The sequence below is a fragment of the Nonomuraea guangzhouensis genome, from assembly GCF_019396345.1.
Taxonomy (GTDB): Bacteria; Actinomycetota; Actinomycetes; order Streptosporangiales; family Streptosporangiaceae; genus Nonomuraea; species Nonomuraea guangzhouensis.
In genome coordinates, this window is sequence record NZ_JAHKRM010000018.1 from 114,011 (window position 1) to 169,634 (window position 55,624).

Annotated in this window: 58 protein-coding genes (2 of these 58 cut by a window edge); 27 read left to right on the plus strand and 31 right to left on the minus strand. The window is 70.6% G+C overall.

All coding sequences use genetic code 11. From position 1 onward, the window contains the following. The 3 genes from KME78_RS33980 to KME78_RS33990 form a co-directional block, all read right to left on the minus strand. On the minus strand, positions 1 to 473 hold the 5' end (the start) of the coding sequence (locus KME78_RS33980) for an iron-siderophore ABC transporter substrate-binding protein (RefSeq protein WP_219533518.1). Its footprint begins 547 nt before the window's first position; the window shows 473 of its 1,020 coding nt (coding positions 1-473); its start codon is at positions 471 to 473; its stop codon lies beyond the left edge, outside the window. Between the two features lie 14 nt (positions 474 to 487). Continuing rightward, positions 488 to 1,381 carry a siderophore-interacting protein gene (locus KME78_RS33985; protein WP_219533519.1) on the minus strand — a complete coding sequence of 298 codons (894 nt, stop codon included), beginning with the start codon at positions 1,379 to 1,381 and terminating at the stop codon, positions 488 to 490. 296 nt (positions 1,382 to 1,677) lie between these two features. Then, positions 1,678 to 2,292, minus strand: coding sequence for a winged helix-turn-helix domain-containing protein (locus KME78_RS33990; protein ID WP_219533520.1), 615 nt, complete (start codon positions 2,290 to 2,292; stop codon positions 1,678 to 1,680). A gap of 68 nt (positions 2,293 to 2,360) precedes the next feature. Here KME78_RS33990 and KME78_RS33995 point away from each other — a divergent pair, with 68 nt between their 5' ends. Both KME78_RS33995 and KME78_RS34000 read left to right on the plus strand, forming a co-directional pair. Continuing rightward, complete coding sequence (locus KME78_RS33995) at positions 2,361 to 3,611, plus strand: MFS transporter (protein ID WP_219533521.1); 1,251 nt, start codon at positions 2,361 to 2,363, stop codon at positions 3,609 to 3,611. A gap of 56 nt (positions 3,612 to 3,667) precedes the next feature. Continuing rightward, the gene (locus KME78_RS34000; protein WP_219533522.1) at positions 3,668 to 4,474 is read left to right on the plus strand and encodes a serine/threonine-protein kinase; all 807 of its coding nucleotides are present in this window, start codon (positions 3,668 to 3,670) and stop codon (positions 4,472 to 4,474) included. A gap of 100 nt (positions 4,475 to 4,574) precedes the next feature. Here the strand turns inward: KME78_RS34000 and KME78_RS34005 are convergent, their stop codons facing one another. Further along, positions 4,575 to 5,330 carry a lysophospholipid acyltransferase family protein gene (locus tag KME78_RS34005; RefSeq protein ID WP_219533523.1) on the minus strand — a complete coding sequence of 252 codons (756 nt, stop codon included), beginning with the start codon at positions 5,328 to 5,330 and terminating at the stop codon, positions 4,575 to 4,577. Between the two features lie 18 nt (positions 5,331 to 5,348). Then, on the minus strand, positions 5,349 to 6,524 hold the full coding sequence (locus KME78_RS34010; RefSeq protein WP_219533524.1) for a cytochrome P450: 1,176 nt from the start codon (positions 6,522 to 6,524) through the stop codon (positions 5,349 to 5,351). A gap of 46 nt (positions 6,525 to 6,570) precedes the next feature. Here KME78_RS34010 and dhaK point away from each other — a divergent pair, with 46 nt between their 5' ends. The 3 genes from dhaK to KME78_RS34025 all read left to right on the plus strand — a co-directional run bounded on the left by dhaK (position 6,571) and on the right by KME78_RS34025 (position 8,841). Next, positions 6,571 to 7,551: a dihydroxyacetone kinase subunit DhaK gene (gene dhaK / locus KME78_RS34015; RefSeq protein WP_219533525.1), complete on the plus strand. Its 981-nt coding sequence runs from the start codon at positions 6,571 to 6,573 to the stop codon at positions 7,549 to 7,551. Next, positions 7,551 to 8,294 (plus strand): dihydroxyacetone kinase subunit DhaL, encoded by a 744-nt coding sequence (gene dhaL, locus KME78_RS34020; protein ID WP_246652562.1) that lies wholly within the window; start codon positions 7,551 to 7,553, stop codon positions 8,292 to 8,294. Before dhaK ends, dhaL begins: the two co-directional genes overlap by 1 nt. 163 nt (positions 8,295 to 8,457) lie before the next feature. Next, entirely contained in the window at positions 8,458 to 8,841 is a 384-nt protein-coding gene (locus KME78_RS34025; protein WP_219533655.1) for a PTS-dependent dihydroxyacetone kinase phosphotransferase subunit DhaM, read from the plus strand. Positions 8,842 to 8,900: 59 nt separating this feature from the next. On the opposite strand, the gene KME78_RS34030 is transcribed toward KME78_RS34025, so the two are convergent. From KME78_RS34030 to KME78_RS34045, 4 genes are all read right to left on the minus strand, one after another. Continuing rightward, entirely contained in the window at positions 8,901 to 10,589 is a 1,689-nt protein-coding gene (locus KME78_RS34030) for a thiamine pyrophosphate-binding protein (RefSeq protein WP_219533526.1), read from the minus strand. Next, positions 10,586 to 11,359 carry a cyclase family protein gene (locus KME78_RS34035; RefSeq protein ID WP_219533527.1) on the minus strand — a complete coding sequence of 258 codons (774 nt, stop codon included), beginning with the start codon at positions 11,357 to 11,359 and terminating at the stop codon, positions 10,586 to 10,588. Before KME78_RS34035 ends, KME78_RS34030 begins: the two co-directional genes overlap by 4 nt. Positions 11,360 to 11,419: 60 nt before the next feature. Continuing rightward, complete coding sequence (locus KME78_RS34040; protein ID WP_219533528.1) at positions 11,420 to 12,004, minus strand: Rv1352/Rv1906c domain-containing protein; 585 nt, start codon at positions 12,002 to 12,004, stop codon at positions 11,420 to 11,422. A gap of 103 nt (positions 12,005 to 12,107) precedes the next feature. Then, positions 12,108 to 12,536 carry a CBS domain-containing protein gene (locus KME78_RS34045; RefSeq protein WP_219533529.1) on the minus strand — a complete coding sequence of 143 codons (429 nt, stop codon included), beginning with the start codon at positions 12,534 to 12,536 and terminating at the stop codon, positions 12,108 to 12,110. A 162-nt stretch (positions 12,537 to 12,698) separates the two neighbouring features. On the opposite strand from KME78_RS34045, the gene KME78_RS34050 reads away from it, so the two are divergent. From KME78_RS34050 to KME78_RS34105, 12 genes are all read left to right on the plus strand, one after another. Next, the gene (locus tag KME78_RS34050) at positions 12,699 to 14,084 is read left to right on the plus strand and encodes an aminopeptidase P family protein (RefSeq protein ID WP_219533530.1); all 1,386 of its coding nucleotides are present in this window, start codon (positions 12,699 to 12,701) and stop codon (positions 14,082 to 14,084) included. Positions 14,085 to 14,236: 152 nt separating this feature from the next. Next, positions 14,237 to 15,022 (plus strand): MlaE family ABC transporter permease, encoded by a 786-nt coding sequence (locus KME78_RS34055; protein ID WP_246652563.1) that lies wholly within the window; start codon positions 14,237 to 14,239, stop codon positions 15,020 to 15,022. After that, positions 15,022 to 15,876, plus strand: coding sequence for an ABC transporter permease (locus KME78_RS34060; protein ID WP_219533531.1), 855 nt, complete (start codon positions 15,022 to 15,024; stop codon positions 15,874 to 15,876). Before KME78_RS34055 ends, KME78_RS34060 begins: the two co-directional genes overlap by 1 nt. A 3-nt stretch (positions 15,877 to 15,879) precedes the next feature. Beyond that, positions 15,880 to 16,899 carry an MlaD family protein gene (locus KME78_RS34065; RefSeq protein ID WP_219533532.1) on the plus strand — a complete coding sequence of 340 codons (1,020 nt, stop codon included), beginning with the start codon at positions 15,880 to 15,882 and terminating at the stop codon, positions 16,897 to 16,899. Position 16,900: 1 nt separating this feature from the next. Further along, entirely contained in the window at positions 16,901 to 17,959 is a 1,059-nt protein-coding gene (locus KME78_RS34070; protein ID WP_219533533.1) for an MCE family protein, read from the plus strand. Continuing rightward, on the plus strand, positions 17,959 to 18,984 hold the full coding sequence (locus tag KME78_RS34075) for an MlaD family protein (RefSeq protein WP_219533657.1): 1,026 nt from the start codon (positions 17,959 to 17,961) through the stop codon (positions 18,982 to 18,984). Before KME78_RS34070 ends, KME78_RS34075 begins: the two co-directional genes overlap by 1 nt. Next, entirely contained in the window at positions 18,981 to 20,015 is a 1,035-nt protein-coding gene (locus KME78_RS34080; RefSeq protein ID WP_219533534.1) for an MCE family protein, read from the plus strand. Before KME78_RS34075 ends, KME78_RS34080 begins: the two co-directional genes overlap by 4 nt. Beyond that, positions 20,012 to 21,034: an MCE family protein gene (locus KME78_RS34085; RefSeq protein ID WP_219533535.1), complete on the plus strand. Its 1,023-nt coding sequence runs from the start codon at positions 20,012 to 20,014 to the stop codon at positions 21,032 to 21,034. The genes KME78_RS34080 and KME78_RS34085 overlap by 4 nt, the downstream gene beginning before the upstream one ends. Continuing rightward, positions 21,031 to 22,368, plus strand: coding sequence for an MlaD family protein (locus tag KME78_RS34090; protein WP_219533536.1), 1,338 nt, complete (start codon positions 21,031 to 21,033; stop codon positions 22,366 to 22,368). The genes KME78_RS34085 and KME78_RS34090 overlap by 4 nt, the downstream gene beginning before the upstream one ends. Continuing rightward, entirely contained in the window at positions 22,365 to 23,123 is a 759-nt protein-coding gene (locus KME78_RS34095) for a hypothetical protein (protein ID WP_219533537.1), read from the plus strand. Before KME78_RS34090 ends, KME78_RS34095 begins: the two co-directional genes overlap by 4 nt. A gap of 39 nt (positions 23,124 to 23,162) precedes the next feature. Further along, a complete protein-coding gene (locus KME78_RS34100; RefSeq protein ID WP_308127239.1) occupies positions 23,163 to 23,729 on the plus strand; it encodes a 4'-phosphopantetheinyl transferase family protein in 567 nt (188 codons plus the stop codon). Between the two features lie 9 nt (positions 23,730 to 23,738). Next, positions 23,739 to 23,915 carry a hypothetical protein gene (locus KME78_RS34105; protein WP_219533539.1) on the plus strand — a complete coding sequence of 59 codons (177 nt, stop codon included), beginning with the start codon at positions 23,739 to 23,741 and terminating at the stop codon, positions 23,913 to 23,915. Here the strand turns inward: KME78_RS34105 and KME78_RS34110 are convergent. After that, positions 23,912 to 24,838 (minus strand): cation diffusion facilitator family transporter, encoded by a 927-nt coding sequence (locus KME78_RS34110; protein WP_219533540.1) that lies wholly within the window; start codon positions 24,836 to 24,838, stop codon positions 23,912 to 23,914. The genes KME78_RS34105 and KME78_RS34110 overlap by 4 nt on opposite strands. A gap of 106 nt (positions 24,839 to 24,944) precedes the next feature. Here KME78_RS34110 and KME78_RS34115 point away from each other — a divergent pair, with 106 nt between their 5' ends. The 3 genes from KME78_RS34115 to KME78_RS34125 all read left to right on the plus strand — a co-directional run bounded on the left by KME78_RS34115 (position 24,945) and on the right by KME78_RS34125 (position 27,640). After that, positions 24,945 to 25,403 carry a MarR family winged helix-turn-helix transcriptional regulator gene (locus KME78_RS34115; RefSeq protein ID WP_214637536.1) on the plus strand — a complete coding sequence of 153 codons (459 nt, stop codon included), beginning with the start codon at positions 24,945 to 24,947 and terminating at the stop codon, positions 25,401 to 25,403. A gap of 72 nt (positions 25,404 to 25,475) precedes the next feature. Next, complete coding sequence (locus tag KME78_RS34120; RefSeq protein ID WP_219533541.1) at positions 25,476 to 26,126, plus strand: LppX_LprAFG lipoprotein; 651 nt, start codon at positions 25,476 to 25,478, stop codon at positions 26,124 to 26,126. Further along, positions 26,123 to 27,640 carry an MFS transporter gene (locus KME78_RS34125; RefSeq protein ID WP_219533542.1) on the plus strand — a complete coding sequence of 506 codons (1,518 nt, stop codon included), beginning with the start codon at positions 26,123 to 26,125 and terminating at the stop codon, positions 27,638 to 27,640. The genes KME78_RS34120 and KME78_RS34125 overlap by 4 nt, the downstream gene beginning before the upstream one ends. 1 nt (position 27,641) lies before the next feature. On the opposite strand, the gene KME78_RS34130 is transcribed toward KME78_RS34125, so the two are convergent. The 7 genes from KME78_RS34130 to KME78_RS34160 form a co-directional block, all read right to left on the minus strand. Next, positions 27,642 to 29,000 carry a sensor histidine kinase gene (locus KME78_RS34130; protein ID WP_246652564.1) on the minus strand — a complete coding sequence of 453 codons (1,359 nt, stop codon included), beginning with the start codon at positions 28,998 to 29,000 and terminating at the stop codon, positions 27,642 to 27,644. 110 nt (positions 29,001 to 29,110) lie between these two features. Continuing rightward, the gene (gene aspS, locus KME78_RS34135; protein WP_219533543.1) at positions 29,111 to 30,367 is read right to left on the minus strand and encodes an aspartate--tRNA(Asn) ligase; all 1,257 of its coding nucleotides are present in this window, start codon (positions 30,365 to 30,367) and stop codon (positions 29,111 to 29,113) included. A gap of 264 nt (positions 30,368 to 30,631) precedes the next feature. Continuing rightward, the gene (gene der / locus KME78_RS34140) at positions 30,632 to 32,032 is read right to left on the minus strand and encodes a ribosome biogenesis GTPase Der (protein WP_219533544.1); all 1,401 of its coding nucleotides are present in this window, start codon (positions 32,030 to 32,032) and stop codon (positions 30,632 to 30,634) included. A gap of 32 nt (positions 32,033 to 32,064) precedes the next feature. Then, the gene (gene cmk / locus KME78_RS34145; RefSeq protein ID WP_219533659.1) at positions 32,065 to 32,700 is read right to left on the minus strand and encodes a (d)CMP kinase; all 636 of its coding nucleotides are present in this window, start codon (positions 32,698 to 32,700) and stop codon (positions 32,065 to 32,067) included. A 118-nt stretch (positions 32,701 to 32,818) separates the two neighbouring features. Next, positions 32,819 to 33,967, minus strand: coding sequence for an NAD(P)/FAD-dependent oxidoreductase (locus KME78_RS34150; protein ID WP_219533545.1), 1,149 nt, complete (start codon positions 33,965 to 33,967; stop codon positions 32,819 to 32,821). Positions 33,968 to 34,036: 69 nt separating this feature from the next. Continuing rightward, the gene (locus KME78_RS34155; protein ID WP_308127240.1) at positions 34,037 to 34,336 is read right to left on the minus strand and encodes a hypothetical protein; all 300 of its coding nucleotides are present in this window, start codon (positions 34,334 to 34,336) and stop codon (positions 34,037 to 34,039) included. Further along, entirely contained in the window at positions 34,323 to 34,625 is a 303-nt protein-coding gene (locus tag KME78_RS34160; RefSeq protein WP_219533546.1) for a hypothetical protein, read from the minus strand. The genes KME78_RS34155 and KME78_RS34160 overlap by 14 nt, the downstream gene beginning before the upstream one ends. A gap of 27 nt (positions 34,626 to 34,652) precedes the next feature. On the opposite strand from KME78_RS34160, the gene KME78_RS34165 reads away from it, so the two are divergent. Then, on the plus strand, positions 34,653 to 35,057 hold the full coding sequence (locus tag KME78_RS34165) for a ricin-type beta-trefoil lectin domain protein (RefSeq protein WP_219533547.1): 405 nt from the start codon (positions 34,653 to 34,655) through the stop codon (positions 35,055 to 35,057). Positions 35,058 to 35,064: 7 nt separating this feature from the next. On the opposite strand, the gene KME78_RS34170 is transcribed toward KME78_RS34165, so the two are convergent. The 9 genes from KME78_RS34170 to pyrG form a co-directional block, all read right to left on the minus strand. Next, positions 35,065 to 36,162, minus strand: coding sequence for a prephenate dehydrogenase (locus KME78_RS34170; protein ID WP_219533548.1), 1,098 nt, complete (start codon positions 36,160 to 36,162; stop codon positions 35,065 to 35,067). Positions 36,163 to 36,230: 68 nt separating this feature from the next. Further along, the gene (gene aroH / locus KME78_RS34175) at positions 36,231 to 36,590 is read right to left on the minus strand and encodes a chorismate mutase (protein ID WP_219533549.1); all 360 of its coding nucleotides are present in this window, start codon (positions 36,588 to 36,590) and stop codon (positions 36,231 to 36,233) included. 69 nt (positions 36,591 to 36,659) lie between these two features. Further along, positions 36,660 to 38,825, minus strand: a complete 2,166-nt coding sequence (locus KME78_RS34180; protein WP_308127241.1) for a pseudouridine synthase — start codon at positions 38,823 to 38,825, stop codon at positions 36,660 to 36,662. After that, positions 38,822 to 39,382 (minus strand): SMC-Scp complex subunit ScpB, encoded by a 561-nt coding sequence (gene scpB, locus KME78_RS34185; protein ID WP_308127244.1) that lies wholly within the window; start codon positions 39,380 to 39,382, stop codon positions 38,822 to 38,824. The genes KME78_RS34180 and scpB overlap by 4 nt, the downstream gene beginning before the upstream one ends. Positions 39,383 to 40,139: 757 nt before the next feature. Next, positions 40,140 to 40,955 carry a segregation and condensation protein A gene (locus KME78_RS34190; protein ID WP_219533550.1) on the minus strand — a complete coding sequence of 272 codons (816 nt, stop codon included), beginning with the start codon at positions 40,953 to 40,955 and terminating at the stop codon, positions 40,140 to 40,142. After that, positions 40,952 to 41,893, minus strand: coding sequence for a ParA family protein (locus KME78_RS34195; RefSeq protein ID WP_219533551.1), 942 nt, complete (start codon positions 41,891 to 41,893; stop codon positions 40,952 to 40,954). The genes KME78_RS34190 and KME78_RS34195 overlap by 4 nt, the downstream gene beginning before the upstream one ends. 116 nt (positions 41,894 to 42,009) lie before the next feature. Then, positions 42,010 to 42,915 (minus strand): site-specific tyrosine recombinase XerD, encoded by a 906-nt coding sequence (locus KME78_RS34200; RefSeq protein ID WP_219533552.1) that lies wholly within the window; start codon positions 42,913 to 42,915, stop codon positions 42,010 to 42,012. 15 nt (positions 42,916 to 42,930) lie between these two features. Next, positions 42,931 to 43,542 (minus strand): NUDIX domain-containing protein, encoded by a 612-nt coding sequence (locus tag KME78_RS34205; RefSeq protein ID WP_219533553.1) that lies wholly within the window; start codon positions 43,540 to 43,542, stop codon positions 42,931 to 42,933. Continuing rightward, a complete protein-coding gene (pyrG, locus tag KME78_RS34210; protein ID WP_219533554.1) occupies positions 43,539 to 45,215 on the minus strand; it encodes a CTP synthase in 1,677 nt (558 codons plus the stop codon). Before pyrG ends, KME78_RS34205 begins: the two co-directional genes overlap by 4 nt. 110 nt (positions 45,216 to 45,325) lie before the next feature. Between pyrG and KME78_RS34215 the strand changes: the two genes are divergently transcribed. The 3 genes from KME78_RS34215 to KME78_RS67405 are packed head-to-tail and all read left to right on the plus strand — an operon-like array spanning position 45,326 to position 47,929. Continuing rightward, complete coding sequence (locus tag KME78_RS34215) at positions 45,326 to 45,994, plus strand: acyltransferase (protein WP_219533555.1); 669 nt, start codon at positions 45,326 to 45,328, stop codon at positions 45,992 to 45,994. Positions 45,995 to 46,010: 16 nt separating this feature from the next. Beyond that, the gene (locus tag KME78_RS34220) at positions 46,011 to 47,135 is read left to right on the plus strand and encodes an NAD(P)H-dependent flavin oxidoreductase (protein ID WP_219533556.1); all 1,125 of its coding nucleotides are present in this window, start codon (positions 46,011 to 46,013) and stop codon (positions 47,133 to 47,135) included. Between the two features lie 17 nt (positions 47,136 to 47,152). Next, complete coding sequence (locus KME78_RS67405) at positions 47,153 to 47,929, plus strand: GntR family transcriptional regulator (protein ID WP_219533557.1); 777 nt, start codon at positions 47,153 to 47,155, stop codon at positions 47,927 to 47,929. On the opposite strand, the gene KME78_RS34230 is transcribed toward KME78_RS67405, so the two are convergent. After that, positions 47,886 to 50,264, minus strand: coding sequence for a GcvT family protein (locus KME78_RS34230; RefSeq protein ID WP_219533558.1), 2,379 nt, complete (start codon positions 50,262 to 50,264; stop codon positions 47,886 to 47,888). The two genes, KME78_RS67405 and KME78_RS34230, sit on opposite strands and share 44 nt — an antisense overlap. Before the next feature lie 60 nt (positions 50,265 to 50,324). Between KME78_RS34230 and KME78_RS34235 the strand changes: the two genes are divergently transcribed. Together KME78_RS34235 and KME78_RS34240 are read left to right on the plus strand one after the other, a co-directional pair. Further along, entirely contained in the window at positions 50,325 to 51,224 is a 900-nt protein-coding gene (locus tag KME78_RS34235) for a choline kinase family protein (protein WP_219533559.1), read from the plus strand. A gap of 4 nt (positions 51,225 to 51,228) precedes the next feature. Next, the gene (locus tag KME78_RS34240) at positions 51,229 to 51,834 is read left to right on the plus strand and encodes a DUF4126 domain-containing protein (protein WP_219533560.1); all 606 of its coding nucleotides are present in this window, start codon (positions 51,229 to 51,231) and stop codon (positions 51,832 to 51,834) included. Here KME78_RS34240 and KME78_RS34245 read toward each other — a convergent pair. From KME78_RS34245 to KME78_RS34255, 3 genes are read right to left on the minus strand one after another with little or no spacing between them, the layout of a single operon-like run. Next, positions 51,820 to 52,617, minus strand: a complete 798-nt coding sequence (locus KME78_RS34245; protein WP_219533561.1) for an alpha/beta fold hydrolase — start codon at positions 52,615 to 52,617, stop codon at positions 51,820 to 51,822. The two genes, KME78_RS34240 and KME78_RS34245, sit on opposite strands and share 15 nt — an antisense overlap. Before the next feature lie 3 nt (positions 52,618 to 52,620). Beyond that, positions 52,621 to 53,541, minus strand: a complete 921-nt coding sequence (gene lipP1 / locus KME78_RS34250; protein WP_219533562.1) for a LipP1 family hormone-sensitive lipase — start codon at positions 53,539 to 53,541, stop codon at positions 52,621 to 52,623. Position 53,542: 1 nt separating this feature from the next. Next, entirely contained in the window at positions 53,543 to 54,301 is a 759-nt protein-coding gene (locus tag KME78_RS34255) for a glucose 1-dehydrogenase (protein ID WP_219533563.1), read from the minus strand. Between the two features lie 152 nt (positions 54,302 to 54,453). Between KME78_RS34255 and KME78_RS34260 the strand changes: the two genes are divergently transcribed. Beyond that, the gene (locus KME78_RS34260) at positions 54,454 to 55,050 is read left to right on the plus strand and encodes a hypothetical protein (RefSeq protein WP_219533564.1); all 597 of its coding nucleotides are present in this window, start codon (positions 54,454 to 54,456) and stop codon (positions 55,048 to 55,050) included. 382 nt (positions 55,051 to 55,432) lie between these two features. On the opposite strand, the gene KME78_RS34265 is transcribed toward KME78_RS34260, so the two are convergent. After that, positions 55,433 to 55,624, minus strand: partial view of a hypothetical protein gene (locus tag KME78_RS34265; RefSeq protein ID WP_219533565.1) — the end only. Its footprint extends 306 nt past the window's final position; the window shows 192 of its 498 coding nt (coding positions 307-498); its start codon lies beyond the right edge, outside the window; it ends in the stop codon at positions 55,433 to 55,435.

The window sequence follows — 55,624 nt, forward strand, 5'->3', positions numbered from 1 at the left end:
GAGATCCCGTAGTCGATGTGCTCCTTCGGCTGGGCCACCGTCGGCGCGATCTTCGACAGGGTGGTGTACTGCTCCTGGGTCAGCCCCGAGTACAGGGCCAGGATGAGATCGGGGCGCAGTGCCGCGACCTTCTCCATCTGGGGGCCGCTGCCCGTGTCCTTCAGCACCTGCGGGACCGGGGCGGAGCCGAGCTTGGGCTTGGCCCAGGGGCCGATCGCGCCCGGGTAGCCGCCGATCCACTCGGTGGTGGCGACGGGCACGATGCCGAGGGCCAGCAGGGCGTCCTGCTCGACGAGGCCGACGGTGACGATCCGCTTGGGCTTGGCGGTGATCGTCGTGCTGCCGTACTTGTGGGTGAGGGTGGCGGAGAATGCCGCCGACGCCGCCGCCACGGGGGCCTGGGGCGTGGTGGAGCCGCATCCGGTGACCAAGGTGAGGGTCAGGGCGGCGAGCGCGTACAGGACGCGGGTCATTGCTGGAGACTCCCTTATTCGTTGTGCTCGGCGCGGCCCAGCCGCCAGTAGCCCATGAAGGCCACGGCCCGCCGGTCCATCCCCCGCTCGGCGACCAGATGCCGCCTGAGCGTCCTGATCACGCCCGCCTCGCCGGCCAGCCAGGCGTACAGCGGGCCGTACGGCGACTCCTCGGGCACCTCCCAGAGCTCCTCCACGTCCACGTCGACGTCCTCGAAGGAGTCCGGGGTGGGCAGCGGCGGCAGCAGCCGCTCCGCGGCGACCCTGACGGCGGGCCCGAGCAGGGCGCCGCGTTCCGCGCCGTCGCGGGCCAGCCAGGTGACCTTCACCCCGCTCGCCGTGTCGACGGGCAGGAAGTCGTCGGCGCGGGGCACCTCCATCAGGGCCTCGCCCTGGTAGCCGGCCGGCAGCCGTTCGAGGATGGAGCAGATCGCGGGGACGGCCGTCTCGTCGCCGGCGATCAGCACCGCCCCGGTGTCGGCGGGCGGGTGGAACTCCAGGCCTCCGTGCGGCCCGCTGTGCCGGGCGTCGGGGCCGAGCAGCACCGCGACGTCGCCCGGCCGCACCTCGGCCGCCCAGCGCGCCACGGGGCCGTCTCCGTGCTCGTGCAGGACCACGTCCACGTCCACCTCGCGGGCCTCGGGGCGGACCAGGCGGGCGGTGTAGGTACGGAGCGGGTTGCGCCGCTCGTCGGGCAGCTCGCGCCAGCGCGGGAACCAGTCGGGGCCGGACGGCAGGTGCTCCAGCCCGTGCCCGTCGACCGGCAGGATGAGCTTGATCCGCTGATCGAACCCGTTGTCCGCGAAGAGGTGCAGGTCCTCTCCCTCGAACGTCACGCGCAGGAACGACGGGCTCAGGCGGGCTAACCGGTTCACGCGTACGTCGAACATGCGAAAGGGCTCGGTCATCGTCAGCTCCACCTCGTTTCGTTAAGGTGAGGCTAACCTAACCGTAGCTGATCGACCAGCCCGGCCCCCGGAAACGGCGAACGCCCCCGTCCCTCCAGCCCGGGACGGGGGCGTTCGCCGTTCCGAGCCCATGTCCGGAGGACTCGGAGGTCTGCGATGTGGGCTGCGGCGCCGCCGAGCATCGCCCGCTCCCTCGGCGGCGCCGCGCCCGGCATGCGGACGGAGTACGGAAGCCTGATGCAGGACATTAGGCGGAGATCGGCGGCGTCGCGACAGGGCCGGACCTAGGGATATCCCTAGGCGCCTTGGCCGCCGCCGACGGGCAGCACGTCGAAGTGGACCACCACGCGTCCGGTCGCCGGATCGGGGGCGCCGGGAGACTCGACCTCCCGGCGGTCGGCCTTCGTCCGGTACCTCTCCAGCACCTCGAACACCTCGTCGCGCATCTGCCGCGTCTCGGCCACGGTGAGCCGCATCGACCGGCGGCCGAGGCCACTCGCCTGCACCCACTCCTCGGGAGTCGTGGCCCCCTCCGCACGCCAGCGCGCCAGCTCGGCGCCACGCTGCCGGACGAGGTCGTCGAGCAGGAAGGCGAACGCGCCGGCCACCTCGGGATCGCCCGGCGCGTCGGCCGAGGGGTCGCCGTAGGAGAAGCCGCCCGGCACGATCCGCCAGTACTTCTCCTTGCCCTTGCCCAGCTCGGGCACCGTCTCGATCATGCCGTGGCGGGCCAGCTCGCGCAGGTGGTAGCTGGTCGCCCCGGTGTTCTGGTCGAGCAGGCCGGCCAGCCGGGTCGCCGTCGACGGGCCGTGCTCGTCGAGCAGCTCGTAGATGCGCAGTCGCAGCGGGTGCGCGAACGACTTCAGCGCGTTCGCGTCGAGCGTCCTGGCGGAATAGTGCTTGCTCTGCATGGCCGTGCACACCTATCTTTGCAAAGAAACCTGTGCATAGTTTTCCTTACACACTATCGGAGTGGGCCATGCCACGTCTCGGCCGATCGTTCGGCTTCCTGTTGTCCTCGACCGCGCTGTCGAACCTGGCGGACGGCGTGCTCAAGGTCGGCGCGCCGCTCCTGGCCGTGTCGATGACCCGGTCCCCCACGCTGGTGTCGCTGACCGGGGCGGCCGCCACGCTGCCGTGGTTGCTGTTCGCCCTGCACGCGGGCGCGATCGCGGACCGGCTCGACCGCAGGCGGATCATGGTGCTGGCCAACCTCGCCCGTTCGGCCGTGCTCGCGGTGGCGACCGGGCTCGGCCTGCTCGGGCTGCTGAACCTGTGGGTCGTGCTGGCCGCTGTCCTGCTGGCGGGCGTGGCCGAGGTCTTCGCCGACACCTCGGCGCAGTCGGTGCTGCCGATGGCGGTGCCGCCCGAGCGCATCACGGCGGCGAACGGGCGGGTGCAGAGCGCCCAGATGATCGGCAACGAGTTCGCCGGCGCGCCGATCGCGGGCCTCGTGGTCACGCTGCTGCCCGCCGCCGTCGTCGGCGGCCCCGCCCTCCTGTACGGCGCCGCGGGCCTGCTCCTGCTGGGCATGAGGGGCTCCTACCGGACGCCTGCCGCGCGGGGCCCCAGGCGGTCCCTGCTGCGCGACATCGTGGAGGCCCAGCGCTATCTCTGGTCCCAGCGCTTCCTGCGGACCCTGGCCGTCTCTGCCGGGATGCTGAACTTCGCCAGCGCCGCCTACTGGGGAGTGTTCGTGCTGTGGGCCGTCGGGGACGGGTCGCGGATCGGAATGTCGCCCAGCGCGTACGGCCTGATGATGACCGCGCTGGCCGTCGGCGCGGTGGCCGGGTCGCTCATCTCGGAGCGGGTCTCCGGGCTGTTCGGGGAGGGCCGGACGCTGGTCGGCGCCTGGCTGGTGAGCGCCCTGCTGCACCTCGTGCCGGTGTTCTGGCCCGTCGCCTGGCTGGTGTACCCGACCGCCGTGGTGTGGGGTGTCGCCGGGGCCGCCGCCAACGTCCTGGTGATCTCCACGCGGCAGCGGCTGATCCCGGCCGAACTGCTCGGCCGGGTCAATTCGGCCTACCGGCTGATCGGCATGGGCAGCATGCCGGTGGGGGCCGCTCTCGGCGGGGTGGTGGCCGAACTGGCCGGGTTGACCGTCGTGCTCGCGGGCGCCACAGGGGTCTGCTTGATGGCCGTGGGGCTTGTGTGGCGCGCCTTACACGATCGAATTTCTCACCCCTTGACCAGCACACCTTCCGTTCTCGACACATTCAGATCACGTTAGTCACACTTTGGCCTACCCCGAGATGACATGATTACCCCGAGCAATGAGGGGATGGCATGCGGGAGATCGGCGGACGGTACCTCCTCAATGAGGAGGCCGGTCGTGGAGGTATGGGAGTCGTCTGGCGGGCCTTCGACCAGCTTCTCCATCGTGAGGTGGCGCTCAAGGAGCTGACCCTCAGCGGTGAGGCCGAGATGGTCCGCCGCCGGGTCCTCCGTGAAGCGCGGATGGCCGCTGGCCTCACCCACCCGAACATCGTCACGGTCCACGACCTCATCGAAGAGGGTGGCAAGCTCTGGATCGTGATGGAGTACCTCGACGGCCTCTCACTCCACCAACTGCTCTCTCAGGTGGGGACGTTGCCCGCGCAGTCGGTGGCGGCGATCGGGGTGCACCTGCTCGCCGCGCTGCGTACCGCGCATCAGGCAGGGGTGCTGCACCGCGATGTGAAGCCAGCCAACGTGATGCTCACCGGGGACCGCGTGGTGCTGACGGACTTCGGCATCGCCACGGTCGAGGGCGACATACGGATGACCACGACCCGGCGGCTGCGCGGCACGCCCGCGTTCATGGCCCCCGAGCGGTTACACGGCGGTCCGGCCAGCAAGGAGGCCGACATGTGGTCGTTCGGCGCGACGCTCTACAGCGCCATCGAGGGCCAGCCGCCTTACCCCGGGCAGGACGCGGCCACGGTGCTCGGCATGGCCAGGAGCGGCGGCTACCCGCCGCCGCGCCGGGCCGGAGTGATGCGGCCGCTCATCGAGGGTCTGCTGTCCCACGACCCGGTGCGCCGCTTCACGCCCGAGCAGACGGCCGGGCTGCTGGCGGGCATGCGGGCCAGCAGCTACCCCGCGGCGATCTGATCGGCCACCGCGTTATGTGAGCGGCCGTTGCGTTATCCGACCGCTCACCGCGTTATCTGACCGGCCGCTACTCGCGCGCGGCCGGTCGGTCGGCCGGTCGCTATTCCTCTTCGCCCCGCTTGGCGCGGGCCTCCGCCTCGGCCGCGTCCATGGCGGCGGCCTCCTCCGGTGTGGGAGCCGTGCCGCCGAGGTGGCGGGGCTGCCACCACACGCCCGGCGGGATCTCCGGGTAGGTGCGCTGAGCCCGGTCCACCAGCTCCGACATCCGCGTGTGCAGGTCGGCGGCGTGCTGGTTGACGTCCTCGCCGCGCTTGGGGTGGATGGGCTCCCCCACCAGGATCGTGATGGGCACGTGCCGCAGGGTGAGCTGCTTGGACCGGCCCTTGGTCCAGATCCGCTGACTCCCCCACAGCGCCATCGGGATGACCGGGACCTTGGTCGCCTGAGCCATGCGGATGGCGCCGTTCTTGATCTCCTTGACCGTGAACGAGCGGCTGATCGTCGCCTCGGCGAAGACGCCCACCACCTCTCCCGCCTTCAGCATGCGCAGCGCCGTCGCGTACGACCCCGCACCCGCGCCCCGGTCGACCGGGATGTGATGCATGCCCCGCATCAGCGGACCCGAGATGCGGTGTTCGAACACATCCTGCTTGGCCATGAACCGCACCAGCCGCTTGGACGGCAGCGCACCGAACCCGGCGAAGATGAAGTCGAGATAGCTGATGTGATTGCTGACCAGCACCGCTCCGCCGGTCCGCGGCACATGCTCGGTCCCTTCCATGTGGAAGCGGTAGTCGAGCACGCGAAAGAGGGTCCGCGCGGCGGCGATCACCGGCGGGTACACGATCTCAGCCATGACCAGAAGGTAGCCTATTCAGGCCGGTCGGACGGTAGTCGGGAGGCTGAGCATGCCTCGCACGTTCCCGTGCCTGGTGCGCCTGATGCCCGTGGTGTCGATCTCGTAGTCGGGCGCGATCAGCCTCGTCAGCTCCTCCAGCGCCACCCGGGCCTCCATCCTGGCCAGCGACGCGCCGAGGCAGTAGTGGCGGCCCGCGCCGAAGCTGATCAGCTTCGAGGTGTCGCGGCCCAGATCGTAGGCGTCGGGGTCGGGGAAGACGCTCTCGTCGCGGTTGGCCGACCCGGCCAGCAACCACATCCTCGTCCCCGCCGGCAGGTCGACGCCGTGCAGGACCGTGTCCTCGGTGAGCCGCCGCGCCGTGCCCTGGGCAGGCGTGTCGTAACGTAACGACTCCTCCATCCACGGCGCGATCGCCCCGCCGAAGGCGGCGGCGCGCTGCTCCGGGTTGCGCCAGGCCCAGTACCAGGCGGCGTTGAGCAGGTGGGTGGTGGTCTCCGAGCCCGCCCCGACCAGCAGGAGCATGAACGGCACGATCTCCTCGTCGGTCAGCCCGTCGTCCGCGACGAGCACGGAGACCAGATCGTCCCGGGGCGCCTTGCGCCGCTCGGCGATGATCGAGGCGTAGTAGCCGCCCAGCGAGAAGAGATTCCGCAGTCCATCCTCGGACGGATCGCTCCCCGGGTGATACCGGAGCAGCCCGTTGTTGCGCTCCCGTACCTCGGCCCGGTCGGACGGGGGTACGCCCATCAGCTCGGAGATCACGTCGAGCGGCAGCTTGGCCGACAGGTCCCGGGCGAAGTCGAACGTGCCCTTCTCCAGGCCCTCCTCGACATAGCCGCGGGCGAGCCCCCTGATCATCGGCTCCAGCGCGGCGACGCGGCGCATGGTGAAGCCGCGGGCGATGACCGACCGCATGCGGGTGTGGTCGGGCGGGTCCGTGGCCACGAACGACAGCATCGTGCGCGCCTTCGGCCCCCAGACCCCGCCGTCGAGCACCGGGCCGTGGTCGCTGGAGTAGCGGGCGCTGTCGACGAGCGCGGCGGCTACGTCGTCGTAGCGCGACAGTGCCCAGAAGTTCAGCTCGGGATTGTGGTAAATGGGCGCTTCGCGCCGCATTCGGGCGTACACGGGGTACGGATCTTCGTTCACGGCGGGGTCGTAGGGGCTGTAGGCGAGTTCCACCCTGCCCACGCTAAGACGCTTGTCCTTGCAGGGAAACGGGCAGATGTTTCTCATCATGAAGAAGCTCATCAACTCGGCCGAATCAGCGGTCGACGACGCGCTGGCCGGGATGGCGGCGGCGCACCCGTCGCTGCGTGTCCGCGACCGGGTCGTCTACCGCGCGTCGGGGCCGCGCGCGGGCAAGGTCGGGCTGGTGTCCGGCGGCGGCTCGGGGCACGAGCCGCTGCACGCGGGGTTCGTCGGGTACGGCATGCTCGACGCGGCCTGCCCGGGAGAGATCTTCACCTCGCCCGTGCCCGATCAGATCATCAACGCCACCGAGGCCGTCGACGGCGGCGCGGGCGTGCTGCACATCGTCAAGAACTACACCGGCGACGTGCTGAACTTCGAGATGGCCGCCGAGCTGTGCGAGGACGTCCAGGTCGCCGGCGTGCTCGTGAACGACGACGTGGCCGTCCAGGACTCCCTCTACACGGCGGGCCGCCGGGGCACCGGCGCGACGCTGTTCGTGGAGAAGATCGCCGGAGCCCTGGCCGAGGAGGGCGCGCCGCTGAGGGAGGTGGCGGGCATGGCCGCGGAGGTGAACGAGCGCAGCCGCTCGTTCGGCATCGCGCTCACCTCGTGCACGACGCCCGCGGCGGGCAAACCGACGTTCGACCTGCCGGACACGCAGGTGGAGCTGGGCATCGGCATCCACGGCGAGCCCGGCCGGAGCCGGGCGCCGCTGGCCTCGGCCCGCGAACTGGCCGAGGTGGCCATGGACGCGATCCACGGCGACCTGCCGCTGGAGGGTGACCTGCTGGTCATGGTGAACGGCATGGGCGGCACACCGCTGATGGAGCTGTACGTGGCGTTCGCCGAAGTGAGTGCCTTCATCGACGGCAAAGGGGCGCGTGTGACGCGGTCGCTGGTGGGCAACTACGTGACGAGCCTGGACATGCAGGGCTTCTCCGTGACGATCTGCCGGCTCGACGACACGCTGACGCGCCTGTGGGACGCGCCGGTCGAGACGCCGGGGCTGCGCTGGGGGCGCTGATGAGCACCTCGATGGACCCCGACTCCGTGGGCGGCGACTCCGTGGACACGGGCTCTACGGACACGGGTCCTGCCGATACGGGCCCTGCAGCCGGCGGCTTCGCGGGCGGCGGCGTGTTGACCACGGCCTTCTTCGTCGCCTGGTTCGAGGAGATCGCCAAGCAGGTCAGGCTCCAGCGCGAGCGGCTGACCGCGCTGGACGCGGCGATCGGCGACGCCGACCACGGCACGAACCTGGACCGTGGCTTCACCGAGGTGGGCAAGGCGCTGACCGGCTCGCCACCGACCTCACCCGGCCAGGCGCTGCTGTCCGCCGGCACGACACTGATCCGCCGCGTCGGCGGGGCTTCCGGGCCGCTGTACGGCTCGGCGTTCCGGGCCATGGGCAAGGCGGTGGCGGAGCCGGTGACGCTGGCCGGATTCGCGGCGGCGTTCGACGCCGGGGTGGTGGCGGTCGAGCAGCTGGGCAAGGCCGTGCCGGGCGACAAGACCATGGTGGACGCGCTGGTCCCGGCATCGCGGGCCCTGGCGCTGGCCGTACGGGATGGGGTGGGGGCGCGGGAGGCGTTCGACCTGGCGGCGCGCGCGGCCGAGGAGGGCGCACGGGCCACGATCCCCCTGCGCGCCCGCAAGGGCCGAGCCAGCTACCTCGGCGAGCGCAGCATCGGCCACGAGGACCCAGGGGCGGCCTCATCGGCCCTCATCGTCGCCTCCCTGGCCACCGTCGCAACCGCGGCCTCGTGATGGTGGGACTAGCGATGGCGGGCCCCGCGAAAGCGAGCCTCACACGGGCGGACCCCGCGAACGCACGCCTCAGACGCGCGGACCCCCCGAACGCGAGCCTCACGCGGGCGGACCCCATGAAAGCGGGCGTCGCGTGGGTGGGCCCCGGGAGGGTGGGCTCGTGATGGTGGGGATCGTGCTGGTCGCGCACAGCGCCGGGCTGGCGGTGGAGACGGCCGCGCTCGTCCGTGGCATCGCCGGGGCGGACGCGCCGGTGGCGGCGGCGGGTGGTACCGAGGACGGCGGGCTGGGCACGAGTCTCGACCTGATCGAGAAGGCGCTCGCGGCGGTCGACCGAGGCGACGGTGTGGTGCTCGTGCCCGACCTGGGCAGCTCGGTGCTGACGGCCCGGCTGCTGGAGGAGCCGGGGCGGGTGGTGGTGGCCGACGTACCGTTCGTGGAGGGGGCGATCGCGGCGGCCGTCACGGCGAGCGCGGGCGCGCCCCTGGCCGCCGTCCTCGCGGCCGCCGAGGAGGCCCGCGCCTTCCGCAAGCTCAATGGCCCCTGAACGCCCCCAACCACCACAAGCTCAGTGGCCCCTGAACGCCTCCCCCAGCCACCACAAGCTCAGTGGCCCTTGAACGCCTCCTCCAGCCACCACGAGCCGCGTTCCCTGGTCACCTTGGCGTGGACCAGCAGCGGCCGGTCCCTGGGGCCTTTCAGCCACTCGGCCACCCCGGCCAGGTCGCCGGCCCCGGTCACCGTCACGGCCGCGAAACCGCAGCCGGTGGCGATCGCGGCCAAGTCGGCCGGCGGGAACGTGACCGTGCCGAGCGGGTGCCCGTGCGGCCCGAAGTGGTGCACCTCGGCGCCGTACGCCTCGTCGTCGTAGACCACGACCACCATCGGCAGGCCGAGCCGTACGACGGTCTCGAACTCGGCGATCCCCATCAGCGCCCCGCCGTCGCCCAGCGCGGCCACCGGCAGCCGGTCGGGCCGGGCGAGCGCGGCGCCGATCGCGGTCGCCAGCCCCAGCCCGATCGACTGGAACGCCTGCGTGAAACAGAACCCCCGCTCGTCGGGCACGTCGAGGAACATGGCGGGGTAGCCCATGAAGTTGCCGGAGTCGACGGCCACGATCCGCTCGGCGGGCAGCAGCTCGTCCAGCCCGATCGTGAGCGTCCTGGGGTCGATCCGCCTGCCGCCGCCCTCGTCGTCGTAGCGCACCGCCTGCCACCTGCCCTCGGCCCGGATCCGCCCGGCGACTTCCGCCGACCGGTAGCCGTGCTCGGGGCCGCCCGTGGATTCAAGTGCGGCCGTGGATGCGAGGGCGTGCAAGGCCGTACGGGCCGTGGCGGCCGTGTCGCCGACCAGGCCGAGGCTGACCGGCCGGTGGACACCCAGCGCGCTCTCGTCGAGATCCACCTGGACGAGCGTGGTGTGCTCGCCGATCAGCCGGCCGTGGCGGGTGGTCCACATGTTGAGCGCGCAGCCCCATCCCACGACGAGGTCGGCGTCGCGGATCAGCTCGGCGGCCAGGGGCGTGGCGAAGCCGCCGCTCACGTCCAGGTCCCACGGGCTGCCACGGAACAGGCCCTTGGCGACAGCGGAGGTGGCGAGCAGCGCGCCCGTGGCGGCGGCCAGCTCCTCCAGCTCGGCCCTGGCGTGCCGGGCACCGCGCCCCGCGATGAACACCGGCCGCCGCGACTCCGCCAGCAGCCGGGCCAGCGCGTCGATCTCCGCGGCCGGAGGCGTACTCGACAAGGGGCCGGCCACCACGCGCTGGGCCGCGATCATCTGGTCGAGGAACTCGCCGATCAGGCCGCGCCACGGGACGATGTCCTGCTGCACGTCGAGCGGCAGGTTGAGCACCACCGTGCGCCGGTCGCGGGCGGCCGCGCGGTAGGCCGACAGCGTCTCCTCGACCGCCTCGCTGCCGGCGGTGACGCGGAGCGGCACCGCGCCGACCGCCGCCGCCAGCGCGTCCTGGTCGACGTGGAAGTTGGAACGTACGTCCGTCGCCTCGCCGGTGAGCACGATCATCGGGGTACGGCTCTTGGCCGCCTCCGCGATCCCGGTCATGGCGTTGGTGAGGCCGGGGCCCTGGTGGACGGAGACGATCCCGACCTTGCCGCTCATCCTGGCGTACGCGTCGGCCATGGTGGCGGCCCCGCCCTCGTGGCGGGCGGCGACGAAGCGTGCGCCGTGCTCCACGAGGGCGTTGGTGACGTGGAAGTTGCCGCTGCCCACCACGCCGAACACGGTGTCGACCCCGACCTCGGCCAGCACCCGCCCGACGGCCTCGGCGACGATCATCTCTCGACCAGAGCCAACACCCGCACAGGGCTTCCAGAACCGCCCACGATCGGCAGCGGCGGGGCCAGGACGACGGCGCCGGTGACCGGCAGGCGGTCGAGGTTGCGCAGCTGGGTCAGGCCGTACTTGCCCGCCCCCAGCAGGAACGAGTGGCACGGGAAGGCCGGGTCGAAGGAGTGGGCCGCGCCCGCGTCCGTGCCGACGGTCTCGACGCCGACCCCGAGGATGGGCGTCTCGTCGGCCAGCCAGCCGGCGCATTCGACGGAGATGCCGGGAGTGTGCGGGCCGGTCTCGTTGGCGTTCAGGAAGGCGGCCTGGTCGGCGGACCTGGCGTCCCAGCCGGTGCGGTAGAGGAGCCAGCCACCGTCGGGCAGCGGGCCGTTGACCCGCTCCCACTCCTTGACGTGGTCGATCTGGAGCAGGAAGTCGGGGTCCTTCTCCGCCTCCGCCGACAGGTCGAGCACGACGGCGGGTGCCAGCAGGCTGGACACGGGCACCTGGGAGACGTCCTGGCCGTCGCGGCCGGTCACCCAGTGGATCGGCGCGTCGAAGTGGGTGCCGGTGTGCTCGCCGGTGTGGATGTCGTTCCAGTACCAGGCGGGGCCGCGGTCGTCGTAGCGGCTGATCTCCTCCAGCCGGAACGGGATCGTGTTGCCGAACGGCTCGGGCAGCTGGAGGATCGGCGTCTCGGGTGACAGCGGCGAGGTGAGATCGACCACCTCGATGGCGCCACCGCGCAGGCTCTCCACCAGGCTCCGCAAGATCGACATGTCATCCTCCTTGATGGGCTGGCTGCATCCTCCTATATCGGCTGACCGGCGCCAAACATCTCAGGCTTTGGTCCATTCGGCGCAGCCGGCCGTCTGGAACGCCTTGTCGGTGGCCTGGATCGTCACGGTGGCGGGGCCCGCGGGCATGCCGGCCGCGATCACATCGCTGAACTGGGCGGACGCGCTCTTCATCCGGGCCCAGTAGCACTTGGCCGAGCCTGCCACGGGGCCCGTCGTACGGTAGTTACCGGGCTGGATGTCCACGCCCACGATGAGCGTCCGCGCGGCACCGAGCCCACCCGGCGGAGCGGACGACCCGACCGGCGCGGACGCGGTCGGACTCAAGCCTGCCGGGTCCGAGCCCGTCGGAGCCGAGCCGGTCGGAGCCGAGCCCGTCGGGCCTAAGCCTGTCGGAGCCGAGCCGGTTGGAGCCGAGCCCGTCGGAGCCGAGCCCGTCGGGCCCAGGCCGGCCGGATTCGACGCGGTCGAGTCCGGCTGGGCCGTCTGCTGGTCGGCCGGCGGGGTCGAGTCCTCGATCGTCACCGTCATCTGGGGCGCGGCAGAGGGCGAGTCCGTCGTTTCCTCAGCACCGATCCCGATGAAGAACCCGAGCAAAAACCCCAGCACGCAGGTCAGCCCGGACACGAGCACGATGATCGGCGGACTTTTCGTCGCCCGCGGATATTCAGGAGCCGGCGGGTATTCGGGAGGAGGCCCGTACATCACGGGCATTAGCGTCCCACTTGTGTCAACGGTGGAGGTAGTCGACCAGCGACGCCTTCTCCGTCTCCAGCTCCTCGATCGCGCTCTTGACCACGTCGCCGATGCTCACGATGCCGACCAGCCGCCCGTCCTCGACCACGGGCATGTGGCGGAAGCGGTGCGTGGTCATGGTCCGGCGCAGCTCGTCGACGTTGTCGTGCGGACCGACCGTGCGTACCTCAGAGGTCATGATCGCGGATACCGGCTGGTCGAGCACGGCCGCGCCGCGGTCGTGCAGGCGCCGGACCACGTCGCGCTCGGACACGATGCCGGTGATCGTCACGCCGTCGGCGGAGACGACCACGGCGCCGATGTTGCGCTCGGCGAGCTTGGCCAGCAGCTCGCGGACGGTGGCCTCCGGCGCCACGGTCGTCACATCGCTTCCCTTGCCGCGCAGAATCGTCCCGATGAGCATCTGAACCACCTCGGCTCTCAGTTATCCCGAGCAGTTACCCCAAGCGGGCTCCGGTTATGCGCTTCACCCGCGTCACTTTCAGGCAAGCAAGCAGGTAGGGACGCCGTCAAGCGTTCCCGTAGGCTGCATGCCGTACACGGACCTTGTGAAACAGGATGCGTCATGACAGAGCCGCTCAATACCGGCAGCCACGACCTGCCCATCACCGCGGAACTCGCCGCGTTCATGCGGACGGGCTGGGCCGACACCCGGCGCACCGACGTGGCGGCACTGCCGATCGCGCCCTGGGCGGCCCGGCGCCGCGCCGCGCTCGCCGCCCGCTTCCCCGGCGAGCGGCTCGTCGTGCCGTCGGGGACGCTGAAGGTGCGCAGCAACGACAGCGACTACCCGTTCCGGCCGCACAGCGCGTTCTCCTATCTGACGGGCGCGGGTGAGCCGGGTGACGTGCTCGTCATCGAGCCGTCGGGCGAGGCCACGCTGTACCTCAGGCCGCGCTCGCCGCGCGAGGACGGCGAGGAGTTCTACCGCGACAGGCGTTACGGGGAGTTCTGGGTGGGGCGGCGGCCCGACCTGGCGGAGGCCGCCGAGCTCTACCAGATCGGCTGCGCCCACATCAGCGACCTGTCGCTGCAGGGGCCCGCCAGGGTGCTGGGCGGCGTGGACGCGGCGGTCGACGCGCTGCTGCCGGGCGACGCGGAGTTCGAGGGCTTCCTGGCGGAGCTGCGGCTGATCAAGGACGAGTGGGAGATCGGCGAGCTGCAGTCGGCGGTCGACGCCACCGCGCGCGGCTTCGAGGACGTCGTACGCGCGCTGCCCGCCGCGCTCGGGCACCCGCGGGGCGAGCGCTACCTGGAGGGCGTGTTCGGGCTCCGTTCGCGCCTGGAGGGCAACGCCGTCGGCTACCCCAGCATCGTCGCCTCCGGCGCGCACGCGTGCGTGCTCCACTGGATCCGCAACGACGGCCGCCTCGACGGCGACGACCTCCTGCTGCTCGACGCGGGTGTCGAGTCCGACACCCTCTACACGGCCGACGTCACCCGCACGCTGCCTCTGTCCGGCCGCTTCAGCCCGGTGCAGCGGCAGGCGTACGAGCTGGTGTACGAGGCGCAGACGGCGGGGATCGCCGCCCTCAAGCCCGGCGCCCGCTTCCGCGACTTCCACCTGGCGGCGATGCGCGTCATCAGCGAGGGCCTGCACGACTGGGGGCTGCTGCGCGACTCGCCGGACACGCTGATGGAGTCGGGCCTGTACCGGCGCTACACGCTGTGCAGCAGCGGCCACATGCTCGGCCTGGACGTGCACGACTGCGCCCGCGCGCGGTCCGAGGTCTACCTGGACGGCGTGCTGGAGGAGGGCCAGGTGCTCACCGTCGAGCCGGGCTTGTACCTGCAGCCCGACGATCTCACGCTGCCGGCGGAGTTCCGGGGGCTGGGCATCCGGATCGAGGACGACCTGGTGATCACCGCCGACGGCGCCCGCCTGATGTCCGGCGCCCTGCCGCGCCACCCGGCCGACGTCGAATCGTGGATGGCCGAGCTACTGGGCTGACCGGCTACGAGTTGATCACATTTCGTAGCCGGCTGACAACATGTGACCTGGGTCTCATACCTTTTCCTCAAATTCCAGCGAAAGCATCGACTTACTAGACGGACCGTCAGTAGGGTTACTGCTCCGTAGTCGGCTGGTTACGAGGTGGTCAGTTGTCCGGATACGTGGGCCGCAAGGCCGTGTCCGTGCTGGGCCAGGTGGGCGACCTCTTCGTCATCGTCCTGGAGGGACTGCGCCGTAGCTGGGACGTCCGGAGCTGGTGGTGGGAGTTCGTCGACCAGTGCTGGTTCCTGGCCCGGGTGACCAGCGTTCCCGTGCTGCTCGTCTCGTTACCCCTCGGCGCGACCGTGGCGTTACAGGTGGGCGACCTGGCCTGGCAGCTCGGCGCGGCGTCCGCCACCGGGAGTGCCGTGTTCGTCGGGCTCATCCGGGAGGTCGCGCCGCTGGCCAGCGCCCTGCTGATCGCCGGGGCCGGCGGCAGCGCGATGACCTCCGACATCGGCGCGCGGCACATCCGTGACGAGCTCAGCGCCATGGAGGTGATGTCGGTCAATCCGATCCACCGCCTGGTCACGCCGCGCATGTGGGCGGCCAGCACGGTCGCGGTCTGCCTGTGCCCGCTGGTCATCCTGGCCGGGGCCAGCGGCGGCTACTTCTTCAACGTGGTCGTCCAGGGCGTGACCTCCGGCGCGTACTTCGACGGCGCGCTGTCCCTCGTGGTGAGCTCCGACCTCTATGTGACCCTGTTCAAGGCGTGGATCTTCGGCTTCATCGCCGCGGCCGTCGCCTGCTACAAGGGCATGACCTGCGCCACCAGCCCCGTCGGCGTGGGCCGCGCGGTCAACCAGTCGACGGTGGTCACGTTCATGCTGGTGTTCGCCTTCAACTACGTGATCTCCGCGGTCTACTTCCTCGCCTACCCGCCGAAGGCGCTGTGATGGTCACGCGTACGGCCGGCCTCAGGCTCGCCGTCACCGGGCGCGAATGGGCGGAGCGGTTCGCGACCCTGGCCAACTGGCCGCTGTTCGTGTGGAAGGTGCTGTTCTACTCCGTCCGAGACGTGATCCTCCGGCTGAAGTACGTCAAGGTCGTCGTCCGCCAGGTCAGCGACGTGGTGGTGGGCGTCGGCGCGACCGTCATCGGCGGCGGCATGATCTTCGTGGTGTTCACGATGGCCTTCGTCGTGGGCGCGACCGTCGGGCTGCAGGGCTACCAGGGGCTGGCCGCGATCGGCGCCGAGTCGTTCATGGGCCTGGTCGGCAGCTTCGCCAACGTACGCGAGATCACCCCGATCATCGCCGCGACCGCGCTGGCCGCGCAGGTCGGCTCGTCGTTCACCGCCGAGCTCGGCGCGATGCGGATCTCCGAGGAGATCGACGCGCTGGAGGTGATGGGCATCAACGCCTTCACCTACCTGATCTGCACCCGGGTGGTCGCGGCGCTGCTGGCGCTGGTGCCGATCTACCTGATCGCGCTGTTCGCCAGCTTCTTCGCCACCCGGCTGATGAGCACGGTCCTGTTCGGGCTGGCGCCGGGCGTCTACGACTACTACTTCTACCTGTACCTGCCGGTCAGCGACATCGTGTTCAGCGTCACCAAGGTGGCCGTGTTCGCCTTCACCGTCGTCGTCATCCACTGCTACTACGGCTTCTACGCCACCGGCGGCCCGGTGGGCGTGGGGGTGGCCGCGGGGCGCGCGATCCGTCAGTCGATCGTCACGATCGTCCTGCTCAACCTGCTGTTGTCGTACCTGTTCTGGGGTGGCGGCGGCAGCGTGAAGCTGACGGGGTGAGCGATGGGACGCGACGGGTTCTCCCTGCCGGTGCGCGCGGGCATCGCGCTCGCGCTCATCCTGGTGCTCACGGCGACGACGATCTTCATCGTACGGACCGCGTCCGAGATCAGCGGCACCAGGATCGACGCCGTGTTCGACCGGGCCGGTCAGGGCCTGGACACCCAGTCCCCCGTCAAGATCCGCGGCATCACGGTCGGCGACGTGACGAAGGTGTCGCTCGACGCCAAGGGCAAGGCCGTGGTGAGCATGGCCATCGAGCCCGGCGTCCGGCTGCCGGGCAGCACCGTCGCGGCCATCGAGCCGTCGTCGGTGTTCGGGCCCAAGTTCGTCGACCTCAAGCTCGGCGCGGGCGAGACCACCGGCCCCTACCTGGCGAGCGGCGCGGTCATCACCACGACCGAGGAGCCGCTAGACCTGTCCGACACGCTGGGCGCCGCCTACCGCGGCCTGAACGCCGTCGACCCGCGTGAGGTCACCATCATCGTGCACACGCTGGCCCAGGGGCTCGACGGCGAGGGGACGCGGCTGCGCGAGCTCATCGACGACGCGGGCACGGTCGTCGGCGTCGCGCACCGGCAGCGGGCGCGGGCCAGGCAGTTCCTGCACGACGTGGCCGGGCTGTCCACCGCGCTGTCGGACAAGGGCGACGAGCTGGTGTCCATCTCCTCCGATGTCAACGTCATCACCCCCGACCTGCTGGAACGGGCCGACAAGGTGCGGGTCCTGCTCCAAGAGGTCACCTCGGTCTCCGGCCTGGCCGCGCACGGCCTGCGCAAGCACCGCCAGGACCTGCGGGCGGGCGTCCACTCGGGCGAGCGGGTGGCCGCGCTCATCTACGCCCAGCTCGGCCTGGCCGGTGACGGCGTACGCGGCCTGAACCGGCTGGTGGACCTGCTGAACAAGCTGATCGAGGCGCCGGGCCCCGGAAACACCCGCCAGCTGCAGGTGGAGGCGTTCGTCTCGACCGACATCTGCGAGCTCGTCGTCGGCTCCTGCGGCCCGACCGACGGGAGGGACTGACGTGGCGCTGTCCAGGGAACGGGTGACCCGCCGGTGGACACTGCTCCGCGTCGTCCTGTTCGTCGGCGTGACGCTGACGCTCATCGTGCTGATCGCCGTACAGATCGCCCGGGTCAGCACCGGCGGCGGATACCAACTAATCGCGACATTCGATGATGTGTCGGGGCTGACGGAGGGCGACCAGGTGAAGATCGCCGGGGCGCCCGTGGGCCAGGTCGACACGATCAAGGTGGTGAACGGCCGCGCCGAGGTCACCATGGAGGTCCAGGACGCCGTCAGGGTGCCGTCGGACACCGAGGCCGCGATCAGGTGGCGCAACGCGGTCGGCCAGCGGGTCGTCTACCTGCTCCCCGGCACCGCGCCCGGCCGGCTCGCCCCCGGCTCACGGGTGATCCACACCTCGTCCGTGGTCGACATCGGCCAGCTCGTGAGCGACCTCGGACCGCTGACCCGCAGCCTGGACCCGGACCAGATCAACCAGCTGCTCACCGCCGCCGCCAAGTCCCTGAAGGGCAACGACAAGAACATCCCGCGGCTGCTCGACAACATCAACGCCATCACCGGCACGATCAACGAGCGCAAGCGGACGATCCAGGGGCTGCTGAAGGACTACGCCACCGTCACCGGCGTGGTCGCCCAGCGCGACCAGCAGATCGAGCAGCTCGTCGACAACCTGGTCACGCTCTCCGAGGCGTTCGCCGACAACCGCAAGCTGATCGACGACTCGATCGTGCAGCTGTCGACCACCGTCCACACCTCCAACGAGGTGCTCGGCAAGAACGCCGACGAGCTGGGCGCGCTGGTCGACCACCTGTCCGGCCTGACCGGCGGCGTCAGGCGGCACGTGGGCGAGATCGACAAGACGATCAGCACGTTCCAGCCGCTGTTCGCGCGTGCCTACTCCAGCGTCGATCGCGGCCACTACTTCATCACCGCGGTCCCCTGCCTGGCACTGAGCGCCGCGCCCTGCCCGTACCCGATGAAGACGCCGCCCCCGCTGCGCGGCAGCACCCGGGTCCAGAGCTCGAAAGACCTGCAGAAGCTCATGGTCGGTGAGTGATGGCGCTCAAGTCCTTCCGCGACCGCAACAAGATCGTCGTCGGCCTGGTCTCGCTGGCGGTGCTCGGCGCGGTCCTCGTGGCCACCTTCCTGGTCGGCAACCTCGGGCTGCTCGAAGGCGGCTACTACATGTCCGGCACGTTCGTGGACTCCGGGGGCCTGCGCACCGGCAACGACGTGCGGGTCGCGGGCGTACGCGTCGGCAAGGTCACCGAGGTGCGGCCCGACTACGGCCAGGGCAACGTGGTCGTCACCTGGAAGGTCGACACCGACGTACGGCTCGGCCGCGCCACCCGGGCCGACATCACGCTGTCCAACCTGCTCGGCGGCCGGTACGTCAAGCTGACCGGCCCCGTCGCCGCCCCGTACATCGACCAGCTCCCCGAGGCCCAGCGGCGGATCCCGGTGACCCGGACCGGCGTCCCCACCCTGATCAACGACGCCATCAAGGACGCCACCCACCTGGTCCAGAAGCTCGACACCAAGGCCGTGGACGACCTGCTGACCGAGCTGGGCAAGATCGACACCAGCAAGCGCGGCCGGATCACCAAGCTGCTGAAGAACATCGGCGACCTGTCCGACACCATCAGCGAGAGCGAACCGCAGCTGCAGAAGCTCCTCGACAACGGCACCAAGATCATGAACGTCCTGGAGCGGAAGGACAAGCAGCTCGCCCGCCTCATCGACGCCATCGAGGTCATGCTGGACGAGCTGCGCTCGCGCCGCAACGAACTGCGCACGCTGCTCGGCGACGGCAGCGACCTGGTCCAGAGCACCACCCGGCTGATCAACGAACACGAGGGGACGCTGGTCCGGGTCCTCGACGACACCGGCGCGATCACCACCAAGCTGAACAGCGGCAACAAGGAGTTCAACAAGCTCCTGGCGTGGGCCGGCCCGACGTTCTCCGGGCTGTCCACGATGGGCGGCCAAGGCCCGTGGCTCGAGGCCATAGCCACGGGCCTGGGCCCCATCAACCCGGAGGTGCTCGGCGCCATCGCCAAAGACAGGAAGAACGACAGATGACCCGTTTCCTGGCGGTCCTGCTGGCCGTGACGCTGCTGGCGGGCAGCGGCGGGTGCACGCTGCTCGGCGCGGAGCCGTACCGGCTGACCGCGATCTTCAGCAAGGCGCCGTCGCTGTACGAGCAGGCGCGGGTGAAGGTGATGGGGCTCGACGCCGGATACGTGACGAACATCCGCATCGACGGCGACAAGGTACGCGTCGAGCTGTCGGTGGACCGTGAGGTGCCGCTGCCCGCGAACGTCAAGGCCGTGGTCGCCCCACAGAACACGCTGGGCGAGCGGAACGTGGTGCTCTACCCGCCGTGGAAGCCCGGCGACCAGCGGATCGCCGCCGGCGCCACCATTCCGCTGGAGCGCACCGACCTGCCGGTGGAGATCGACGACGCGCTCGACGCGTTCACCAAACTGACCGACGCGCTGGACTCCGACAAGCTGGGCGACGTCGCGGGCAACCTCGCCGACAGCGTCAGAGGCCGCGGCAAGACGGTCAACAACGCGATCGCCGACACCGCGCACCTCACCGACACGCTGGCCAAGCAGGACCAGCAGCTCATCGACCTGGCCAAGGGCCTGAACAAGCTGGCCACCAGCCTCAACAAGCGACAGGACCAGGTGACGGGCGCGATCGACTCCTTCGCCGAGGCCAGCGCCATCCTGGCCGAGGAGCGGCGGCGGCTGCGTACGTTCATCTCCGGCATGGCCGACTTCGTCCGCCGCGGCGACGTGATCATCGAAGCCTATTCCGAACGCCTCCCGCAGGCCGCCGGCACGCTGGCCGAGCTGGTGCTGACGGTCCGGGCGAACAGCGCGTCGATGGCCCAGGCGGTCAAGGGCGCGGCCGACTTCGCCGACATCCTGATCGACTCGTGGGACAAGAAGCAGCACGTGCTGAAGATCCGCGTGGTGCTCAACGCGATGACCAGGGCCTGGCTGACCCCGCTGTTCGACGCCCTGAACCTCGGCAAGGTGCCGTGCCTGCCCGCCGGCCTCAGCAACTGCCCCTACGAGCAGGGGAAGAAGAAGAGCCGATGAAGGCACGTGTCCTGTCAGGGCTGCTCGCGCTGACCATCACCGCCTCGTGCTCGCTCCAGACGCTCGGCGCCACCGGCGGCGACCTGACGATCAACGCCACCTTCGACGACGTACAGAGCCTGGTGGCCGGGCACAGCGTGCAGATCTCGGACGTGCGGGTGGGCACGGTCACCGGCATCCGGCTGCAGGGCTACCAGGCCAGGGTCACCATGTCGATCATGTCGGAGCACCCGGTGCCCGAAGGCAGCACCGCGACCGTGGCCAAGACCTCGGTGCTGGGCGAGAACTACGTCCAGCTCACGCCGCCCGCGGGCAAGGACCTGTCGAAGGGCCCCTACCTCAAGAGCGGCGCCACGATCACCGACACCTCGGTCGAGCCGGACATCGAGCAGGTCACCGCCAAGGCCGGGCCGCTCATCGAGGCGCTCGGCACCCAGGACGTCAACGCCATCCTCGACGCCGCCTCGACCGCGTTCGCCGGCAAGGGCGCCGACGTCAACAAGCTGATCAAGCAGACGGCCGAGGTGACCGACACCTACGCCGCGGCCCGCCAGGACATCGCCACCACCGTGGACGCCCTGGCCAAGCTGGGCGACCAGCTCGCCAAGGGCAGCAAGGAGCTGGACCGGCTGCCCGGCACGCTGGCGGCGGCCACCGCCCGCCTCGCGCACGGCCGCAAGCACGTGAAGAAGGCCATCATCGCCCTGACCGACCTGGCCAAGGAGGCCAACCTCACCGTCTACCCGCGGCACGCCGCCCGGCTGCGCACGCTGCTGCGCGAGCTCGACGCGATCACCACCTCGATGCTGCGCGGCAAGGAGGACCTGAAGGCGCTGGTGACCAAGCTCCAGGCGTTCATCGACACGCCGCCGATCACGGTCAACGGCCAGGTGCTCATCTACGTGTGGCTGAAGGGCCTGCTGCTGCCCAAGCACAAGGGCCTCCTGCCGGACGGCAAGACGGGCGTGCTGCCCAACCGGGTCGAGGACTTCCGCCTGCTCCTGGAGCCGCCGCGATGAGGAACCGCCGCATCTACCTGAATCTCGGCTTCTTCGCCGCCCTGGGCATCGTGATGACGATCTGGGCGTTCACCACGATCATCAAGCTCGACGCGATCACCAAGCCCTATCGGGTGTCGGCGGAGTTCGTCTCCTCCCCCGGCCTGATCCGCGGCTTCGACGTCGCCTACCTCGGTGTCCGGGTGGGCAAGGTCGGCGACGTACGGCTGGCGCCCGGCAAGATCATCGTGGGGCTGGACATCGACAAGGAGATCCGGCTGCCGAAGGCCAGCACGGCCGAAGTACGGCGCAAGTCCGCGATCGGCGAGCCGTACGTGGAGCTGTCGCCGCCCGCGACCGGCGTGAACGGCCCGTCGCTGGCGGCCGGCGACGTGATCCCGCTGTCCAAGACCACGGTGCCGCTCGACTACAAGAAGCTGTTCGAGGGCGTCGGCAAGCTGCTCGCCGCGGTGCCGCCCAAGGATGCCAAGACGATCACGCACGAGCTGGCGGTGGCGCTGGACGGCCGGTCGTCGTCGATCAGGAGCATCATCGAAGACGCGCACGACCTGACCGGGACGCTGGCCGACAACTCCCAGGTGCTCGACGACCTGTCCGTACAGCTCACCCAGCTCACCCACACGCTCGCGGGCCGCAAGGACAAGCTGGCCTCGGGCATCACGGACCTGAGCACGGTGACGGCCACGCTGCGCGAGTCGCGTACCGACCTCGACGCCTTCCTGGACCAGGGGCCGGGCGTGTTCGGGCAGCTCGACCGGGCCATCAAGCGGGCCAGGCCGGGCCTGTCGTGCCTGCTGACCGCGGCCGGCCTGCCGCACAAGCCGGTCTTCTCCGCGGAGACCGAACGGAACGTGCACCACCTGCTGGCCATCGTGCCGACGGCGCTGAGCCTGGCGGACGACATCAGCGCGAAGGAGGGCGACACGGTGTACGGCAAGGCGCAGTTCGTCTTCAGCGTCCCGGGCGGCCCGAAACCGGCCGAGGAGTACGCGGGTCCGGTCGGCCCGCCGACCGTTCCCCGCCTGCGTGCCTGCCCCGACCGCGCCGTGGACGATCCCGTCCGTACGGAGGACGCCGCGGACAAACCCCGCAAGGACCCGACGACAGAGCAGACCAGGCGGCCGGCCGCCAAGGCCACCGCATCGCCCGAGCGGACCCCGGAAGCCGCGGCAGGTGCGAAGTCGCCCGCCGCGGCTGCCGGGCCCGCGTCCCGTACCCCGGTGGACGCCGCTCCGCTGATTGCCGCGATATTCCTCGCGGTGGCGGCGAGTGGTGGAATCTTGGGGTGGATCGCGGTGGGCCGGGCCGCCCGCCGCCGTGAGGAGAACTCATGACCACCAAGCAGGACCTCGCCGCGGAGGAGGCCACAGCGGCGGAACCCCCACCCACCTCAGACGCACCCACCGAAAGACCCTCCGGCAGCACCGCCCCGGACGCCCCCGCCCCGGATGGCAGCGCCCCGGACCGTCCCACCTCGGACGCCCCCGCCGCGGACGGTGCCACGCCGGAGGGCGGCGCCTCGGAGCCGGGGCGGTTGGGTCGGGCGCGGATCATGGTGGTGATGGCGGCCCTGCTGGTGGCCGCCCTGGCCGCCACGGCCGCGCTGCAGTGGATCTCCGCGAGCCAGGCCCGCGACTCGCTGGCCCGGCTGGAGAGCGAGCGCGCCCTGCGGCTGGAGGTCTCGGGTGCGGCCAGCGCGTTCGGCAAGGCCCTGCTCAGCTACGACTACCAGGACCTGCAGGCCACCCGCGCCACGCTGACGGCCCAGGCCACGGGCGACTTCCTGGCCACCTACGACGAGGCGTTCGGCGGCGCGATGGCCCAGGTCATCGTCAAGCTCAAGGCCGTCTCGCAGGCGAACGTCCGCGAGGTCTACCTGTCGGACGTCGACGAGGCCACCGCGCACGCCATCGTCGTGGTCGACCAACAGGTCAACACTTCTGAGGCGATACGCTCGGTCAAGGACTCCCATCTCAAGATCAGCTTGGTCAAGGAGAAGGGCGTCTGGAAGGTCCACGACGTCTCCGTGCTCGGCGCGGCCAAAGAGGACCAGTACAAACTGGACAGCGGCTCGAAGAAGAAGGACTGACCAATCGGCCCCCTGGCGATGGGCGGACGCCCCGATGAGGTGCTCGCCCCAGAAGACTGGCTGACCGACGTCGAGCGGACCCGCGCCGCCCGGTTCGCGTTCGAGCCCGACCGCCGCTCCTTCATAGCGGCCCACCTGCTCGTACGCCTCTGCGCCGCGGCGGTGCTCGACACCGATCCGGCCGGGCTGACCCTGTTACAGCACTGCGACGTGCACGGCCCCGGCCACGGCCGCCCGTACATCGAGCAGGCCCCCTCACTCGGCGTCAGCCTCAGCCACACGCGCGGCTACGTCTGCGCGGCGGCCGGCGAGGGCCGGGTCGGCATCGACGCGGAGCGGGTGCCGCCGGGCCCGTTCGACCGGCTGCTCGCCGGCCGGGCGCTCAGCGAGCAGGAGCTGGCCGTGGTCACCACCAACGAAGAGCTGATCAGGCACTGGACGCGCAAAGAGGCGCTGATCAAGCGCGGCGAGCTGACCATCGACGGACTGCGGGAGGCCGACGCCGACGCGGCGGGCCGTCACCTGCTCGAATGGACCGCCGAGGGGGACATCGTGGTGGCCGCTATCACAGACGCACCAGCGGAATTGATCCCTATATCCGGATAAAATGGCCGCATGTTCTACCGCAAGCCGCTAGAGGAGCGCATCGCCGATCGGGTGGCGCAGCGCAGGCCGCTCGAGGAGGGCAAGACCTTCGAGCACGGGCCGGCCAAGTTCGTCTTCGTCTCGCTGATCGTGGCCGTCGTGGTCATGCACGTCGTCGGCCTCGCCGTGGTGATGGCTCTGCACTAGCGGCGCCGGGTGGGAGTGGGATCCAGGAACACCTGGGAGATGGCGGGATAGCGGTCCCGCAGCCGGCGGTCGAGCTCGTCGCAGGCGATCTCCACGCCGGCCGCACTCGCGTCGTCCCGAAAGTCGATCTTCGCGGCCACCATGAGGCTGCCCGGACCGAGGTACATCGTGAGCAGCTCGACCACGCTCATCACCTCGGGCTGCGCCGCCAGCACCTCGCGGATCTCCTTCTCGACCGGGTCCGGCGCGGACTGGCCGATCAGCAGCGACAGGTTCGACCGGATCAGCGTGAGCGCGGCCACCAGCAGGAGCAGGCCGATCGCGATCGACGCGCCGCCGTCCCACACGGCCGAGCCGGTCACCTGGGAGCCGAGCAGGCCCAGCGCCGCGATCACCAGCCCGACCAGCGCCGCCGCGTCCTCGTACACGACGGCCTTCAGCGCGGTGTCCGAGGTGATCGAGACCAGGCGGAACGGGCTGACGTCATGCCTGCGGGCCTCCCTGCGCAGCTGCGCGAGCGCGTTGAGGAAGGACCCGCTCTCGATCGCGAAGGAGACGGCCAGCACGATGTACGACGGGAGCAGGTTGCCGAGGTCCTCGCCGTGACTGATCTCGTGCACGCCGTGGGTGATGGAGAAGCCCGCGCCGCCGACCAGGGTCGCGACCGCGGCCATCATCGCCCAGAAGAAGCCCGCCTTGCCGTGCCCGAACGGATGGCGGCCGTCAGCGGGCCGCTGCCCCCGGCGTACGGAGACCAGCAGCAGGAGCTCCGTCACCGTGTCCGCGGCCGAGTGGGCGGCCTCCGACAGCATCGCCGCGGAGCCGCCGATCAGGCCCGCGATCAGCTTGGCCACCGCGATGGCCAGGTTCGCGCCGCCCGCCACGAGGACGGTGCCCAAACTCTCACCCGAGTTGTCCGCCATAACGGGTCACCTTATGGTGGGCCGCGTTCGGCCGCCCACAGCAGGTAACGCCGGCACCCACGCGCGGGCGGCGGTTTTCACGGCTTGGTGCGCTAGATTGGAGATCATGAGCGCGCCCCGCTGGCTTTCCCCCGCTGAGCAGCGTGCCTGGCGTACCCACCTGGCGCTGCACAAGCTGCTCATGCACCGGCTCGACCGCGAGCTGCAGGAGCACGCTCTCTCGGTGAACGACTACGAGATCCTGGTCAACCTCTCCGAGAGCCCCGAGCACCGGATGCGGATGAGCGACCTGGCCGACGCGACCATCCAGTCGCGCAGCCGGCTGTCGCACCAGATCTCCCGCATGGAGGCCAAGGGACTGGTCGCCAGGGAGGACTGCCACGACGACCGGCGCGGCACGTTCGCCGTGCTCACCGACGAGGGCTGGGCCACGATCGAGAGAGTCGCGCCTGATCACGTGGCCAGTGTCCGTGAGCATTTCGTCGACCGGCTCACCGACGACCAGCTCGACGCGCTCGTGGTGGCCTACGAGCCGATCGTGGAGCATCTGAAGAAGCTTCGCTGAACGCCCAGGCCGACACCTAACCGATATGCCCGACGGCACACGATCGTTCCGGGCGCTCGCTACGATCCGCTCATGCTCCGAAAGCTGCTGTTCGTCGTCATCCTCGCGCTGGTGTCCGCCTGCTCATCCGGTGGCGGCGGCAGCGAGTTGCCCGCCGGACCCGATCTGCTGAAGAAGTCGGCCGAGGCCATGAAGGCGGTCAAGTCGGCCACCTTCTCCATCGCCACGGACGGCAAGCCCAAGGTGCCGGTGAAGAAGGCCGACGGCAGGCTGACCGCCACCGGTGACGCCGACGGCACGATCACCATCGAGGTCCTGGGCAGCCTGCAGGAGCTCACCTTCGCCCTGGTCGGCGACACCGTCCACTTCAAGGGCCCGACGGGTGGCTTCCAGAAGATGACCAGAAAGGACCTGGCGCAGATCTACGACCCGTCGCTGATCCTCAACCCGGCCAAGGGCCTCGCGCAGCTGCTCGGCACGGCCACCGACCCGCGCGTCGAGGCCGAGGAGAGCGGCGTCTACCGGGTGGCCGCCACGTTCTCCGGTCAGGTCCTCGGGACCCTCGTCCCGGGCGTCACCCAGGGCGTCAACGCCAAGATCTGGGTGGACAAGGCCACCAGCCGGCTCACCAAGGTCGAGCTGCCGCTGCAGGACGGCACGGTGACCGTGTCGCTCAGCGACTACGACGCGCCGGTGACGATCACGCCGCCCGCCGCCGGATGAGGCGCGCCCGCCGGGTCGCGCTCGGCGTCGGCGGGGCGGTGGTGCTGCTCGCCGCCCTCGACGCGTACGTGGTCGTGACCGTCCTGCTGGACATCGCCACCGACGTGGGCATCCCCACCAACCGCCTGGAGCGGGCCACACCGGTGGTCACCGGGTTCCTGCTCGGCTACATCGCCGCGATGCCGCTGCTCGGCCAGCTCTCCGACCGGTACGGCCGGCGGCCCCTCATCCACGCCTGCCTGGCGGCGTTCTCGCTCGGCTCGGTGCTGACCGCGCTGGCGGCCGGTGAGGTGATGGTGGTGACAGGCCGGACGATCCAGGGGATCGCGGGCGGCGCGCTGCTGCCGATCACGATGGCGCTCATCGGCGACATGTGGGACGAACACGAGCGCCCGGTGGCGCTCGGCGCGGTCGGCGCGGCGCAGGAACTGGGCAGCGCGCTCGGTCCCCTGTACGGCGGGGTGCTGGCGCTGATCCCCAGCACCTCGGTGTTCGGCATCGAGCTGGGCGGCTGGCACGCCATCTTCTGGATCAACCTGCCGCTGGCCGCGCTGGCCGCCGTCGCGGTCCAGCTGACCGTTCCCCCGCCGGCCGGGGCCTCCTCCGGTGCCTCGTCTGGGGCCTCCGGTCGCGTGGACGGGGTTGGCGGCGCGTTGCTGGCCCTGAGCCTCGCCCTTCTGGTGGTGGGCCTGTACAACCCGGAGCCCGCCACGACCGTACTGCCGCCGTGGGGCCTGCCGGTGATCGCGGCGGGGGTTCTGGCCGGAGCGGCGTTCGTCTGGTGGGAGATCCGGTCGAAGGTCCGGCTGCTCGACCTGACGGGCATCCGCAAGGGGCCACTGCTGGCCACGCTGGGCGTGAGCTTCCTGACCGGGGCCGCGCTGCTGATCACCATGGTGTTCGTCCAGTTCACCGCGCAGACGCTGCTCGACATGGAGGCGCTGGAGGCGGCGCTGGTGCTGGCCAGGTTCCTGATCGCGCTGCCGGTCGGCGCGGTGCTGGGCGGTGTGCTGGCCCGCCGGCTCGGCGACCGCCTGGTGGCGATTGTGGGCCTGATCGTGGCCACGGCCGGATATGTGCTGATGAGCCGCTGGCCGCTCGACCTGGCGAACGCCGGACTGCTGGTGGACCTCGCGCTGATCGTGGCCGGACTGGGCCTGGGGCTGGTCATCGCGCCCGTGTCGGCGGCGGTGCTGCGGGTGACGCCGGCCACGCAGCACGGGGTGGCCTCGGCGGCGGTGGTGGTGGCCAGGATGATGGGCATGCTGATCGGCATCGCGGGGGTGTCGGCCTGGGGGTTCCACCGGTTCCAGTCGCTGACCGCGGACCTCGACACACCGCTCCCGGTCGGGGTCGAACCCGCCGTGTACACCAAGCAGCTGAGCGAGTACCTCGCGAAGGTGGACGCGGCGCTGCATCTGGAATATACGGAGATGTTCTTCCTCACCGCCCTGATCTGCCTCCTCGGCGCGGTGGTCGCCGCCTTCCTCCCCCGCCGTCCGGTGAGCGACTGATTCAGTCATCGCCTTGACCGCTGATAGGGATTTTTAGGACAAATCGTGCGCCTCGCTCCGAGTCCTCGATGGTCAGCGTCCCGCCGTGGCGCTCGGCGATCTCCCTGGCGATCGCCAGGCCGAGTCCCGTACCCCCCTTGTCCTTGCTACGGGCGGCATCCAGCCGGGTGAAGCGCTGAAACACGAACTCCCGCAGGTCGGGCGGGATGCCGGGGCCGTCGTCGTTGATCTCGAGCACCGCCTCGTCGCCCTCGAGGCTGACCGAGACCGCCACGCTGGAGGTGGCGTGCCGGGCGGCGTTGTCCATGAGGTTGGTGAGCAGCCGGCCGAGTTGCAGCCGGTCCCCGCTGAGGACCACGCCCGGCTGGAGGTTCGTCACGATGCGCACCTGAAGGGCGCGGCGTCCCAGCTCGGACTCGATCAGCTGGCTCAGGTTCACACTGTCGTCCGCGCGCGCGGCACCGGAGTCGAGCCGGGCGAGCACCAGCAGGTCGACGACGATCGCCTCCAGCCGGTCGAGGCTGGCCAGCAGGGCTCGCGTCATGGCGGGCCAGTCCGCCTCGTCCGGGTGCAGCAGCGCCTCCTCCACCTGGGTGCGCATGGCGGTGATGGGACTGCGCAGGTCGTGCGAGGCGTCGGTGGCGAAGCGCCGCTGCTGCTCGACCGTCGCCTCCAGCCGGTCCAGCGTCAGGTTCGCGGCCTCGGCCAGCTTCCGGATCTCGTCGTGGTGCTCGGGCACGGGCACGCGGCGGCCCAGGTCGGTCGAGGTGATCTCGGCCAGCTCGGCGCTGATGGCGTCGACCGGGTCGAGAGTCTTGCTGACGGTACGGTAGGCTCCGAACGCCGTGGCGCCGACCAGCAGCACAGATCCGATCAGGAGCCGGGCCAGGAACGAGCGGTCGACGTACCACGGGATGACGGCATCGGCGCCGTAGACGATGTATTCGGTTCCGTCCTTGTGGATCTTTATGGCCTCGACGATCATGCACTTGCCCGGGAAGCTCGGCACGCTGCAGACGACCCGGTCCGCTCGCAGGTTCTCCCCGGGCAGGGAGAAAGTGGCCATCCGCGGTTGGCCGGCCATCCGCTCGGTGGACGTCACGACCCGGCCGGCCGGGTCGACCACCTGGATGGCGGCGACGCCGAGGTCGGGCAGCACGGGAGGGATCTGATCCAGCAGGATGTAACGGACCGCCCGTAGGTCCGCGGCCAGAATCCGGTCCGCCTGATCATCCGTGGCATGGTCGTGAGCGCTCCCCAGGATCGTCCCGCTGAAGATCGCGCACAGCAACGCCATGACGACACCGGACAGCAGCGTCATCCGAGTCCGCACGGACCAGTCGCGCCGCAAGCTCACCATGCCCCTCCATCCACCTGACGATCACGCTAAATGCGCATCGTCCGAGGCTGAGGCAGGGGACCGGCAAGACGCCACAAACTATGCACCAAGAACGTGGCCATGAGCGGTTTTCACGGCGAGAGCCGGTGCAGGTCGCGCGGGAACAACGTCGCCTGACGGATGTTCGCCGCGCCCACCAGACGCGCCGTCCAGCGCTCGAGGCCCAGCGCGAACCCCCCGTGCGGCGGCATGCCATGCGCGAAGGCCCGCAAATACCCCTCGTACGGCCCGGCATCCTCACCCCGCGCGGCGAGCGCGTCGAGGTAGTCCTGGTGCCGGTGCAGCCGCTGACCACCCGTCACCAGCTCCAACCCCCTGAACAGCAGGTCGAAGCCGTTCGAGTAGCCCGGACGCAGCGGGTCCGGATGCGTGTAGAACGGGCGCTTGGCCATCGGATATCCCGTGACGAACAGGAACTCCGACCCGTGCTCCCGCACCGCCCACTCCGACAGCCACCGTTCCTGCTCCGGCGACAGGTCCGGCTCGAACTCGCCCGTGAGCCGCTGCGCCTGCGTGAAGTGGATCGCCGGGATCTCGGCGGGCACCTCCGGCAGCGCCACGCCGAGCAGGTCGATCGCGGGCTGCCCCCGTACCACCTCCAGCATGCCCGCCACCGCCTCGCGCAGCACGGCCATCACGTCGCGGTGGTCGCGCACGAAGCCCAGTTCGGCGTCCAGGCTGGTGTACTGGGCCAGGTGGCGGACCGTGTCGTGCGGCTCGGCCCGGAAGACCGGGCCCACCTCGTACACCCGCTCGAACACGCCGACCATCGCCTGCTTGTAGAACTGCGGCGACTGCGCGAGGTAGGCGGGGCGCCCGAAGTAGTCGATGCCGAAGACGTTCGCGCCCGACTCGGTGGCCGAGGCGACGATCTTGGGCGTGTGGATCTCGGTGAACCCGAGCCGGTCCAGCGCCCGGCGGAACCCGGCCACGCTCGCCGCCGAGATCTCCAGCGGTGCCCGGAGCCGCGGATGGCGCAGCGCGACCGGCGCGTGGTCGAGGATCGTGGGCAGCGCGGCGGGCACGACGGGCCGGTAGAGGTCGAACGGCGGCGCCTCAGTGGGCTCGGCCAGCACCTCGATCTCCGGCTCCGTGAGCTCGACGCCACCCGGCGCCTGCGGGTTCGCGGTCGCGACGCCCGTCACCTGGACGACCGTCTCCTCCCCCGGGACCGCGCCGGGCGCCACCACCTGGGCGAGCCCGCTGCGGTCCCTGACGACCAGGAAGGACACGGATTTGAGCCGCCGGCGGCGATGGACCCAACCGGCGATCGTCACTCGTTGTCCGGCGTGCTCAGCGAGCTCCGCCGACAGGACACGAGAGATCATCACAGCTCCTCACGAGGAATTGCATGATCCCTTGGGAGTGCGGGGGAGAAGGGAACTCCCGGTGCCACCGCACTTTCGCCGCCCACGACGGGGCGGCCTCCACGACCCGATAACGGGGGTCAGACCGGCGGGGCATTTCCTCCCCGCACTCGGGAGTGTCTTCGCCGAAGGGCGCGGGGCCGCCTTCACAGCTACCGGCGGCTCTCTCCGGCCCGCGCGGGCCTTCGGCTACTCGTCTCCGTCCACGTGTTGCCGATGATCGTACTACTTCTTGGGCTGGCCGCCCTTCCGCTTTTCGCGGATCTTCATCGACACGTCGATCGGCGACCCGGCGAAGCCGAACTCCTCGCGGAGCCGGCGTTCGATGAACCGGCGGTAGGTGTCCTCGAGCCAACCCGAGGTGAACAGCACGAACTTGGGCGGCTCCACCGACGCCTGCGTGGCGAAGAGGATCTTCGGCTGCTTGCCGCTCCGCACCGGCGGCGGCGTCTGGTGCACCAGGTCGGTCAGGAACGCGTTGAGCCTGGACGTCGGCACCCGCGACGACCACGAGTCCAGCGCCTTCTCCAGTGCCGGGACGAGCCGGTCCATGTGGCGCCCGGTCTTGGCGGAGATGTTGACCCGCAGCGCCCACGGAGTGCGGACGAGCTGCCGGTCGATCTCCTTCTCCAGGTAGTAGCGGCGGTCCTCGTCGACCAGGTCCCACTTGTTGAACGCGACCACCATCGCCCGGCCCGACTCGATCACCAGGCCGATGATCCGCAGGTCCTGCTCGGTGAGCACCTCGCTGGCGTCGATCAGCACGATCGCCACCTCGGAGCGTTCGAGGGCGGCCCTGGTGCGCATGGCGGCGTAGAAGTCGGCGCCCTGCAGCTCGCGGTCGCGCCGCCTGATGCCGGCGGTGTCGACGAAGCGCCAGGTCTTGCCGCCCAGCTCGATCAGCTCGTCGACCGGGTCGCGGGTGGTGCCCGCCATCGGGTCGACCAGCACCCGCTCCTCCCCCGCCAGCTTGTTGAGCAGCGAGGACTTGCCGACGTTGGGCTTGCCGAGCAGCGCCACCCGGTAGGGGCCGCGCTCCGCGTCGAACTTCAGCTCCGGCGTCTCGGGCAGCGCCTCGAGGATCACGTCGAGCAGGTCGCCGCTGGAACGGCCGTGCAGGGCCGACACCGGCTGCGGCTCGCCGAGGCCGAGCGCCCAGAGCGAGGCGGCCTCCAGCTCCAGCTGCTGGTTGTCGACCTTGTTGGCGGCCAGGATGACCGGCTTGCCCGACTGGCGGAGGACGGAGCCGACCGTCTCGTCGGCGTCGGTCGCGCCCACGGTGGCGTCAACGACGAACACGATCACATCGGCCAGCTCGACCGCGACCCGCGCCTGGTCGGCGATGCGCAGGTTCATCCCGGTGGCGTCGGGGTCCCAGCCGCCGGTGTCGACGACCGTGAAGCGGCGCCCGCGCCAGTTGGCGTCATAGGTGACGCGGTCGCGGGTGACGCCCGGCACGTCTTCGACGACCGCCTCGCGGCGGCCGATGATGCGGTTGACCAGCGTGGACTTGCCCACGTTGGGCCGGCCGACGATGGCCACGACCGGCTGCGGGCCGCTGTCGACGACGTCGTCGGATACTTCGAGATCGCCGAGGTCAGCCTCGACCCAATCCCCCGTAGACACGATTTTTCATCCTTTGTGAGTGCCGCACCTTGTCAGGTGCGCTCCTTGACCAGACTCAGCACCTCGCCGATGACCTCTTCGAGGGTCAGCGGCGTGGTGTCGAGCTCGACGGCGCCATCCGCCATCGAGAGTGGATCCGCTTTACGTGTGGAGTCGAGGGTGTCGCGCCGGGCCATGGCGGCCTGCTGCGCCTCCACCGTGGTGCCGGCCAGCTCCGCCGTACGACGCAGGGCACGGGCCTCGGCGCTGGCCGTCAGGTAGACCTTGACGGCGGCGTCGGGGGCGACCACGGTGCCGATGTCGCGGCCTTCGACCACGATGTCGCCGGCGCCGATGATCTCCCGCTGCAGTTGCACGAGACGCGCGCGCACCTCGGGAACCGCCGCGACGACGGAGACCGCCCCGGTGACCTCGGCCTCCCGGATCGGCCCTGCCACGTCGACACCGCCGACCTGGATGGACGGGCCGTCGGGGTCGGTGCCGCAGGTGATCTCGGGCTCGCCCGCGCGGGCCGCGACAGCGGCGGGATCGGTCAGATCGACGCCCTGCTGGAGCATCCACCAGGTCATCGCACGGTACATCGCCCCGGTGTCCAGGTAACGCAGCCCGAGCGCCCGGGCGACTCCGCGCGACACACTCGACTTACCCGACCCCGAAGGACCGTCCATGGCGACGACCAGACCGGTCACGGCCTCTCCCTCTTCACGTTCTTCTCCAACCTGAAGAGGCTACCGCCTCTCGACGACGCGATAGGCCGGTAGAGCGGCCGTCCGGGAGACTGACCGTTCACTTGAGGCCCGCCGTCAACCGGAACAGGCCGACCGGCACCAGCCCGCGCTTGAGCAAACGGTAGGTGGGCATCGGGCTGCTGCTCACGGTCTCCTTGTAGGCGATGGCCCACCGCCCCGTCAGGTACCACCTGCGTGGCGTGTCATCGGGGTGGGTGAACTGGATGACCGCGTCCTCGCGCCCGAGGCTGAGCGGCTGATGGACGTACCCGAAGCGGAGCGCCTTCACCCGGCGGCCGAGCAGCCCGTCGGCGAGCGCGTCGGCCGCGTGCAGGCCCGTCGGGATGCCGCCCTGGCAGGTCCCGTGCATGACGCCGTACGGCTGGCGCACCGCGGCGGCGTCGCCCACGGCGTAGACGTCCGGGTGGGACACCGAGCGGAGCGCGGAGTCGACCACGATCCTGTCCTGCCCGTCCACCGTCAGCCCGGCCTCGGCGGCCAGCGGCAGCCCTCTGGTGCCGGCGGTCCAGAGCGTCGCGTCGGAGTCGACCAGTTCGCCGTCGGACAGCTCGACGGCGTCCGGCAGCACCTTGACGACGTCGGCGCCGCACCGTACCTGGATGCCCAGCCGGGCCATCGCCTTGTCGACGTACGCGCGGGCCTTGTCCCCCATCATCGAGCCCGGACGGCCCCGGCTGAGCAGGACGACGCGCAGGTTCGGGTGCGCCTCCGCCAGTTCGGTCGCCGACTCGACCCCGGTCAGGCCGCCACCGGCCACGACGACCGTGCCCCTGTCGAGTTCGCCGAGCCGGTGCGCGAGCCGTACGGCCTGGTCGTGGTCGTCGTAGACGTAGGCGTGCTCGGCCACGCCCGGGGTCGAGAGGTCCGTGACGGTGCCCAGGGCGTAGATCAGCTTGTCGTACCCGATCACCCGCCCGCCGTCCACGATGACCTCGTGGCGGGCGGGGTCGAGGGCGGTCACGCGGCCGAGGACGAGGTCGATGCCCGTTCCGGAGATGATGTCGGCGATCGCGTGGTCGTCCAGCCGTTCGCCCGCGGCGGTCTGGTGCAGCCGCAGCCGTTCGGTGAACCTCGGCGCGGCGCTGACCAGCGTCACCTTCCCGCCGTGGCGGCGGGTCCTGGTGGCGACCCTGATCGCCGCCGCGATGCCCGTGTAGCCGGCGCCCAGTATCAGGATGTTCGTCATGTCCCTGTCTCCTCGCGGTTGCGGGTGGATTCCGCACTGAAGACGGAGCGAGAAGCCGGGGATGTGACATCAGCCGGATGCGAAGTAGCTCTCTGGCGGGCCGAGGTAGCTCTCAGCCAGGTCGCCGGTCGCGACCACCAGCTTCTGCACGACCACGGTCGGGTCGACCATCCAGAACCTGAGCGTGTGCGCGCCGGGAGTGGACACGGTGAACGTGGTCGACGTGCGGTTCGCCGCGTCGGTGGTGTTCATCTCCCAGCCCTTGTTCATGGTGGTGTCGTTGGCCCCGGTGGCCGTCGTGATGTCGACGGTCTTCGGCGCCTGATCGTCGATCGACACCGCGTACCGCAGCCCGCTACCGGACAGCACGTTGTTCCTGGGCGACAGATACGCCCAAACGGTGTACGTGCCGGCCGTGGTGGAAGATGGTGCCGCGCTGGTCGCTGCCGACGATCACCAGCGCGCGGCTCACCCCGGCCATGGGATTCTCCACCACTTGCTGCAGCGAGGTCTCCCACTTGCCGCGGATGGCGGCGACGTCCAGCTTCCCGGCCGTCACGAGCCCGTCGATGAGCGCGCTGCGACCGATCGTGCCCACCAGCACCGGCTCCCCGGACGAGGGGACGGTGGTCGAGACTGCCGGCTGGACGCCGGTCACCTACCCCCACCCCGGATAGAGGTAAGCATGCGCAGGTGGAGACGATGGTCAACCGCGACGCTTCTGGTCGACATGTACAGCGCCCTGACCACTGCCGACCTCGCCGACGGCGTCCACCCCAATGCCGGCGGCTACAGCAAGATGGCCACCGTCTGGTACAACGCACTGCGCTCAGTGCCCGGCAGTTTGGACCCTGCCACCCCGACCCCTTCGTTCCGGCTGCGTAACGAGGGGGCCGGGCGGTGTGTGGACTCGCCGAACAGCGCCGGCGCCAACGGCACCCAGCTGCAGATCTACGACTGCCACACCAACGGCACCGTCACCAACGGGGCCAACAACCTCTGCCTCAGCGTCACCGGCACCGCCAACACCTCCGGCGTGACCATCGCCACCTGCAACGGCCGGGCCACCCAGAGATGGACCAGGTCGTGAACGGTAACTAGGGGACCTGCCAGCCGCGTTCGTGCAGGGCCTTGGTGAGCACGGCCGCCGCGTCGGGCTGCACGGAGACCTCGGCGATGCCCAAGGGCAGGCCAGGAGCGTGCTCCAGGCGTACGTCCTCGACGTTCACGCCGACCTCGTCGCAGATCTGGAAGAGCCTGGCCAGCTGGCCGGGGCGGTCGCCCACGACGACCTGGACCACCACGTACGCGGGCGCGGGGCCGCCGTGCTTGCCGGGGATGCGGCCGTGACCGGCCACGCCGCGCTTGAGCAGCTGGGTGAGCTCCTGCGTGGCGGTGCCGTCGCCGTCGGCCAGCGCGCGGAGCGCCGTCGCGGCCTCGGACAGGTCGCGGGAGACGGCCTCCAGCACCTCGGCCACCGGGGCCGCGTTGCCCGACAGGATGCCCAGCCAGAGTCCCGGGTCGCTGCCCGCGATCCTGGTGACGTCGCGGATCCCCTGCCCGGCCAGGCCGAGCGCGATGTCGGACGCGTCGGCCAGCCGGGCGGCGACGGCGGACGCGGTCACGTGCGGCGCGTGCGAGACGACCGCCACGGCCCGGTCGTGGTCGGCGGCGTCCACCTCGACGGGGTTGCCGCCGCAGAGCTCCACCAGCTGTTGTACGGCCGCCCGGGCCTCCGGGGTGGCGTCAGGGGTGGGGCAGAGCGCCCACGGACGGCCCAGGAACAGGTCGGCCCTGGCGGCTCCGGGGCCCGACTTCTCGCGTCCGGCCAGGGGGTGGGAGGCAACGTAGGTGGACAGGTCGCAGCCCAGCTGGCCGGCCCGCTCGATGGGCTCCACCTTGACGCTGGCCACGTCGGTGTAGAACGTGGCGGTGCCGTTGCGCTGCAGGGCCAGCAGCTCGCTTGCGACGTGCGCGGGCGGCACCGCGATCACCGCGAGATCGATCGGCTCGGCCGGGGTGCCGGCCTCGGGGTGCCATTCCTCGCCCGCGCCGAGCTCCCGGGCCAGCCGTACCGCTCCCTGGTCGTGGTCGGCGAGCAGCACGCGCACTCCGCGCTGGCGCAGGGCCAGCGCCATGGAGGTGCCGATGAGACCGGTGCCGACTACGAGCACGGTGCGGAGTTCGGAGGCCATCTACATGTCCTGATTTATCGGGCGTCGGAGAAGCTCTGTCGGGTGAAACTTCGTCTACTGGTGGTCGTTTACTGAGCGATGTCCTGGCGCAGCGCGACGGCGCCGCGCAGGTAGACATGCTGGATCTCGGAACGCGGCCGGTCGGTCTCGACGTGGGCCATCAGGCGTACGACCCGGGGCAGCGCGCCCGGCACGTCGATCTCGGTGCAGCAGATCAGCGGCACGTCGTGGAAGCCGAGCTTCCGCGCCGCCAGCGCCGGGAACTCCGCCGTCAGATCGGGAGACGCCGTGAACAGCACGCTGATCACATCGTCGGTGGTCAGCCGGTTGCGCTCCATCAGCTCGCTGACCAGCTCCGTGGTCGCTTCGATGATCGCCTCACGGTTGTTGGCGTCCACCTGGATCGCCCCGCGGATCGCCCGCACCATGTGATCCGTCCCCTCTATAGCGGTGAAGCCCGTGCGGAGGTTCGCACGGGCTCCTGCGTTCCCGCCAGATTACAGCTTCACGGCCGCGTAAAGCTCACCGACCTCGTGCAGGGACAGCGCCCTGACGGTGCCCGCCTTGGTACGGCCCAGCTTGACCGGCCCGAACTCGATCCTGGCCAGGTCGATCACGCGATGACCCGCCTCCTCCAGCATCCGCCGGACGACGTGGTTGCGGCCTTCGTGCAGGACGATCTCAACCAGCGCCTGCTGGCCGTGCTCCTGCACGATCGAGAAGGAGTCGGCCTTGGCGATGCCGTCCTCGAGCTCGATGCCCTGCTTGAGCCTTTTGCTCAGATCACGCGGGATCGGCCCGGGGACCTTCGCCCAGTACTTCTTCTGCACCCCGTAACTCGGGTGAGTCAGCCGGTTGGCCAGCTCGCCGTCATTGGTGAGCAGCAGCAGCCCCTCGGTCTCGGTGTCGAGCCGGCCCACGTGGAACAGCCGCGGCGCGAGCTCCTGCACGTAGTCGGCCAGGCACGGGCGGCCCTGCGGGTCGTCCATGGTGGACACGACGCCGATGGGCTTGTTGATGGCGTAGTAGACCAGGTCGGGGGCGGTCGGGATGCGCTTGCCGTCCACGTGGATGACCTGCGCGGCGGGGTCCACCTTGGCCCCGAACCGCCGTACGACCTGCCCGTTCACCGTGACGCGACCGTCACCGATCATCTCCTCGCAGGCGCGGCGGCTGGCGACGCCCGCTTGGGCGAGCACCTTCTGCAGCCGTACGCCGCCGGGGACCTCGGTGGTGTCGCGCTCGTCGGAGTAGCCCTCGGGGTAGAAGTTGCGGTCCCGCATGGGCTGGCGAGCGGTCTTGAACCTGTCGCGGGGCGCGGCGCTGCCCGTCCCGCCGGAGGTACGGCCCCCGATGGTCTGAACGTCGTCGCGTCTCGGGGTACGGCTCGGGCGGCTGTCCTCGCGTCGCGAGCCGGCGTCGTCACGGCGTCCGAAGCGGGCTCGGGTGGAGGACTCTCCGCGGCCGTAGCCGGTCCGTGCGGACTCGCTACGGGGACCGCCTTCCCTGCGCCCACCACGGTCGGCCCGGAAGCCGCCACGGTCGTCACGCCGCTCGGGACGGAAACCACCACGGTCATCGCTGCGGTCGGAACGGAAGCCACCGCGGTCGTCACGGCGGTCCGACTGGAAACCGCCACGGTCGGAGCGGAAGCCGCCGCGGTCGTCACGGCGCTGGGGACGGGAGCCGTCACGGGCACCGCGCTCCCGGGAGGCGGAGCCGCCACGGTCGTCACTGCGGTCGGAACGGAAGCCGCTCCGGTCGTCACGGCGGTCCGACTGGAAACCGCCACGGTCGGAGCGGAAGCCACCGCGATCGTCACGCCGCTCGGAACGGAAACCACCACGGTCGTCCGTACGCTCGGGACGGAAGCCACCGCGGTCGGCACGGCGGTCCGGCTGGAAGCCGCCACGGTCGGTACGGAAGCCGCCGCGGTCGTCACGGCGCTGGGGACGGGAGCCGTCACGGGCGCCGCGCTCGCGGGAACCGGACCCGGCGCGGTCGCCAGGGCCGGAGCCGGTGCGGTCGGAGCGGTATCCGCCACGGTCGCCCCCGGACGACGAGCCATAGCCGCCGCCCTCGCCACGGGAGGACGCGCCGTAGCCACGGTCGCCGCGCGGCTGCGCGCCATATCCGCCTCGGTCACCACGGGACTGCGAGTAGCCGCCGCGGTCGTCTCGGGACCGCGTACCGTAGCCGCCGCGGTCGCTTCTGGGCGCCGAACGGTCGTCGTCGCGGGAGGATGTGCGGTCGTCGCGGGAAGGGCGGTCGTCGCGCGAGGACGTACGGTCGTCGCGGGAAGGACGGTCGTCGCGGGAAGGACGGTCGTAGCCGCCCCGGTCGCCCGTGGAGCCGGAGCGGTCGCGGGCGTCGCCGGAGGCCGGCCTGCCGTACCGGGCGCGGGAGCCGCCACGGTCGGCGCGGAGCGAGTCGCGGCCGGAGCCCAGCTCGCTTCCGGAGTCGCGGCTGCCGCCGCGGTCACTGTCGTCGCGGCGCGGTCCGCCGCGGGAATCGTCTCGGTGGGAACCGCCACGGAACCCCTCACGGCGGGGGCCGCCGCGCGAGTCGTCCGAACGGAAGGCGGGACGGCCGCTACGGCTTGCGCCGCCGGTGCGTCCACGACCGCGTCCATCACCGGACGGGGTGCTGCGCCTGTTGATCACTTTGTATTCTCCTCGAGGTTTTCCACGTCGTCGGGGAGGAAGGGGGCGAGCTCGGGGAGTTCGCCGATGTCCTTCAGTCCCAGGCGTTCAAGGAAGTATGAGCTTGTCCGGTAGAGCACTGCCTGGCTCTCCGGGTCGGTGCCGGCCTCTTCGACCAGCCCCCTGGCGACGAGCGTCCGCATGACGCCGTCGCTGTTGACGCCGCGGACCGCGGCGACACGTGCACGGCTCACCGGTTGCCGGTAGGCCACGACCGCGAGCGTTTCCAGCGCGGCCTGGGTAAGCCGGGTCTGCTGGCCGTCGCGTACGAACCGCTCGACCAGCGCGGCACAGTCGGCTCGCGTGTAGAACCGCCAACCGCCTGCGACTTCCCTGAGATCGAAACCCCGTCCGGCTTGGGTGTATTCCGCGGCCAGGGCCCGAAGTGCGGTGCTCACCTCATGGGTAGGCCGTTCGAGCACCTGCGCCAGGGTCACGTCGGGGACGGGTTCGTCCACGACCATGAGGATGGCTTCAAGCGCCGCCCCAAGCGTGGGCCCGCTTTCGGCGGGTTCAATGGGCGCGCCCGAACTGGGTTGCTCGGACGCGTCTGGGTGGGATTGCTCGGGTACTTCTGCAGCAGGCTGCACGGATTCGCCCGCGCTCGGCTGATCGGGCACATCTGCGTCGGGCTGATCGGACGCGCGTATTGCGCCGCGCTCCGCCGTACCACCACCCGCCGCACCGGCGCCAGAAGGGGCCGCCGCAGTCTCGTCGGCGCCGGAGGGAGCCGCCGTAGTCGGACCGGCGCCGGAGGAAGCCGCCACGGTCGCGCCGAGGAAGGACGCCTCGTCCGGATCAGGAAGCGCGCCCGGCTCAGGAGACCCGCCCGCGGGGGGCCGCTCGGAGGACGCGCCCTCCGCCCGTGGAGCAGCCCCGTCGGCGAGTGTCACGTCCTCGAAGCCGTCGGCCCGACCCGGCTCCGACACCATGACCTGGGGGTCATCGGCCGAATCCGGCTCCGACACCGCGTCACGGCAACCGTCGTCCACACCCGATTCGGGCGCCAAGTCCCGCAGACCGACCGCCGCATCCGGCTCAGGCGCCAAGTCCCGCAGACCGACCGCCGCATCCACCTCAGGCGCCAGGTCTCGCAGATCGTCGGCCACATCCGGCTCACGCGACACACCCTGCAGACCATCGTCCGCCCCAGGCGACACACCACCCTCCGGCTCATCCAAAGTGTCGGAGGTCTTCTGGTTGGCGAGGGAGCCCGGAAGGGTCATCCAGGCGGGCAATGGGGCGGAGTCGTGCGGCGGGTTGTCGTCCAAGCGGTCACTCATCAGCCGTCTTCTCCGCGCTCTCCTCGTAGTCGTCCCCCACCGCGACGTCCCCGTCGTCCGAGCCGGTCCAGGTCACGTGCAGGTCACCCAGGGCTTCGACCTGTTCGAAGGTGACCGCGGACTCCCGGAAGAGCTCCAGCACCGCCAGGAAGCGGGCGATGACCTCGATGGTGCCTTCGCAGTCGGCAACCAGGGCCCGGAAGGTGGCCCGCCGCATCCGCCGCAGGTGCGCCACCAGGATAGCGGCTTGCTCCCGCACGCTGGCCAGCGGTTGGTAGATGTGTCCGACGCTGACGGTGGGCGGGAGCTTGGGGACGAAGGCGCGGGCGGCGATCCGGGCGAGGTCGTCCGGGCTGATGCCGAGGATGAGCTGCGGGAGCAGGTTGGCGAACTGCGGCTCCATGGGCGCGGTGCGGGGGAAGCGCAGCGCCTCTTCGGCCATGCGGCCGGAGAAGACCTTCGCCACCTCCTTGTACGCCTTGTACTGCAGCAACCTGGCGAACAGCAGGTCGCGGGCCTCCAGCAGCGCCAGGTCCTCTTCGTCCTCGACCTCGCCCGACGGCAGCAGACGGGCCGCCTTGAGATCCAGGAGCGTGGCCGCGACCAGCAGGAAGTGGCTGGTCACGTCGAGATCCCACTCGGGGCCGCGAGCCCGGATGTAGGCGATGAACTCGTCGGTGACCTTGGAGAGTGAGATCTCGGTGATGTCGAGCTTGTGCTTGGAGATCAGGCCGAGGAGCAGGTCGAAGGGCCCCTCGAAAACGTCCAGGTGAACCCTGAACCCCTGTGGCTCTGCCTCCTCCGTCACCTGGCCATTGTGGCAGGCGCCGGCCAACGGGACAGCACCTCTCTGGCCAGCTCACGGTAAGCGTTCGCGCCGAGGGACGACGGGTCGAACGTGGTGATCGGCTCGCCGGCGACCGTGGCGTCGGGGAAGCGTACGGTGCGGTTGATCACGGTGTGGAACACCTTGTCGCCGAACGCCTCGACGACACGGGCGAGCACCTCGCGGCCGTGCAGGGTGCGGGCGTCGTACATGGTGGCGAGCAGGCCCTCGATCTCGAGGTCCTCGTTGAGGCGTTCCTGCACCTTGGTGATGGTGTCCATGAGCAGGGCCACGCCGCGCAGCGCGAAGAACTCGCACTCCAGCGGCACCATGACGCCCTGCGCGCAGGTCAGCGCGTTGATCGTGAGCAGGCCGAGCGACGGCTGGCAGTCGATCAGGCAGACGTCGTAGTGCGGCAGCAGCGGCTTGATCACCCGGCCGAGCACCTGTTCGCGGGCGACCTCGGTGACCAGCTGGACTTCGGCGGCGGACAGGTCGATGTTGCTGGGCAGCAGGTCGAGGCCCTCGACGCCGGTCTCCAGCAGCACGTCCTCGGCGGTGACGTTGCGCTCCATCAGCAGGTTGTAGACCGTGAGGTCGAGCTGGAGCGGGTTGATGCCGAGGCCGACGGACAGCGCGCCCTGCGGGTCGAAGTCGACGAGCAGCACCTTGAGGCCGTATTCGACGAGCGCGGCGCCCAGGTTGATGGTGGTGGTGGTCTTGCCGACCCCACCCTTCTGGTTGACCATCGCGACCACCCGCGCGGGCCCGTGAACCTCGGGCGCGACAGGTTCGGGGAACACCGGGCGGGGACGCCGGGTCGGACCCAGATTCACGCCCACGGAGGGCGTGTTGGTCTTCGTGTCACCCCAGGGGTTGTCGGGGGTCCCCGGGGTCGAACCGTTGGTCTTCACAGTCACCAGCTCGAACCTCCCTGACGATCCCGAACCGGACCGTCCGGACGGACACTATGGCGTCACCACTAAACGCGGCAAGGCGGCACGCCGAAGTGCCGCACGTCGCAAAAGACTATAGATCACTGCCGGGCACGGGGATGCGCGGCGGCGTACACCTCGCGGAGTTTGTCGACGGTGACCAGGGTGTAGACCTGCGTGGTCGTCACCGAGGCGTGGCCGAGCAACTCCTGGACCACCCTAACGTCGGCGCCACCGTCGAGGAGGTGGGTTGCGAAGGAATGACGGAGAACGTGCGGAGATATCCCGGCGAGTCCGGCCCGTTCGGCGGCGGCCTGGAGCACCTCCCAGGCGCCCTGCCGGGTGAGCCGGCCGCCCCTGGCGTTGAGGAAGGCGGCGGGCGTGCCCCGGCCGTGGGCCACGAGGCCGGGCCGGGCCCTGACGAGGTAGGCGTCGAGCGCGGAGCGGGCGTAGCGGCCCAGGGGGACGACGCGGGTACGGCTGCCCTTGCCGCGCAGCCGTACCTGCTCCGCCTCCAGGTCGTCCACGGCCAGGCCGACGGCTTCGGAGATGCGGGCGCCCGTGCCGTACAGGACCTCCAGCAGGGCCCGGTTGCGCAGGGTCAGCGGCGCGCCGTCGGGGCCGGAGGCGGCGATGAGCCGCTCGACCTCGTCGACGGTGATCGCTTTGGGCAGCCTGCGGAGCTGTCGCGGCGGGCGTACCTGGTGCGCCGGGTCGTGGGCCGTGACGCCCTCGCGCAGCGCGAAGCGGTGCAGGCCGCGGACGGCCGACACCGCCCGCGCGGCCGAGCTGGCCACGAGGGCGGGGTGGTCGCAGTCGCCCTGACGCAGTGCGGCGAGGAAGTCGAGGACGTCGGCCTCGCCCACCTCGCCGAGCGTCGCCCGTCCGCGTGAGCGCAGGTGCTCGACGTAGCGGCGCAGGTCACGGCGGTAGGAGGCCAGCGTGTTGGCAGCCAGGCCCCGCTCCACCGTCAGGTGGGCGAGGTAGCTGGAGAGCACCGCCTCCACGAAGTGGTCCTTCCGTCACGCCTCCTTGGCGTCGGCAGGGCGCAACAGGGCGAATCCCTCGACCGAAGCCGCATATGCGGCGAGGATACCGGCCACGGTCGGGGAATTGTGGATCATTCCCATGAGCGCCCTTTCGACCGCGTCGGTCAGGGGCACCCACTCGACCGGCATGTCGATCTCCTCGTGCTCGTGAACGAAGCCGTTCTCGGCGTCGGGGATCTTCGACAGGCCGCGGGCCAGGAACACCCGGATCCGCTCGTTGGACATGCCGGGCGAGGTGTAGAGGTCGACCAGGGTGTGCCAGGTCTCGGCGCGGTATCCGGCCTCCTCGGCCAGCTCCCGCGCGGCCCCGGTGACCAGCGGTTCGCCTTCGACGTCGCGCAGCCCGGCGGGCAGCTCCCAGAGCAGCTGACGGGTCGGGTGGCGGTATTGACGGATGAGCAGGACCCGGTCCCGCTCGTCGAGCGCGAGCACGGCGACCGACCCGGGATGCACGACGTAGTCGCGGTCGGCGACCGTGTCCTTCGGCATGCGGACGGTGTCGGTGACCACGCGGACCACCCGGCCCGCGAACCGGTCCTTGGATTCGACGACGTCCCACGCCTCGGGCGTGTCTTCGACCCTCACTTGGCCACCTTCGGAGTCACCTTGGGGGTCACCCGGCTGTCGGCGTAGGCGAGCGCGGCGTTGATCAGGCCCTTGAACATCGGGTTGGCCCGCGTCGGCCGGGAGCGGAACTCGGGGTGGGCCTGGGTGCCGATGAAGAACGGGTGGGCCTCGACGGGCAGCTCGGTGTATTCGACCAGGCGGCCGTCGGGCGACAGCCCCGAGAACACCATGCCGACCTTCTCCAGCCGCTCGCGGTAGGAGTTGCCCACCTCGTACCGGTGACGGTGGCGTTCGGCGACCTTGGCCTTGCCGCCGTACAGCTGCCTGGCCAGGGTGCCCTCGCCGAGCTTGGCGGTGTAGCTGCCCAGGCGCATGGTGCCGCCCATGTCGCGTTCGCCGGCGACGACGTCCTCCTGGTCGGCCATCGTGGAGATGACCGGGTCCTTGGCGTCGGGGTCGAACTCGGTGGAGTTGGCCCCTTCGAGCCCCGCCAGGTTGCGCGCGGCCTCGATGACCATGCCCTGCATGCCGAGGCAGATGCCGAGGAGCGGGATCTTGCCCTCCCGGGCGTGGCGGATCGCGCCGATCTTGCCCTCGATGCCGCGCACGCCGAACCCGCCGGGGATCAGCACGCCGTCGACGCCGTCGAGCTCGCGCTCGGCGCCCTCGGGCGTCTCGCAGTCGTCGCTCTTGACCCAGCGGATGTTGACCCGGGCGTCGTTGGCGAACCCGCCCGCCCGCAGCGCCTCGGTGACGGACAGGTAGGCGTCGGGCAGGTCGATGTACTTGCCGACCAGCGCGATCGTGACCTCCTTGGCCGGCCGGTGCACCCGGCGCAGGAGCTCCTCCCACTCCTTCCAGTCCACGTCGCGGAAGGGCAGGCCGAGCCGCCGCACCACGTACGCGTCGAGCCCCTCGGAGTGGAGCACCTTGGGGATGTCGTAGATCGAGGCGGCATCCACGGCCGAGACGACGGCGTCCTCGTCGACGTCGCACATCAGGCTGATCTTCCGCTTGATCGCCGTCTGCACGGGCCGGTCGGAGCGGAGCACGATCGCGTCGGGCTGGATGCCGATGCTGCGCAGCGCGGCCACGCTGTGCTGCGTCGGCTTGGTCTTCAGCTCTCCGGAGGGACCGATGTACGGCAGCAGCGACACGTGCAGGAAGAAGACGTTGTCGCGTCCGACCTCGTGCCTGATCTGGCGGACGGCCTCCAGGAACGGCAGCGACTCGATGTCACCGACCGTGCCGCCCACCTCGGTGATGACCACGTCGACCTCAGGACCCGCCATGCCCCGGATGCGGTCCTTGATCTCGTTGGTGATGTGCGGGATGACCTGGACCGTGTCGCCCAGGTATTCGCCGCGCCGCTCTTTGGCGATGACGTTGGAGTAGACCTGGCCGGTGGTGACGTTCGCCGAACCGTGCAGATCGGTGTCGAGGAACCGCTCGTAGTGGCCGACGTCGAGGTCGGTCTCGGATCCGTCATCGGTGACGAAGACCTCGCCGTGCTGGAACGGGTTCATCGTCCCGGGGTCCACGTTGAGATAGGGGTCGAGCTTCTGCATGGTGACCCGGAGACCGCGTCCCTTGAGCAGATGGCCCAGGCTGGAGGCGGTGAGCCCCTTGCCGAGACTGGAGGCGACACCGCCGGTGACGAACAGATGCTTGGTTTGCGATGCGCTGCGCAAAGGGGCTCCCGTGGGTCGAGTTGTGGTCGAAGCGTCCACGGGCTCTCAGGATATCAAACAACGCCCCCGACATGCCCGAACGGCATGACCTAGCGGTAACTTTGGGCCCTATGTCATTAGTACGGCGGGCAACGGGCGCGCTGATTCACCGTGCCTACAAGGCGATCCGCGCGGCAGGGGCGATCACTCCCGCCAGTCCGGGCGGCACCCGCTTCCGGCATTTGGGCGACGGAGTCAGCATCGCCTTCCCGCCGGGCGCGATCTTCGGCGAGCAGTGGATCGAGATCGGCGACCACACGCTGATCGGCGAGCGCGTGTCGCTCTCCTGCGGCATGGGTCCCGGCGTCGACCTGGGCCCGGACTCGATCCTGCGGATCGGCGGCGGCTGCTCGATCGGCCGGGGCTCGCACATCGTGGCCCACCAGTCGATCGACATCGGCGAGCACGTCTTCACCGGCCCGTACGTCTACATCACCGACCAGAACCACGTCTACGACGACCCGGAGACGCCGATCGGCAGGCAGTGGCCACGCAACAGTCCGGTATCGATCGGCGCGGGCTCCTGGCTCGGCGCGGGCGCGATCATCCTGCCCGGCACCAGGATCGGCCGCCAGTGCGTGGTGGCGGGCGGCGCGGTCGTGCGCGGGGAGTTCCCCGACCACAGCGTGGTCGCGGGGGTGCCCGCCAAGCTGGTGCGCAGCTACGATCCCGCGCTCGGCTGGCACACGCCGCCTCGTGATCCCACCCTCGTGGACGGTCTGGACCGAACAACCTTCTGACGGTTAGCGTCGGTCCATGCGGACCGCTCTTTGCGAACGTCTCGGCGTCGAGTTCCCGTTGTTCGCCTTCAGCCACTGCCGTGACGTGGTGGCCGCGGTCACGAACGCGGGCGGCTTCGGCGTCCTGGGCGCGATCGCCTACACGCCCGAGCAGCTCGACACCGAGCTCACCTGGATCGACGAGCGGGTGAACGGCCGTCCGTACGGGGTGGACGTGCTGGTGCCCGGCAAGCTCGACGCGTCGGCGCTCGATCGCGACGCCCATCTGACCGACTTCATCCCGGAACGGCACCGCGACTTCGTCACGCACCTGCTGTCCAAGTACGGCGTGAGCACGCCGCCGCAGCCGGTGGCCGCCTCGGCGGACGAGTTCGGCAGGCGGGTGACGGCGGCGGGCGCGACCGGGCTGATCGACGTGGCGCTCAAGCATCCGATCGGCCTGATCGCCAGCGCGCTCGGGCCACCGCCGCCGGAGATGGTGGCCGCCGCCCGGCAGGCGGGCATACCGGTGGCCGCGCTGGTCGGCACCGTCGAGCACGCCCACCGGCAGGTGGCGGCGGGTGCGGACCTGATCGTGGCGCAGGGCACCGAGGCGGGCGGGCACACCGGCGAGATCGCCACCATGGTGCTGGTGCCGCAGGTCGTGGACGCGGTCGCGCCGGTGCCGGTGCTGGCGGCGGGCGGCATCGCCTCGGGACGGCAGATGGCGGCGGCGATGGCGCTCGGCGCCGAGGGCGTGTGGTGCGGGTCGGTCTGGCTGACCACCGAGGAGGCGGAGACGGCGCCCGCGGTGAAGCGGAAGCTGCTGGCCGCCTCCTCGCTCGACACGGTCAGGTCCAGGTCGCGTACCGGCAAGCCGGCCAGGCAGCTCAAGTCGGCCTGGACCGAGGAGTGGGACTCGGGGCAGGAGAGCCCCGGCCCGCTCGGGATGCCGCTGCAGATGCTGGTGGCCGAGGCCGCGATGGCCCGTGTCGGCCTGGCCGCCGAGCGTGGCGAGCCGGGGGCCGTGGAGCTGGCCAACTACTTCGTCGGGCAGGTGGTCGGCCAGCTCGACCAGGTCAAGCCCGCTCGCGAGGTGGTCTACGAGATGGTGAGCGAGTTCGCCGACGCGGTGGAACGGCTGTCCAGTTTGTCGCAGTGACCAGCTACGATGCGCGTGTGGTCGGGACACCCGAGGTCGAGCGCGGCACCGGTGTCCCCGCGCACGTGCAGATCGAGCGGTGGCTGCTGGAGTCCATCGGCAGCGGCGAGATGGAGCCCGGCGACCGGCTGCCGGGCGAGCGGGAGCTGTCGGCCCGCCTGGGCGTGAGCCGGATGACGCTCAGGCAGGCGCTGGCGACGCTGGAGCACGACGGCGTCCTGATCAGGCTGCCGGGCAGGTCGGGCGGCGCGTTCGTCGCCGACCCGCGCGTGGAGTGCGATCTGACGGGGCTGGCGGGGTTCACCGAGCAGATGCGGCGCGCCCACCTTCAGGCCGAGGCCAGGGTGCTGCTCGCCGCGACCGTCCCGGCCCCCCGCTCCGTCGCCGCCGCGCTGCGGACCGCCGTGGGCGAGCCGGTGCACGAGGTGGTCAGGGTGCGCTCGGCCGGCCAGTCGCCGGTGGCGCTCGAACGCTCCTTCTTCCCCGCGCTGCCCGGCTTCCTGGAGGAGGATCTCGGCGGGTCGCTCTACGCGCTGCTCGCCGAGCGCTACGACCTGGAGCCACGCACGGCCGTCGAGCACCTCGACCCGGTCATCGCCAGGTCCGACGAGGCCGCCGAGCTGGGCGTGGCGCCGGGCACGCCGCTCATGCTGATCGAGCGCACCGCCTACGCGGCGGCCGGGGAGCCGGTGGAGTTCGCCCGCGACCTGTTCCGCTCCGACCGGGTGCGCATCTCCGTCCGCAGCGGTCTCAGCGCACCCGCTCCCCCGCCGGGTCGTAGAGCGGTTCCTTGACCACGGTCCCGGTCACCCAGGCGCCCTCCACCTCGACCTCGACCTTGACGCCCGGTCCCACGGGCAGGTAGGCGTAGGCGATCGGCGTTCCGATCGTGTAGCCGTGGCCGCCGGAGGTGATCCGGGCCACGACCTGGCCGTCCAGGCGCACCGGCTCGTTGCCGAGCGCGATCGCCCCCGGCTCCAGCGTCAGGCAGCGCAGCCGGCGCTCGGGGGCGGGGTCGAGCGCGTCCTTGCCGAGGAAGTCCTTGTCGAGCTTGACGCAGAAGCCGAGCCCCGCCTCGTACGGCGTGGTCTCGGGCCCGATGTCGGCGCCCCAGACGCGGTAGCCCTTCTCCAGGCGCAGGCTCTCGATGGCCCGGTAGCCTCCGGCCCGCAGCTCGTACGCCCCGCCGGCCCGCCACAGCGCCTGCCAGAGCGCCAGGCCGTACTCGCTGGAGCAGTACAACTCCCAGCCCAGCTCCCCCACGTACGTCACCCGCAGCGCCAGCACCGGCACGTCGCCCACGGTGAGCTCGCGCGAGGACATGAACGGGAAGTCGAGCGGGTCGGGCGTGAGCGTCCCGAGGATGTCGCGGGCGCGCGGCCCCCACAGGGCGAAGCAGGCGTACTGGCCGGTCACGTCGGCGATCCGCACGTGGGCGTCCCTGAGCGCGGCCTGCTTGCGCAGCCAGCCCAGGTCGTGCGAGCCGAACGCGGTGCCGGTCACGATGAGGAACTCGTCCTCGGCCCGCCTGGTGACGGTGAAATCGCACTCGATGCCGCCGCGCCGGTTGAGCGCCTGCGTGTACGTCACCGCGCCCACCCGGCGGGCGACGCGGTTGTCGCAGACCCATTCGAGCAGCTCGGCGGCGTCCGGCCCGGAGACCTCGATCTTGGCGAACGAGCTCTCGTCGAACAGGCCCGCCGTCTCCCGCACGGCCCGGTGCTCCACCCCGATCGCGGGCGACCACAGCCGGCCGGCCCAGCCGGGGGGCCGCTCGTCGGTGCCGTCCTGCTCGTTCGAACGGTAGAAGTTGACCCGCTCCCAGCCCGCCTTCTCGCCGAACTCGGCGCCGTGCTCGGCGTGCCAGCCGTAGGCCGGGGAGACCTTGAGCGGGCGGCCCGCCGAACGCTCGTGGCCGGGGTAGCGGATGTCGTAGTAGGTCTCGTAGTTCTCGATCGCGCGGGCGAGGGTGTAGGACGGGGAGCGGTACTGGCGGCCGAAGCGGCGGATGTCCATGTGCCAGACGTCCATGGCGGGCTCGCCCTCGACGATCCACTCGGCCATCACCTTGCCGATGCCGCCAGCGCCCGCGATGCCGTGCGCGCAGAAGCCGGCCGCCACGAAGAACCCGCCGACCTCGGTCTCGCCGAGGCAGAACTCGTTGTCGGGGGTGAACGCCTCCGGGCCGTTGATCATCTTGCGGATGCCGACGTCGGCCATGGCCGGCACACGGATCCGCGAATTCTCCGAAATTTCGGTGAATCGGTCCCAGTCTTCGGCGAGCAGGCGGCCGTTGAAGTCGGCCGAGATGGCGTCGTACGAGGTCTCGTCCGCCGTCCAAGGGGCGCAGGTGCGCTCGTAGCCGCCCATGACCAGGCCCTGCACCTCCTGCCGGTAGTAGACGAGCAGGTCGGGGTCGCGCAGCGTCGGCAGGCCGTTGTGCTCGTGGAAGGCGTCGGTGACCACGTACTGGTGCGACATCGGCACGATCGGGATCCGCACCCCGGCCATCCGGCCGATCTCGGCGGCGAACATGCCGCCGCAGTTCACCACCACCTCGCAGTCGATGTCGCCCTGGTCGGTGCGGACCCGCGTGACCCGGCCGCGTTCGGTGTCGATGCCGAGCACGCGGGTCCTGGGCCGGACGCGGGCGCCGCCCTCGCGGGCCTTGGCGGCCAGCGCGTAGCAGAGCGCGGAGGGGTCGATCTGCCCGTCGGTCGGCAGGTACGCCGCGCCGACGACGCCCGACGGGTCCATCAGCGGGAACAGCTCGGCCGCCTCGGCGACGGAGATCTCCTCCAGCGGCAGGCCGAACGTGCGCGCCCAGCCGATCTGGCGGCGGATCTCGGCCATCCGCTCGGCCGTGGAGGCCAGCTTGATGCCGCCGCACTCTGTCCAGCCGGCGTCGAGCGTGCGATAGAGCTCGACCGAGTACTGGTTCATCCTGGTCAGCGTGGGGTCGGCGCGCAGCTGGCCGACGAGCCCGGCGGAGTGGAAGGTGGAGCCGCTGGTCAGCTCGTCGCGGTCGAGCAGGACGACGTCGCGTTCGCCGAGCTGGGTCAGATGGTAGGCGACGGAGGCGCCGCCCACGCCGCCGCCGATGATCACGATGCGGGCCGAGTCGCTCATGCGGGCGAGGCTACACTAAAGGTCTAGACCGTTTAGGGGGTGGCGGGGCTAGCATCGACCATGACCGAGATCTTCGATCGCATCCCTCTGCTGTCCGGCGCGCCGCGTTCCGTCGAGGAGCTGCCCGGCGGGCTGACCAACCACAACTACAAGGTGACCGTTCCCGGCGGCGCCTATGTGGTGCGGGTGTCCGCGAGCGAGGGATCGCTGCTGGCGATCGACCGGGACGTCGAACACTCCTGCTCCCTGGCCGCCGCGCGGATCGGGGTGGGGGCGCCGGTGCACGGCTATCTGCCGGAGCTCGGGGTGCTGATCGTGGGGTTCCTGCCGGGCCGTACGTTCACGGAGGCCGACCTGCGCGAACCCGCGAACCTGCGGCGGCTGGCCGAGGTGTGCGGGCGACTGCACGCGGGGCCTCGGTTCGCGCGGGACTTCGACATGTTCGAGGTACAGCGGGGATATCTGGAGATCGTCCGGGCCCGGGGCTACCGGCTTCCGGCGAAATATCTTGATTTCATGCCCGACGTTGAGCGGATCCGGAAATGTCTGGATATTCGGGATGTGGGGCGGGTGCCGTGTCACAACGACCTGCTGCCCGGCAACATCATCGACGACGGCGGGCGGCTCTGGCTGATCGACTACGAGTACGCCGGCAACAACGACCCCTGCTTCGAGCTCGGCAACATCTGGAGCGAGTCGAACCTGTCCCTTGACCTGCTGGAAGAGCTGGTCACGGCCTACTACGGCCGCCGCCTGCGCCACAAGATCGCGCGGGCGCGGCTGCTCGGGCTCATGTCCAAGTACGGCTGGACGCTGTGGGCCTCGATCCAGGACGGCGCCAACCAGAGCATCGACTTCGACTTCTGGTCGTGGGGCATGGAGAAGTACGAGCGGGCGGTCGCCGAGTTCACCGGATCCGGTCTGGCGGCGCTCATGGACGAGGCGGTCCGGGCAGACTAGGGGCATGTTCGCCGCATTGACCGGGCTCGGCCTGTCCACCGCCGCCGGGCTGAACGCCTACATTCCACTCCTCGTGGTGGGCGTGCTGGCGAACGTCACCGACCGGGTGAAACTGCCCGACGGCTACTCCTGGCTGTCCAACTGGGGCGTGCTCGCCGTGATCGCGGTGCTGCTGGTCGCGGAGATGGTGCTGGACAAGGTCCCGGCCGTCGACAGCGTCAACGACGCCATCCAGACGGCGGTACGACCGGCGGCCGGCGGCGTGGTGTTCAGTGCCACGAACGCGGCCGCCGAGCTCGACCACTCGACCTGGATGACCGAGCACCCGTGGGTGGGCTGGGTGGCGGGCATCCTGGTGGCGCTGGCCGTACACGCGCTGAAGGCGACGGCCCGTCCCATGATCAACGTGGGGACGGGCGGCGTGGGCGCGCCCGTCGCGAGCACGGTGGAGGACGTCGGATCGCTCGGTATGAGCCTGGTCGCGGTGTTCGTGCCCGTGCTGGTGGTCGTCGTGCTGCTGCTGATGGCCGTGCTCGCCTGGTGGACGATCAGGAAGGTACGCCGCTACCGCGCCGCCCGCCGGGCCAGACGCGCGTCAGGAAGCCCGTAGCCATCGGCGCAGGACGACGAGGAACTCACCGGGACGCTCCTCGTGCAGCCGGTGGCTGGAGCCCTCCCAGCACACGACCTTCGACGCCGGGTGCTTGCAGAGCCCCGACTCCCAGGCCGCGCGTTCCGCGTCACTCCAGATCGACAGCACCGGACACTGCCTGCGGACGATGTAGTCGTCGCTCGCCGGCCGTACCCCGATCGCGCCGGGCAGCGTGAACATGGCCTCGAACGCCTGGAGCAGCACGTGCGGCGCCATGCCGTACAGCCGGCGCTGGTGCCAGCGCCTGATGACGGCCGGGGTGGCGGAGGTGGTGCACCACCGGTCGAGCTGTACGGCGGCGGCGTGCGGGTGCGGGCCGCGCAGTCCGGCGACCGTCTCCGGGAACGTGCGCGCGAGGTCCGCCGACATGCCGTAACCGGGATCGACCGCGACCAGCTTGCGTACCTTGTCCGGATGCTCGACCGCCAGGATGGAGACGACCTGGCCGCCCATGGAGTGGCCGATCGCGATCACCTCGGGGATGGCCAGCACGTCCATCAGCGCGGCGAGGTCGTCGGCCATCTGGCGCGGCGTGTTGCCCTCGTCGGGCACGGACGAGTAGCCGTGGCCGCGTAGATCCACCGCGATCACCCGGTGCTTGGCGGCGAGCTCGTCGATGTGCCAGGACCACTGGTGGGAGTCGGTGCCCCAGCCGTGCACGAGCAGCAGCGGAGGGCCGTCACCCGAGCCGTCATCGGTATAGAAAAGCCGGATGTTTTGCCCTATATCCGCGTAAGGCATCCTTCACCCCACCTGCTCATGGATAGTGGCGCAGACCTTCGCCCCGGCCTCCTTGGCGGCGGGCAGCAGCGAGCCCAGCCCGAAGAAACCGTGGAACATCCCGTCATAACGCACGCTCCGCGTGTCCACCCCGGCCGCGCGCAGCCGCTCCGCGTACGCCTCGCCCTCGTCACGCAGCGGATCGTGCTCCGCCGTGATCACCAGCGCGGGCGGCAGACCGCTGACATCCGCGTTGATCGGCGAGCTGTACGGCTCGGCTCGGCGCGCGTGGTCGGGCTGGTAGCAGTCCCAGTACCACCGCATGTGCGCCGTGGTCAGGAAATATCCGTCCGCGTTCTCCGCGTACGAGGGCGCGTCCTGGGCGGCGTCGGTGACGGGATAGATCAGCACCTGCAGCGCGATCGGCGGCCCGCCCTCGTCCCTGGCCTTCAGGCACGTGACGGTCGCCAGGTTCCCGCCCGCGCTGTCGCCGGCGACCACCAGCCGCCTGGGATCCGCGCCCAGCTCGCGGGCGTGCTCGTACACCCAGCGGGCCGCGGCGTACGCGTCCTCGACGGCGGCCGGATAGGGGTGCTCCGGGGCCAGCCGATAGTCGACGGACACCACGATCACGTCGGCGTCCGCGCAGATCAGGCGGCAGATGGGGTCATGCGTGTCCAGCGAGCAGAGGGCGAACCCGCCGCCGTGGAAGTACACGACCACCGGCCATACTTCTTGTTTCGTCGGCGGCCAGTAGACGCGCACGGGGATGTCCTCCGCCAGCCGATTCTCCACCCGGCCCACTGCATACGGCTCGGGCTCCAGCGGGGGCATCTCGGTGATGATCCGCCGGGCCTCGACGGGGTCCGTCACCTCGGTGCCCACCTGGGGGAAGACCGCCGTCATCGCGTCGATGACCGCCCTGGTGAGATCGTCAACGGCCATGTCACTCACCGTCCCCGCGGGAGAGCAGTTGGGTCTCCCCCGCCGTCCAGCCGCCGTCCACCGCCAGCTCGGCGCCCGTGATGTACGACGCGGCGTCGGACAGCAGGAACGCGATCGCCTCCGCCACCTCCTCGGGTTCACCACACCGCCCGGCCGTGGCCAGCGGGAACCTGCCCTCGCCCGAGACCGCGCCATGCGGAAGCGTCATCGCGGTGACGATCATCCCAGGATGTACGGAGTTGACCCTGATCCGGTGCGGGCCGTACTCGATCGCGGCGATCTTGGTGAGGCCGCGGACACCCCATTTGGACGCGCCGTACCCACCCGTACCGGGGAGCGCCGTCAGACCGGCCGCCGACGACAGGTTCACGATCGAGCCGCCGCCGGACGCGCGCATCGGCGCCACCACCGACTTCAGCCCGAGGAACACGCCGACGAGGTTGACCTTGAGCACCCGCTCGAAGTCGTCGAGCGAGTGCTGCTCCAGGGGCGCCGAGGGGGCGATGCCCGCGTTGTTGACCAGCCCGTCGAGCCGGCCGTAGTCGTCCAGGACCTCCTCGACCACCTCAGCCCACTGGTCATGATTGGTGACATCGTGCGGGATAAATCGTGATTCGAGGTCTTTTGCGGTGGCGGTGCCGTCCTCCACCAGAACATCGGTGATCACGACGCTCGCCCCCGCCGCGACGCAGCGGCGGGCCGTCGCGGCCCCCATGCCCCTGGCGCCGCCGGTGATGAGCACTACCTTGCCGTCAAGCATGCGTGGCTCCTTCGCGGTAGGTGAACTGAACCACGCCCCCGCCACACAATCAAGAGCTTGCTTGGTCACGCGAAGCCTGCTCGGCCACGCATCCGCCCGGCGCTCGCACTATCCTCTAGGCAGCGGCCAATCAGCAGCAGGAGGCAGGGACGATGATGGAGGTCATTCTCATCATCCTGGCGGTCCTGGCCTTCCTCGGCCTGGTGGCCGGCGTAGGCATCTACTTCTTGGTCAAGGTGGGCCAGAAAGCGGCGGTCAAGGCCAAGCAGGCGGCGACCCAGCTGACCACGCACGTCAACGCCATGGGCCCCGGCGACGCCGCCGAGGTCGAACGCCTCCGCCTCGACCTGCGCCGCGAGGTCTCGATCACCCGCCAGGCCGTCGACCACGCGCACCGCCAGGGCTGGGGCCTCGGCGACCTGCCCCGCCTGCTGGCCGACCTGTCCGCGCAGGCCGACATACACGACGCGCAACTCGCCATGTACGCCCAGCAACGCCGCGCCTCACCGTACGTCGACCACGCCACGCTCCACCGCCTGCGCGAGCACCAGGCCAAGCTGACCGCCATGTGCGCCCGCATCCGCGCCGACCTCCTCGGCGACCAGCTCCAGCACGCCGCGGCCGGCATCGACGACCTCAACTCCCGCACCGACCTGGAGATCGAGGCCCGCCGCCGCCCCCCGGACCCGCTGGACGAGATCGACGAGCTCTATCGCAAGAGCACGCAGGAGCGCCGAGACCTCCCCTGACGGCTACCTGACGTGTCATGATGACGCCGTTCAGTCAGCATCGGGCGGAGGCATGCGCGATGACCACGGCATTTCCCGAGTGGTTCTACCCGGGTCCCTCCGGCGGATGGACCGCCGACATGCTCGATCATCTTCCCTCCGACGCACCCGAGCACGTCGAGCTGATCGACGGGATGCTCATCTTCCGGCCACCGCAGACCGCATTCCACATGCTGGTTCTTCGTCTTCTCGAACGGAGCCTCGCACCGCCAGAACGCCTGTTCGTAGCCCGCGAGATGACCGTGACACTCGGCCTGCGGCAGCGTGCCCACCGGCATCCACCGCGGACGCCTGCGGGCCAACCCCGGTTTCCCTGTGGACATCGACCTCGATCTGAACAAGTTCATGGGCTGACCTCGCGCCCCCAAGTGCCGTGGATGAACGCGTCATACTCCTCCGCGCTCACGCCGTCGTTCAGCAGGGCGCGGGCCGACTGTGCCTGCTGAGTGGTGGGGAGCCGCCCTTCGAGCAGGATCGGCAGCGAGAGCCGCCGCGCCAGCAGCTCAACCGCCGAGATCTCGTACGGCCTGCGCAC

Coding starts and splice junctions, on each gene's coding strand:
- KME78_RS33985 (WP_219533519.1), bottom strand. CDS start 1,381: ATGACCGAGCCCTTTCGCATGTTCGACGTACGCGTGAACCGGTTAGCC.
- KME78_RS33990 (WP_219533520.1), bottom strand. CDS start 2,292: ATGCAGAGCAAGCACTATTCCGCCAGGACGCTCGACGCGAACGCGCTG.
- KME78_RS33995 (WP_219533521.1), top strand. CDS start 2,361: ATGCCACGTCTCGGCCGATCGTTCGGCTTCCTGTTGTCCTCGACCGCG.
- KME78_RS34000 (WP_219533522.1), top strand. CDS start 3,668: ATGCGGGAGATCGGCGGACGGTACCTCCTCAATGAGGAGGCCGGTCGT.
- KME78_RS34005 (WP_219533523.1), bottom strand. CDS start 5,330: ATGGCTGAGATCGTGTACCCGCCGGTGATCGCCGCCGCGCGGACCCTC.
- dhaK (WP_219533525.1), top strand. CDS start 6,571: ATGAAGAAGCTCATCAACTCGGCCGAATCAGCGGTCGACGACGCGCTG.
- dhaL (WP_246652562.1), top strand. CDS start 7,551: ATGAGCACCTCGATGGACCCCGACTCCGTGGGCGGCGACTCCGTGGAC.
- KME78_RS34025 (WP_219533655.1), top strand. CDS start 8,458: ATGGTGGGGATCGTGCTGGTCGCGCACAGCGCCGGGCTGGCGGTGGAG.
- KME78_RS34030 (WP_219533526.1), bottom strand. CDS start 10,589: ATGATCGTCGCCGAGGCCGTCGGGCGGGTGCTGGCCGAGGTCGGGGTC.
- KME78_RS34035 (WP_219533527.1), bottom strand. CDS start 11,359: ATGTCGATCTTGCGGAGCCTGGTGGAGAGCCTGCGCGGTGGCGCCATC.
- KME78_RS34045 (WP_219533529.1), bottom strand. CDS start 12,536: ATGCTCATCGGGACGATTCTGCGCGGCAAGGGAAGCGATGTGACGACC.
- KME78_RS34050 (WP_219533530.1), top strand. CDS start 12,699: ATGACAGAGCCGCTCAATACCGGCAGCCACGACCTGCCCATCACCGCG.
- KME78_RS34060 (WP_219533531.1), top strand. CDS start 15,022: ATGGTCACGCGTACGGCCGGCCTCAGGCTCGCCGTCACCGGGCGCGAA.
- KME78_RS34065 (WP_219533532.1), top strand. CDS start 15,880: ATGGGACGCGACGGGTTCTCCCTGCCGGTGCGCGCGGGCATCGCGCTC.
- KME78_RS34075 (WP_219533657.1), top strand. CDS start 17,959: ATGGCGCTCAAGTCCTTCCGCGACCGCAACAAGATCGTCGTCGGCCTG.
- KME78_RS34080 (WP_219533534.1), top strand. CDS start 18,981: ATGACCCGTTTCCTGGCGGTCCTGCTGGCCGTGACGCTGCTGGCGGGC.
- KME78_RS34085 (WP_219533535.1), top strand. CDS start 20,012: ATGAAGGCACGTGTCCTGTCAGGGCTGCTCGCGCTGACCATCACCGCC.
- KME78_RS34090 (WP_219533536.1), top strand. CDS start 21,031: ATGAGGAACCGCCGCATCTACCTGAATCTCGGCTTCTTCGCCGCCCTG.
- KME78_RS34095 (WP_219533537.1), top strand. CDS start 22,365: ATGACCACCAAGCAGGACCTCGCCGCGGAGGAGGCCACAGCGGCGGAA.
- KME78_RS34105 (WP_219533539.1), top strand. CDS start 23,739: ATGTTCTACCGCAAGCCGCTAGAGGAGCGCATCGCCGATCGGGTGGCG.
- KME78_RS34110 (WP_219533540.1), bottom strand. CDS start 24,838: ATGGCGGACAACTCGGGTGAGAGTTTGGGCACCGTCCTCGTGGCGGGC.
- KME78_RS34115 (WP_214637536.1), top strand. CDS start 24,945: ATGAGCGCGCCCCGCTGGCTTTCCCCCGCTGAGCAGCGTGCCTGGCGT.
- KME78_RS34120 (WP_219533541.1), top strand. CDS start 25,476: ATGCTCCGAAAGCTGCTGTTCGTCGTCATCCTCGCGCTGGTGTCCGCC.
- KME78_RS34125 (WP_219533542.1), top strand. CDS start 26,123: ATGAGGCGCGCCCGCCGGGTCGCGCTCGGCGTCGGCGGGGCGGTGGTG.
- KME78_RS34130 (WP_246652564.1), bottom strand. CDS start 29,000: ATGGTGAGCTTGCGGCGCGACTGGTCCGTGCGGACTCGGATGACGCTG.
- aspS (WP_219533543.1), bottom strand. CDS start 30,367: ATGATCTCTCGTGTCCTGTCGGCGGAGCTCGCTGAGCACGCCGGACAA.
- cmk (WP_219533659.1), bottom strand. CDS start 32,700: ATGGACGGTCCTTCGGGGTCGGGTAAGTCGAGTGTGTCGCGCGGAGTC.
- KME78_RS34150 (WP_219533545.1), bottom strand. CDS start 33,967: ATGACGAACATCCTGATACTGGGCGCCGGCTACACGGGCATCGCGGCG.
- KME78_RS34165 (WP_219533547.1), top strand. CDS start 34,653: ATGCGCAGGTGGAGACGATGGTCAACCGCGACGCTTCTGGTCGACATG.
- KME78_RS34170 (WP_219533548.1), bottom strand. CDS start 36,162: ATGGCCTCCGAACTCCGCACCGTGCTCGTAGTCGGCACCGGTCTCATC.
- aroH (WP_219533549.1), bottom strand. CDS start 36,590: ATGGTGCGGGCGATCCGCGGGGCGATCCAGGTGGACGCCAACAACCGT.
- KME78_RS34215 (WP_219533555.1), top strand. CDS start 45,326: ATGTCATTAGTACGGCGGGCAACGGGCGCGCTGATTCACCGTGCCTAC.
- KME78_RS34220 (WP_219533556.1), top strand. CDS start 46,011: ATGCGGACCGCTCTTTGCGAACGTCTCGGCGTCGAGTTCCCGTTGTTC.
- KME78_RS34230 (WP_219533558.1), bottom strand. CDS start 50,264: ATGAGCGACTCGGCCCGCATCGTGATCATCGGCGGCGGCGTGGGCGGC.
- KME78_RS34235 (WP_219533559.1), top strand. CDS start 50,325: ATGACCGAGATCTTCGATCGCATCCCTCTGCTGTCCGGCGCGCCGCGT.
- KME78_RS34240 (WP_219533560.1), top strand. CDS start 51,229: ATGTTCGCCGCATTGACCGGGCTCGGCCTGTCCACCGCCGCCGGGCTG.
- KME78_RS34245 (WP_219533561.1), bottom strand. CDS start 52,617: ATGCCTTACGCGGATATAGGGCAAAACATCCGGCTTTTCTATACCGAT.
- lipP1 (WP_219533562.1), bottom strand. CDS start 53,541: ATGGCCGTTGACGATCTCACCAGGGCGGTCATCGACGCGATGACGGCG.
- KME78_RS34255 (WP_219533563.1), bottom strand. CDS start 54,301: ATGCTTGACGGCAAGGTAGTGCTCATCACCGGCGGCGCCAGGGGCATG.
- KME78_RS34260 (WP_219533564.1), top strand. CDS start 54,454: ATGATGGAGGTCATTCTCATCATCCTGGCGGTCCTGGCCTTCCTCGGC.